The sequence below is a fragment of the Proteiniphilum sp. genome, assembly GCF_040307845.1.
Taxonomy (GTDB): domain Bacteria; phylum Bacteroidota; class Bacteroidia; order Bacteroidales; family Dysgonomonadaceae; genus Proteiniphilum.
Genome location: NZ_JAWRIS010000038.1, coordinates 1 through 57,671, shown reverse-complemented (window position 1 = coordinate 57,671; position 57,671 = coordinate 1). Strand labels below are relative to the sequence as shown.

Below are 57,671 nucleotides of genomic sequence, written 5' to 3'. Positions count from 1 at the left end.
GGACAGGCCAGCTGTTCGAGTTGCGCTACCCGCTCATCGGAAACCGATTCGTCGGCCGACTCGATCATGGCATCGATCAGGTCGATCTGCTCATCACCGATCTTCCCTGCTTCCATCGGTCCACCCGAGACAAAGATAGCAGGTATGTTCAGCCGCATGGCAGCGATCAGCATCCCCGGCGTGATTTTATCACAGTTACTGATGCAAATCATTGCATCGGCCTTGTGGGCGTTCACCATATACTCCACCGAGTCGGCGATCAGGTCGCGCGAGGGAAGGGAGTATAACATACCATCATGTCCCATGGCGATACCGTCATCCACTGCGATGGTGTTGAACTCGGCGGCAAAACAACCCAGTTTCTCCACCTCCTGTTTCACTAATTGTCCGATCCCATGGAGGTGCACATGACCGGGCACAAATTGTGTAAAAGAATTAACGATCGCGATGATGGGTTTTCCCATCTGTTCGCGTGTCATTCCGTTGGCATGCCAGAGAGCGCGTGCACCTGCCATACGACGCCCTTGCGTACTGGTCGCACTGCGTAAATCACCACTATGTATGTTTTTGTTATCCACTGTTTTAAAATTACTAATTACCAATTACCAATTTGATTTCAGAGTCAAAACGTTTTAACTTTCCCAGTCTCCCACCATTCCACCATTTCACTTTTTCACCATTCCACCTTTCCGCTTTTTCACTTTTTCACAAACGATGCAATCCACTCTCCTACTTCAGAGGTTTTATAAGCTTTTCCTCCGTCAGCGATATCTTCGGTGACGATTCCGGCTTCGAGGCTTGCATTGACTGCTTCCCGGATAAGTGCTCCTTCTTCCATCAGGTTGAAACCATATTCAAACATCAGGGCGGCGGAAAGGATCATGGCCAGTGGATTGGCGATATTCTTGCCGGTCGCCTGGGGATAAGATCCGTGAATAGGCTCGAACAGCGATGTATGCAAGCCCACGGATGCTGAAGGGAGTAATCCCAGAGAACCGGTAATTACGGACGCCTCATCGGTGAGGATATCCCCGAACAGGTTCTCAGTCACCATCACATCAAAGCTTTTAGGCCATTGGATGATACGCATGGCCGCATTGTCCACAAAGAGGAAATCGGTCTCGATATCAGGATACTGCGGTGCGATTTCCTGTGCAATCTGGCGCCAGAGCCGGGAAGTAGCGATCACGTTTGCCTTATCGACCACCGTCACTTTTTTGCGCCGCTGTCCGGCAAACTTGTAGGCAAGGTGCAATACCCGTTCTATTTCTTCGCGGGTATACACACAAGTGTCATAAGCTGTATTGCCATCCTCGCTCCTTCCCTGCGGCCGGCCGAAATACATCCCCCCCGTCAATTCGCGGATACAGACGAAATCGGCACCTTCCACCAGGTCGGCCCGCAAGGGCGACTTATGGATAAGGGAGGGGAAAGTCATTACCGGACGAATATTCCCATAAAGTCCCAACTGCTTGCGCATACGGAGCAATCCCTGTTCGGGACGTACTTTCGCGTTGGGATCATTATCGTATTTGGGATCACCGATAGCACCGAACAGTACCGCATCGCTCTGCATACAGAGTTCATGCGTTTCGGACGGATAAGGATTACCGGTCGCATCAATGGCACAAGCGCCCACAATGGCCTCTTTACAGGTCAGGGTATGACCGAATTTTTCACACACGGCCGAAGTAATATTCAGCGCCTGTTTCATTATTTCCGGGCCTATTCCGTCGCCCGGCAGTACAGCTATGTTTAGTTGCATATATTTTTATTTAGAGTAAAGAACAAAGAATAAAGACATTTTAAATTAAAAATTAAAAATTAAAAGTTAAAAGTTAATTCTTAACTTCTCAACTTCTTCACTTCTTCACTTCAGACTTCTTTTTTATCAGTCACATTATTCACATTGACACATTCATTATCACTACTTGCCCCGATTTATCGGGATTAATCACCTTTCCACTCTCCCACTTTTTTCACTTTTCCACTTTTCCACCTTCCCTCTTTACTAGGGTAATCTCATATAATTCATATTGGGAATATTCCCGCTCTCAATCATATTCAACATTTTCATTGTCGCCTTGATGGCAGCCACCGTCTGGTCGATGTCCAGTGCACGGGTTCTGAACACTTTGTCATCGAACTTCCAGGTGATCACCGTCTGCACGTAGGCGTTGGTCTTGCCTCCGGGAGGGATCACCACCACATAGTCAATCAGTTCGGGTGCCGGTTTATTCAGCTTCCTGTATATTTTGTACATTGCTTTTGAGAAAGCGTGGTATTGTCCGTCTCCTGCTGCGGTTTCCTGATAGACTTCACCTTTTATCGATATCTTCACGGTGGCGGTAGGTCTCAGTCCATCCGTCAGCGTAAGCGAATAGTTGAGCATTTTGATGTCCTGATTTTCCACCCCGTTCTTCAACACATCAGAAACAATATAGGGCAGTTCATCGAGGTTGACTATCTCTTTCCTGTCACCCAGTTCAATAATACGTGCAGTTACTTTACGGGTCGACTCGTCGTCGAGCTCGATACCCAGCGCCTCCAGATTTTTAATGATATTGGAACGGCCTGCATTTTTCCCCAACGCATATTCACGGAAACGGCCGAACCGTTCAGGCATCAGGTTATTGAAATAGAGGTTTTTCTTTTTATCGCCATCGGCATGCACGCCCGCCACCTGGGTGAATACATTATCGCCGATTACCGGCTTATTATTGGGTATACGCACACCGGAGTAACTTTCCACTACTTTGCTCACGTTATAGAGCTTCGATTCGTCGACATTGGTAGTTAATCCCATATGGTCATGAATAAGCGCTACCACGCTGGTAATGGGAGCATTGCCGGCCCTCTCACCCAAACCGTTTACAGTGACATGTACCCCTTTCACGCCTGCTTTGATGGCTTCATAAACATTGGCTACGGCAAGGTCGTAGTCGTTATGGGCATGAAAATCGAAATGAAGGCCGGGATAACGGGCAATCATTTCCGAACAGTATTGATGTGTTTCATCGGGATTGAGTACTCCCAGCGTATCGGGCAGCATAAAACGGGTGACTGCCTCATCTTTCAAACCATCCATCATCCGGAAAACATACTCTTTAGAGTCACGCATCCCATTAGACCAATCTTCAAGATAGAGGTTGACTGCCAATCCCATCCGATTTGCCTGAACAATAGTGTGCTGCACATCTGCCAGATGTTCTTGCTGTGACTTGCATAATTGGTAGGTGCAATGTTTCAATGAACCTTTACAGAGCAGGTTTACCACCTTGCAGCCGGCATTGACGATCCATTCCAGGGAAGTAGTGCCATCCACAAAGCCGAGTACCTCAAGCCGGTCGATATACCCATGAGCAGTCGCCCATTGCGCCATTTTCTTCACGGAATGGAATTCTCCTTCGGAGACGCGTGCAGAAGCGATCTCTACCCGGTCAACCTTCAACTCTTCAAGCAAAAGGCGCACCACGCTCACCTTCTCCTGTGCAGCAAAAGATACCCCCGAGGTCTGCTCTCCATCACGGAGCGTGGTATCCATGATCTCTATTTTCTTTACTTCCTTCATGTTATATGTTCTTCGCCAATTCTATTGTCATTCGGCTCCGCCAATTCTATTGTTATTCGGCTCCGCCGATTCTATTGTTATTCGGCTCCGCCGTTATTCGCTGCGCGTTATTCGTTCGCTGCGCTCACGTTATTCGTGCTTCGCACGTAGAACCCCACTACTGAATAACTATTGAATAACCACTGAATAACAATCGAATAACTACTGAATAACCACTGAATAACTATTGAATAACTATCGAATACCTACTGAATTTCATTCATACGCGAAAGCACGGTTTCTCTCATATTCCTCAATCTTATCCTTGTTGGAGAGGAGGAAATCGATATCGTCCAATCCTTTCAGCAGGCATTCTTTCTTATAGGGATTAATCTCGAATGATTCAGTTGATCCTGTTCCGTTATTCGAAATAGTTTGTTCTTCCAGATTGACTGTGACCGTCACCTGTGGATTCTTATTCACCGAGGCAAACAGTTCACTCAGGAATTTTTCACTTACGATTACCGGCAGGATACCGTTGTTGAGGGCATTATTACGGAATATGTCGGCGAAGAAGCTCGATACGACCACTTTAAAGCCATAACCTCCGATAGCCCAGGCAGCATGCTCGCGGCTACTCCCGCTACCGAAATTCTTACCGGCTACCAATACCTGTCCGGAATAGACAGGATTATTCAGCACGAAATCGGATTTCGGGTTTCCCTCTTTATCATAACGCCAGTCAGCGAACAGGTTATCACCAAATCCTTCGCGTGTGGTTGCTTTCAAGAAACGTGCGGGTATGATCTGGTCGGTATCCACATTCTCAATCGGAAGTGGTACATATGTTGATGTTATTGTTTGAAACTTTTCCATTTTATTTTTAATTATCATTACCTTTCCCGATTCATCGAGATTAGTAAATTAATACATTCATCCCATTGGCACATTGAATCACGGTTCAGTGATCTTTCCGTTTACCGCGGCGGCGGCGGCCACTAACGGACCGGCCAGGATAGTCCTTGCACCGGGTCCCTGCCGTCCCTCGAAATTCCGGTTGGAAGTGGAGACTGCGTATTTACCTGCCGGCACCTTATCGTCGTTCATTGCCAGGCAGGCGGAGCAACCCGGCTGGCGGAGCTGGAAACCCGCCTCTGTCAGTATTTTATCGAGTCCTTCGGCTTCAATCTGCTTGCGTACCTGCCAACTGCCGGGCACTAACCATGCCGTCACATTATCGGCTTTCTTTTTTCCTTTTACATAGTTGGTAAATACCCGGAAGTCCTCTATACGGCCGTTGGTACAGCTTCCCAGGAAGACATAATCTATCGTTTTTCCTTCTAACTTTTCGCCGGGGGCAAATCCCATATAATTCAATGATTTCTCGAAAGAGATCTTTCCGGCTTCGTCTATTTCATCCAGGCGGGGGATAGTACCGTCGATAGGCATACCCATACCGGGGTTTGTCCCGTAAGTGATCATCGGGCGTATCTTTGCCACATCAAAGGTGACCTCCTTATCGAAGACAGCACCTTCATCACTCTTCAAAGTTTGCCAGTAAGCCACCGCTTTATCCCATTTCTCACCTTTAGGCGCGAATTCACGTCCTTTGATATAGTTGAATGTGGTTTCATCCGGAGCAACCAGACCTCCACGGGCACCCATCTCGATACTCAGGTTACAGAGCGTCATTCGCTCTTCCATGGTGAGGTTGCGTACCGCTTCACCGGCATATTCCACAAAGTAACCGGTAGCACCTCCGGTGGTCAGTTGCGAAATCATATAGAGTGCCATATCTTTGGCGCTTACATTTTCGCCCAGGCTGCCTTCAAAATTGATCCGCATGGTTTTGGGCCGTGTCTGCAGGATACATTGCGATGCCAGCACCATTTCCACTTCACTGGTACCAATCCCAAAGGCGATAGCGCCAAAAGCACCATGGGTGGAAGTATGGCTGTCACCACACACGATAGTCATGCCCGGCTGCGTATAACCGTTTTCCGGTCCTATCACGTGTACGATCCCGTTCTTGGGATTATTGAGGCCGTAATAAGTCAGTCCGAAATCCGATGCATTTTTAGCCAGGGTTTCCACCTGAAAACGCGACACAGTATCCCGAATGGGTTTGTTCTGCCACATAGTAGGGATATTATGATCGGCCGTAAGCGTAGTCTGTTGCGGACGGAACACGTCCAGTCCACGCGCCCTGATCCCGGCAAAAGCCTGGGGACTGGTCACCTCGTGGCATAAATGCCTGTCGATGTATAACTGGGTGGGACCGTCTTTCACCGTCGCCACCACATGCGCATCCCATATCTTATCAAAAAGAGTCTTCATATATTTTAATTACTAATTACTAATTACAAATTACCTTTCCACTTAATCACTCAGGCACTCAGGCACTTAATCGCTCAGGCACTTAATCGCTCAGACACTTAACCACTCAGGCACCTTATTCCACAATTTTATTCACCGCGTCAATGAATGCTTCTACGGATGCCGCCACGATATCGGTATTGGCAGAAAAACCGTAATACACAATATTATTGTGTTCCACCTGCATGTGTACTTTTCCTATATCATCGCTACCGTGATCGATTGCCTGGATGAGGAATTCGCGTATCTTAACCTTTCTGCGGATAATATTTTTCACGGCACGGATAGCAGCATCTACCGGCCCGTTGCCGCTTGCAGTCGCTTCGAAGTGTTCGCCGGCAATATTCAGTGCAATACTGGCCACATCGCGTACACCGATACCGCAAAGCACCTGCAGGTATTCCACTTTGATCCTGTTCAGGCGTGCATCCTTACCGACCAACATCAGGATATCATCATCGTTGACGCTTTTCTTCCTGTCGGCTAACTCCAGAAACTTCTGATATACTTCATCCAACTCTCCATTTTCAAGCTTCACGCCGAGGATGGAGAGACGGTTTTTTAACGCGGCACGTCCGCTGCGTGCCGTCAGCACGATGGCATTGTCATCGATTCCCACATCTTTGGGATTGATGATTTCGTACGTTTCAACATTTTTGAGGACACCATCCTGATGGATTCCCGAGGAGTGGGCAAAGGCATTCCTACCCACAATCGCCTTATTAGGTTGTACCGGCATATTCATCAAGCCCGACACCATCCGGCTGGCCGAGTAGATATGTTGCGTATTGATATTGGTATCGAATCCACGGTCCTTGTGGCTTTTCAGCGCCATCACCACCTCTTCGAGCGAGGTATTACCGGCACGCTCACCGATACCGTTGATGGTCACTTCCACCTGGCGTGCTCCGTTCAACACACCCGAAAGGGTATTGGCAGTGGCCATTCCCAGATCCTGATGACAGTGAGTGGAGAGGATGGCATCCTTCATATCCACGTTATCTATAAGATACTTTATTTTGGCTCCGTATTCGTCGGGGAAGCAATAACCGGTGGTGTCGGGTATATTCACCACGGTAGCTCCGGCGTCGACCACAGCCTGCACCACACGGGCAAGATATTCATTATCGGTGCGGCCCGCATCTTCCGCGTAGAATTCCACATCATCCACAAAGCGGCGGGCATGCTTTACAGCTTTTACCGCCCGTTCAATAATTTCCTCACGGTTGGAATTGAATTTGTATTTAATATGCGAGTCGGAGGTACCGATGCCGGTATGGATCCGTTTGCGCTTGGCATACTTCAGGGCTTCCGCCGCTACTTCGATATCTTTTTCCACAGCACGGGTCAGCGCACAGACAGTGGGCCACGTGACCGCCTTGGATATCTCTACCACGGAATTGAAATCACCCGGACTTGAAACAGGAAAGCCGGCTTCAATCACGTCCACCCCCAACAACTCAAGAGCCTGTGCAATCTGGATCTTCTCAATGGTGTTCAACTGACAACCGGGAACCTGTTCGCCATCTCTTAATGTTGTATCAAATACATAAATACGTTCCATTCTTATTCACCTTTTTGTTAGCCTATAAAAAAGGATAACCTTTCCCACTTGGTGAGAAAGGTTATCCCTATATTTTTTACCTAATGTAAATCACAGATATGCCAGTCTCACCCTCCGAATTTTTCCAGAAGTAGAATAGAAATGACTAGAATACCGACCTGATGATACATACAACAATTTGAATTTTTTCTTGTTTAACGGCTGCAAAGTAAGTGCAAAAATTCATACTAACAAAATATTTCCACAATTTTCTTCAAATAATTTTCGATTTGATTATTATTGCCGTAAATAATTTTCGATTTGAAACCTGATGACAAGACAAATAATCAACACATTATCCCTGATTTCCTTGTCAGACAAAACATCTGGCAGGAGTAAATTGTTTATATGAACAGCATGTTTTTTAATTGCGATGAAATAAAAAAGAGGATGAACAAAGCGGGAAAAGCAAGAAGTCCGTTTTTGTTTGCAGTAGATTTTGAGATGCGGGAAGGATTTTTTATTACCGATCCATTATCTCAGAGAGAGGTGCTGTTCGATGTGAAGGGTATTTCCAATTCCTCTCCTCCCCCGCCTTACCTACATCCGGGAAATTACCTGTTTGAGGCTTTTCCTGAGGATTACCAAAGCTATCTCCGTCGTTTTAACATAGTAATGGAAGGACTGAGACGAGGCGACTCCTATCTCGCCAACCTTACGATAAAAACACCCCTTCATACTTCGCTCTCCCCGGAGGAAATTTTTCATCTGAGCAGGGCAACCTATAAACTTTATCTTCCCGGCAAATGGATATGCTTCTCTCCGGAGTGTTTTGTGCGCATAGCACAGGGAAAGATCAGCACCTATCCCATGAAAGGAACGATTGATGCGAGACGGTCCAATGCACGGGAAACCATCCTAAATGACCCGAAAGAGACGGCGGAACATAACACTATTGTGGATTTGCTTCGTAACGACCTTAGCCGGATCGCAACTTCGGTAAAGGTAAATCGCTTCAGGTATATAGACGAATTAAAGACAAACAGGGGACCGATCTTACAGGTAAGTTCCGAGATCGAAGGAATATTAGAGGAGAACTACCTCGACAACCTTGGCACACTCTTCTTCGAACTGTTGCCGGCCGGTTCCGTATCGGGAGCCCCCAAAGAAGCCACCCTCCGGCTTATCAGGGAAGCGGAGAAGGAACCACGCGGCTTCTATACCGGAGTCGCCGGTTATTTCGATGGAAAGGTACTGGAATCGTTTGTACTAATCCGGTTTATCGGGCAGCAAGGTTCACAACTCTTTTTCCGTAGCGGTGGCGGTATCACCGCGAACAGCAATAGCAGGAAAGAATATGACGAGGCCATACAGAAGGTTTACCTTCCATTTTAAAATTATGTACCAGTATGTTTTTAGAGACCATTTGTATATTACACGGAGAGATTCAGAACAGGCAAGGACATGAAGAGCGGATGCGGCAAACAGCCTCCCATTTCGGGTTTAAAGCGCCAGCGTTGCCCGACCTATTATCCCTTCCCGTGGAGGAACTACGGGTTTCCAAAGTGAAATGCCGCATTATTTACCATAATACCATTGAAGAAATCTCATTTGAAAGATATACAGCCGGAAAAGTCAGTTCACTGAAATTGATAGAAGCACCAATCGATTATCCGTTTAAATTTGCCGACAGGAAAACCCTAAATACCCTCTTGGCGCAAAAGGATGATTGCGATGAAATCCTTATCACCCGGAATGGCCTTATTACGGACACCTCTTACAGCAATGTAGTGTTCGGGCAGGGAGAGCAGTATTTTACACCGGAGAGCACCTTGCTCAACGGGACCAAACGGCAAAAGCTCCTTCAAGAGGGAAAGATTACCGAAAAGCGGATCGATCGTAATTCCCTTATAGAGTATGACCGTATCTACCTCATCAATGCCATGCTGGATATCGCTGATGGGGTCTCCCTGCCCGTAGACCGTATCATAGCGTAAAAAACGGCATCCCTCCTGTGGAGAAATACCGTTCAGACATATAAAGTAGTAAGAAGCCTACGATTATCCGAAATCGTCGAACATGATCATCTCCGGTGGAACACCCAGACTGTCGAGCATGCGCTGTACAGCGTTTGCCATAGGGCCGGGGCCGCACATGTAGTATTCGATGTCTTCAGGTGCATCATGATCTTTCAGGTAAGTATCGTAAATCACCTGATGCACGAATCCCGGGGTGTACTTCACTCCTGCCGCGTCGGCTGCCGGATCGGGCCTGTCGAGTGCCAGATGGAACGAGAAGTTGGGGAATTCCCTTTCGAGTTCGTAGAAATCTTCGAGATAGAATGCTTCTACCAATGCCCTTGCACCATAGTAGTACGACATCTTGCGATCGGTAGTCTTTAAAGTCTTGGTCATGTGCATGATCTGCGAACGCAGGGGAGCCATACCGGCACCACCACCCACCCAGAGCATCTCACGTTTACTATTGAGGATCGGGTGGAAATCTCCGTACGGGCCCGACATCATCACTTTATCACCCGGTTGCAGGCTGAAGATGTAGGATGACACGATACCCGGATTGACATTCATCCATGCACCTTTATCACGGTCGAACGGCGGAGTTGCCACACGCACGTTGAGGGTGATGATATTTCCTTCTGCAGGATAGTTGGCCATGGAATAAGCACGCACGGTATCCTCGTCGTTCTTCGCAACCAGGCCCCACATCTTATTCTTATCCCATTCGCCTTTATACTCTTCGTCGATAATGAAGTCGGAGTATTTGATTTCGCTATAATGAGGAACCCTGATCTGGCTATACGAACCCGGTTTAAAGTCAATCTTTTCACCTTCCGGCAGTTTTACCACGAATTCTTTAATGAATGATGCCACGTTGTGATTGGAGACTACCTCACACTCCCACTCTTTGATACCGAATACCTCTTCGGGTACAATAATAGAAAGGTCCTCTTTCACTTTTACCTGACAACTCAGGCGCCAGTCATTCAACTGTTCCTTGCGGCTGAAGTGTCCTTTCTCGGTCGGAAGGATTTCTCCTCCGCCTTCTACCACACGGCAACGGCACTGGGCACAAGTACCCCCACCTCCGCAGGCAGAAGAAAGAAATATATTCTGCGATTGCAACGTGTTCAACAGTGTTCCACCCATCGGGACGTCCAGCTCTTTCTCATTGTTCACCGTGATCTTCACATTGCCTGACGGCATCAACTTTGCTTTGGCTACCAGAATAATCACTACCAGTACCAAAATGACCAGCAGGAACACGATGACACTTGCCCATATCGTCAAACTACCCGCGCTCAATAATACACTCATATTTGAATAAAAATTTGTTGTTGTCTATTGTCGATTAAATGTTGATCCCTGAAAAACTCATAAAGCCAATCGCCATCAATGCCGTAATGATAAAGGTAATACCCAACCCTTTCAGCGGCTTGGGGACATGCGAGTATTCCAATTTTTCCCTGATAGCCGCCATACCGATAATGGCCAGCAACCATCCGATACCGGATCCGAATCCATAGGCAGTAGCCATGCCAACATTGGCAAACTCACGCTGCTGCATAAACAAAGACCCGCCGAGGATCGCACAATTCACAGCGATAAGCGGAAGGAAAATACCCAATGAACTATAGAGCGAGGGACTGAAACGTTCGATCACCATCTCCACCAGTTGCACGAAAGAAGCGATGACGGCAATAAAGATAAGGAGGCTGAAAACACTCAGGTCGACATCTGCATACTCTTCTCCCAGCCATTGCAGGGCCCCAGCTTTCAGCACATAGTTTTCCAACATATAATTGATGGGCAAAGTTAGCACCAATACAAAAGTAACAGCAATACCCAACCCTAACGCAGTTTTCACGTTTTTCGACACTGCCAGGTAGGAACACATCCCCAGAAAGTAGGCGAAAATCATGTTGTCGACAAATATCGATCGTACTATCAAACTAATTGCATCCATATTTTTTTAAGTGAATAGTGAAAAATGAAAAATGAATTGTAAACTCTCAATCCTTCCCTATTAATTTTTCATTCTTAATTCTTAATTCTTAATTTAGTTGGCTTCTTCCTGTAGTTCCTTGTTCTTGGACCTGTGGATCCATATAATACATGCCACCAATAATATAGCCATAGGAGCAAGCATCATTAAACCGTTATTTTCATAGCCGGCATCATAAAGTGCTTGCGGCACCACCTGGTATCCCAACAATGTGCCGGAGCCTAACAGCTCGCGGAAGAATCCCACGACTATCAATATCCAGCCATATCCTAGCCCATTCCCGATACCATCCAGAAATGAGGGCCATGGACCATTACCGAGTGCGAATGCTTCAAGGCGTCCCATCAAAATACAGTTTGTCACAATCAATCCGACGAACACCGAAAGTTGTTTGTTCACATCATACGCAAAAGCCGCCAACACTTCACTCACAATAGTCACTAACGCTGCCGCAACCACCAACTGCACAATAATACGGATACGGTTGGGGATTGATTTGCGCAGCAACGATATGATCACGTTGGCAAAAGCAACGACTATGGTTACCGCAACCGCCATGACAATGGAGGGTTCGAGCTTTGAAGTTACTGCCAATGCGGAACAGATACCTAATACCTGTACGATGACAGGGTTATTCTTATTCAGCGGCCCCAATAAAACCGCTTTTGTCTTACTAGATAATGCCATTTTCTTTCTCTGTTATATGTTCATTAACGAAATTGTTCCACCGTCATTAGTTGGCAGTGTGTAAGTTCATTAAAAAGTTCTTATATCTTCCCACGCTGTTCAACAGCATATTGTCAACTCCTTTACTGGTAATAGTTCCCCCCGAGATACCATCTACATAATCTCTCCTGTTATTGGTCTGTCCCGGCTTCACCACAGCCACCGAAGTGAATTCATTCTCCTTGAAAAGATTTTTCCCCTGAAACTGATTCCTGAACTGAGGCGTTACAATTTCAGCCCCCAATCCCGGAGTCTCACCCGCGTGACCAAATTCTGAACCATAAATAACACTTCCGTCAGCTTCAACAGCCAGATAACCCCAGATAGGCCCCCAGAGTCCGGCACCGCTCATCGGGATAATGTATTTGGTAGCGCCATCGACTTCGGCTTCGTATACCGGCAATCCTTTAGCCTGGGCATCTCCTAATTCGGTTGAGAATGCCGGATCATCTGGCGTAATCCCTTCGGTACCTTCCACCTTCGCACCTTTGTCATCGACCAGATAGGCATTCTTTACCAGTTCACTGTATTTATTCTGCGCTTCCGCGGCATTTACCTCCAGGTTGAGAGAACGTAATATCTGCTGCATCTTGTCAGTATTCTCATTGGCAATTTGCTTGTCGTTCAGTACCTGATGAGTGAAAGCCAATCCAAGTGCCACCACTATCACCATTACCGAGGCATATATGATCGTATATCCACTACTTTCCCTGTTCATATTCATTCAATTGTTGTTCGGTTGTTATTCAATTGTTATTCAGTTGTTATTCGGTTGTTATTCAGTTGTTATTCAATTGTTACTCAATTGTTATTCAGTTGTTGTTCAGTTGTTATTCGGTAGCAATTACATGCGAAGCCATGAATAACTATTGAATAACGCGAAGCGAATAACGGCGAAGCCGAATAACAATAGAATTGGCGAAGCCGAATAACTTATTTAGTTACTGCTGCCCGTTTCGTACGACGTTTGATATTGGCATCGATCACATAAAAATCAATCAGTGGAGCAAACGCGTTCATAAACAGGATAGCCAACATCATTCCTTCGGGATATCCCGGGTTAAAGACACGGATAGCAACCGCCACCAATCCGATGAGGAAACCATAGATCCATTTCCCTTTCTCGGTCCTTGCCGACGTGACCGGGTCAGTAGCCATAAATACTGCTCCGAATGCAAATCCACCTAACAGGAAGTGATAGTATACCGGCATCTCCATGATGGCATTCTGTGCGAAAGAATTGACCAGCAATACAGCTACAAGTCCTCCGATAAAGACAGAAAGCATGGTCTTCCAACTTCCCACTCCGGTGGCGATCAGGATGACAGCTCCCAATAGGATGGCCAAGGTAGACACTTCTCCGATTGACCCCGGAATGAATCCGAAAAACATATCGCTTAAGGAAAGAGGTTGCCCGGTTATGCCGTGGAAGGCAAAATCAGAAAATCCACCGGCCTCGGTAGTCGCAATCTGTCCCAACGGGGTAGCTCCCGAATAGCCGTCTATCACTGCCCCCTTCCCCATTCCGAAAGTATCGGCAGTGCGTACCCATACCTGTTCACCCGACATTTTTGAAGGATAAGAAAAGAAGAGGAACGCACGTGTGATCAATGCCACATTGAAAATATTATATCCTGTACCGCCAAACACCTCTTTGGCAAATATTACGGCAAAAGCGGTGGCCACGGCAATCATCCACAACGGAGTATCCACGGGGACGATCATCGGGATAAGTATCCCGGTAACCAGAAAACCCTCGGCCACTTCCTCTTTTTTCACCTGTGCTATAGCAAACTCAATGCCGAGTCCCACCACATAAGAAACTACGATCTGGGGCAGTACAGCCAATAATCCGTAAAAGAATTTGGTAAGGAATGTCACATCCTGGCCGATTGCCAGATAATGCTGTAATCCCACGTTATACATACCTACCAGAAGTGCGGGAACCAGTGCGAGGATCACAATGATCATCGTACGTTTGGAATCGCGCGCATCATGGATATGTACACCCGATTTCGATGTCGTGTTGGGCACGAAGAGGAACGTCTCAAACGCATCGTATGTAGAATAGAGCCAATGCAGTTTTCCGCCTTCCTCGAAATTCGGTTTGATCTTATCAAGATACTTTCTTAACGCTTTCAAAGTTCTATTATTTATAAGTTATATATACTGTTGTGAACGATGTTATTCCATCTCCTTGCGCAGCAGGTCAAGACCGGTACGCACAATACGTTGCAGCTCCAGTTTGGATGTATCCACAAACTCGCACAAGGCAAAGTCTTCCGGCGCCACTTCGTATATACCCAGCTGCTCCATCTTATCGATATTGAATGCGATAATGGATTTGATGAGTTGTTCGGGGAAGATATCCATCGGGAATACCTTATCATATTCGTTTGAAACGATAATAGCCCTCGGGCCGCCCAACAGACGGGCGTCGAGACGGTATTTCTTGTTATAAGAAGGGTAGGTACATCCGGCGCTATAACGCTTGGGAGACAATGATGCCCAGCCAAAGGCCTCATGTACATCATCGCCCTCGGGGATAACCGTCACCTGGTTATCATAAGCACGGAGTACGCCATCCGCATCAATCTTACGCCCTGTGAGCGGGTTTCCGCTAATATATCTCAGCGAGATTCCTTCCGTCACATTCCCCTTGAAAATGGAATTCAACTGTGTACCAATCACCATCTGGTAGTAACCGGTCTGTTTTACTTCCGATCCTGTAAGCGCTACCGTACGGGTAAGATCCACAATACCCTGGTTGAAAAGGCGTCCAATAATTGCCACATCGGATGCATTGAGCGTCCATATGGTCTCACCCCTGTTCACCGGTTTGATATGATTGATCTGTACACCTACGTTTCCTGCGGGATGCGGTCCATCAAACTCTGTAATGACCACATTTTTCGCATCACGCAATCCTTTATGGGTTGTTTTAGGACTGATAGAGAGGTAAACTTTACCGGTGGTCAGTTTTGCCAGGGCATCGAACCCTGCCTGTAAGTCAGCTTCACTCCCGTTCAGTATAAAATCGGTTGCAGGCGCCAATGGAGCCGTATCGAAGCCGGTTACAAATATGTCACGCGGTTCTTTGGTGGGAGCGGCCACCACATCGTAAGGACGTTGTTTGACCAGAAACCAGAGACCGGCATTGAGAATCGACTCCTTCACCTCCTGAGCGGAGAGCGAAGCCACCGGTTTCTTGCCGAAATCCTCGTATTGCGTAGTGCTGTCGGCCTTCACTTCTATATAGAGTATACGCCGCTTCTCACCCCGTTCGATGTTTGTCACCACACCACTGACAGGTGAAGCAAAAAGCATCCCGGGATAATTCTTATCAAAGAACAAGGGCATACCGGCCTTCACGACATCGTCTACCTTGACAGCCAGCTTGGGAATAACACCATGAAAATCCTCAGGACAAATCCTTACATATTCACTCGTTATCCTCCCTCTTAGCGTTTCTTCAGCCTCGCCGAGCAGCGGAATTCGTAAGCCTTTCTTAATTTTTATTCGATTAGCCATATAGTATTGTATAAATAACCTTGCTTGTTAACTTTTTATATCCAATGATAAATCAATGGGTTATTAATAAGCTGTGAATGATTATCCAAGGAGTACCTCCTTACGGAACGCAAAGATACATCATTTCTTCCCAAAAAAAGAAGAAATAAACAGAAATTGAAGAAAAAATTCTCCAATCGACTTTTAAGATGTTTTCCGGCACTCCTTTTCCAAATTTATCAAGCGCCGGCCATATCAGGATCAATCATGATTCGCCCGCAATATTCACATACGATGACCTTCTTTCCCAGCTTGATATCCATTTGTTTCTGAGGCGGTATCTTATTGAAACACCCGCCACAGGCACCACGCTGGATAGGCACTACACCCAAACCGTTGCGGGCGTTCTTGCGGATTCTTTTGAAAGCAGTCAGCAGACGGGGCTCAATCGTTGCCTCGGTCTTTTTTGCCTTTTCGCGGATTTTCTCTTCCTGCGCCTTGGTTTCTGATACGATATCGTCCAGTTCCTGTTTTTTATGCTCCAGGTCTGATGTCTTTTCTTTCAGGAGTTCATTGGCTGTTTCAATCTGTTCCTTGATAGAGGTCGTTTCCTGGGCATATTCACGGATATGTTTTTCGGAAAGCTCTATCTCCAGCGTTTCAAATTCTATCTCCTTGGAGAGATGGTCGTACTCCTTGCTGTTGCGCACGTTGTCCAACTGCTTGTTGTATTTTTCTATTTTCGCTTTACTGGTCTCTATCTTTCCTTTCTGCAGCTTTGTATTCTCATCGAGTTGTTTGAGTTCCAGTTCGAAATTGTTGATACGGGTACCCAGTCCGGCAATCTCGTCGTCGAGGTCGGCCACCTCGAGGGGAAGCTCACCGCGCAAGGTCTTGATCCGGTCTATCTCGGACAGATAAGATTGTAATTTGTACAGGGATTTCAGTTTTTCTTCTACCGACACTTCCTGTTCAGCACTCTTTTTTCTTGTAGCCATAATTTATTCTGTTTATCAATATTTCTCAAATCAAATTTGCAAGTTGTATTTCTGCAACTAAAGCGGAGTCCCTTAGATATTTTGTGGCCCATTAAATCAAAAAAATGCAGCAACAAACGATTGACCAACCGTTTCATTACCACATTTTTCTGTAATGGCGGGAACAAGTCGGACCGCTTTCTTTTACAGATATTTCACCGGGTTCGAGTCGAACGCCGATTTATGTAGTGCAAAGGTAGGAAATTTTCTCGAAATAAGATCGAAAAAAATCTCTTTTGTGCAGATTTCCGACTCATAATGACCGACTACGGCCAGAAGTATGCGTCCTTCCACATCAAAAAAGTCGTTATATTTTGCTTCTCCGGTGATAAAGGCATCTGCTCCATAAGCGATAGCCCTGGGGATAAGGAATGCACCGGCACCGCCACAGAGCGCCACATCACGGATTTCCTTTCCCTGCAACTTTGTATGCTGGATAGTGGGTAGATTAAAAATATCTTTCAACAGGTATAAGAATTCCTGTTCAGGCATCGGTTCCGGAAGCACCCCCACCACACCGCTACCATGTTGCGGCCAGTTATTGGCGATGGGATAGAAGTCAAATACCGGTTCCTCATAGGGATGTACCGCCAGCAGAGCCCGAAGCACCTCTTCCTTCTTCATCACGGGGATTACGGTTTCAATTCGCACTTCCGGCTCAAAATGGAGCCGGTCGATCTCGCCGATATGTGGATTGGCACCCTCTTTTGCCCTGAATGTACCTTCCCCCGAGAGGTTATAACTGCAGCTGTCGTAATTCCCGATGTTCCCGGCGCCGGCATTGAATAAGGCATTCCTGACACTCTCGGCATGCTGGAGCGGTACGGTGGTGACAAACTTCAACAATGCATTTTCAAGTGGTTGCAGGATTTTCATGTTCTGCAACTCCAGTATCTCCGCCAGTTTGTAGTTGACACCTCCCCTTGCATTGTCCAGGTTGGTATGCGCGGCATAGAGCACGATATCGTGCCGGATAGCCTGCATCATGCAACGCTCTGTATAATTCTTTCCGGTGAGCGACCTGAATGGCCGGAAGGCAATGGGATGATGCGATATGACAAGATTGCAGCCCAGAGAAATGGCCTCATCGATCACATCCTCGGTCACATCGATACATAGCAGTATGCCGGTTACTTCGCGGTTTATGTCACCTACCTGCAATCCGCTATTATCATAACTCTCCTGCAGCGGCAGGGGAGCTACCTGTTCAATGGTTTGAAGGACTTCTTTTATGCGCATATAGTTAAATTACCAATGACTAATTAATTACTAATTACCAATTACTAATTACCAATTACCAATTACTAATTACCAATTACTAATGACTAATTACCAATTACCAACTGTGGGTTATTGTCCCTGTTTATCGACTGCCAATCATTTTATTATAATCTTATCGACAAGTCTAAATGTCCGTCAAGTCCAAACTCTACTATTTTTTGAAGTGTCGAGATACGGGCCTCTTTAATATTGTTCTCAATCTTAGAAATGTAAGACTTTGTGGTTCCTGCCTTTTTTGCAAGCTCCTCTTGCGTCAAACCTTTTTCAAGCCTTGCTTCTTGGAGTAGGGATCCAATCTTAAAATTTTCATAACCGCCCTCTAGTTCTCCACGTTCTTTAGTTCCACGCTTGTCGTAATGCTTTTCCTTAAACTCTTCCAGAGTCATATATTCAGATATTTTTGTCCTTTGAGTCACAATTACAAAGATATAAAAGTTTCCCTAAAGTACAACCTTGTTTTGTATTTTATTTCACAGTATCTTGAACCTCACCCTGAGCAGCACTTCCGCGGGACGCAACCGGTATACCGAGTAATAGCTGCTGATATCGTTATAGGAATAGGTCACGAATTGTCGGGTACTGAAGATATTTGTCCAGTCGAGCATCCAGTCCACATTCTTCATCCTGTAACGCACCCCCAGATTCCCGAACCAGGATGAACGGGCGGACGATTCAATCATATTATTGTAGTAATGATTAAACGACAAGGTCACCGACAGTCCCTTTGCCGGGATCAGTGACGCGGCGATATCCTGCGTGAAATAATTTGCCGGCTCCATCCGGGTATCCCTGATCTTCGTGCGGGCGTGACGGTAGGAAGCCCCGTATTTCACTATCATGAAGCGACCGATATCAGTGGTGATACCGGTTGAGAGGGAATAACCGTCCGAATGGTAAGCGGAGACAATCCCCTGATACAAAGCAATAGACCGGTTTTGGTCATAACTACCACTGAGCCTTACTTCAGAATTGATCGCATCAATACTTTTCCCCATAGAGTAACCGCCTCCCCAATTATGTGAGGTGTGAGGATGGTAAACACCAATACTGCTGCTCAGGACACCGTCATACTCCACATCGTAAAGCATATCACGCCATCTATTGTTGTAGTACAGGCGCAATGATGCAAACAGGGTCGTGAACGGATTCTTATAATGGAAACTGACATCGGCGGATGTCCGGCTACTTTTAGACAGTTGTCCGTCACTGCGGTTCATGCTGCGGTAGTTATTCAGGACATACCCCCTGTAATCTTCATTCACTGTCCCTATATTGCTGGAAAAGGAGAAGTTGGAATAGAAACTCATTCTTGACGTGACGGGATACTGCAATCCCAGGTTTGGCGCAAAAAGCAAATGCCCGCCGTGTTGTTTTGAAAGCCTTGCCTTGTCATTCCTGACCAGGAACAGCCAATTCAGGGGGATATACAGGTTCAGATGCAGGCCTGAAGGAGCCCTGTAACCCAGTGACGGCGAGATATTGAGTTTTATTTCCGTACGCCCGATATTATTCCGCAGGCTATCCGCTGTGATCGGTACGTGGTCGGCACCCGAAAGTAAATTTGATTCCATAGAATAATGGAGGAAAGAAGCGCCGGTAGTATGTCCCAGGCTGAACCGTTGCATATCCCTGTTTCCCGAAAATGAAGCAGAAGCACTGAAACGGTCGAAAGAGAGATCCTGCAGGATCAATGAGTCTGGATTTTTTAACGCATCGAACAGGACAGGTGAGACCGTCAGTGACTGGTGTTGGGAGGTATACGCCATATTTGCCTTTATCCGGCGTCTCCGGCTGTCATTATGGCGCAGGTAGTCAAAATCGTTTTCGATATGGAATGAGGGCAATCGCAGCGACTGTGATACCGGCTCACTTCCTCCGATACCTCCGTCTTGTGTATTCCATGAGGAACGGATATTGAGTTTGTTATTCAGGAAATAATCCCCGGTATTGCCTTCGAGAGTGACTGACCCCTCCAGTTCCCGCTTCAGCAGGCGGGCATCCATCTCCTCTGCTATTCGCAGCGTGTCGGATGGAGTCAGGAAGAGATCATGCCTTGAGAAACTGCTGCTCTTCTGTTTATCGTGCAGGTAATTGATGTTGGTAGTGAGTGTCAGCTCTTTTTTGAGCGTTCTCAAATCGTTCAATGATATCAGTTGGGCATCGTTAAACAGCCAATGCTGCTCTTTAATGGAGGGAGGAACGGGTGCCACCACCGATAGCAGGTTGGCCGGACTGTTTCCGTAGTGGTCGTAATAGGAAGTAAGTTCCTTGCTGATATCCCTTCCTGTATTGTCTCCCTTATACACCAGCATGTTCTGTTGAGAGCGGGTAAAGCGCATACCCACGGCTTCGTTGCTGAGCAGGACGGGAGGAAGTCCTGTCCCAAGCTGCGCCGTGGCAAAGAAAGCGCCCATGGCCGACTGTTTCAATTTCAGGTTGATGGCGGCATTTTCGGGAATTTCTATTCCCTTGAGCGCCTTGACAGGCTGGTGATTTTCGAGTATCTGTACCGATGCCACTTTGGAGGCATCCACGTTTTGGGTGGCCAATCCATACTTTCCCCGGAGCAGGTCGAGTCCCTCGATATAGAATTTGCTGATTTCCTTGTTCTGGTAGAGTATCTGTCCCGAAGAGAGCACCTGCACACCGGGCAACCTGTCCAGCACGTCGCCGATACTCCGGTCGGTCCCATTCAGGAAACTGGCCACGTCGTAATGGATAGTATCGCCCAACTGCCGTATTTTGGGCGCTTTCACTATCACCTCCTTCAACTCCATCACCTTTTCCTCAACCATCAATTCTACAAACCCCGCATCGATTCTGATGGTCTTGGATTGTCGTTCTATGGTCATGGCAGAGACCGTCAGGGTAACCGAGTCGGGCAGGTTATCCCGTTTCAGGGTAAACGTCCCGTCTTCGGCTGTCATGGTATAGGCAAGGATAGAGGGTGAACCGACAGGATGTATCGTGACTGAGGCCGACACAACCGGTTTGCGGCTTTGTACATCGAGCACACGGCCTTTGACCTCTTGCTGGGCAGACAAAGAGAGACAAGAACCAAGCAAAAAGACGATAAAGCTGCAATATCTCATTATCATCAGTCGTTCAATTCCAGATCATGGTAGCTAACAGGATTTTTCTTCTTAAATACGGTCATATTACTACCTTCCATATAACTGATAGACAAATCTTTCAATTTCGATCTCCTATACTCGTTCAGTTGCTTTAGATTTTTGGCCTCTTCAAAAATCCTGTCGGTCGGGAACCCGATAGGCTGATCCCTTAGTTGTTCAAGGCCTATTGCGTGAAAGCGAAACAACCCATCTTCAGTTTTCGCACTCAAGATAGCTCCCGGCAATCCGTATAACTTCCAGGGACCGTCATTGACCGGTACTTCAGGAGAAAACCAAACGGAATAATCTCTTCCCCGAAAAGAAGTGGTGGCTTTATAACACACATATCCCATCACCGAAAGGGTATCTTCCGATATTTGCCAATCCATTGGGGGTATCTCCTCTTTCAACCGCAAATAACTTCTTTTCTCTCCATACCCCGGTCCTATATCTATGGTCACGATCTCATTTTGAATCCTGTTTTTGAATATTCGGGCGCTCTCACCCTTTCTATCATTGATAAAAGTGGGTTTTATATTCCTATTTTCAAAACGTTCCAAGATTTCATTATTATCCTTCAATACGTTGACCGATTTAATCATTGATAACGTCTTTTTATCTTCTATTTGGGCAATGGAATCCCTCCGCTCCTTGTTCCAGTCATAGTACACCGACCAGTGTTGGCCAATGTCGAGCGCCATGGTATCGGTTACCACAATCTGTTCTTTTTCTTTATCGGCCTGCTGGTCGAAAATATAAATGATGCGCAGGAAAGCCTTATCCAGTTCTTCCTGTTGTTGTGCAATAACATCTCCTATTGATAATAGAAAGAAGATTGATACACACCCGGTAACGATTGCTTTGTTTCCCATATTTTAATCTGTCTATGATTTGTCCGGACAAAGTAACTAAATAATTTCGTTCTCAAACTGATTATTTTAGTTAAAATAAATAATCCGGTAAATTAATATTTTGTTGTTATCTAATTTAAAGTTACTCTTGCTTTTTAGAAGTTGGCATTGGGTATGGTGGCCTAAGTGTTGACAGTGAATCTGTAGGAGGTTTAGCATTGGGTGCAGGAGCAGGAATTATGTACCTTATTAATCAGAATATCGGATTAAATCTTGGATTCCAATATCTTAGAGGGGATTACGATGGGGCGGTAATTAATACTTTCGGTGGTACCATAGGGTTTTCCCTCTTCTTTTAAAAAATTCAATTCTAAATTTATTGTAAGGGGGTCTTATTTAGCACTCCCTTTTGTTTTTTTGTGTCTGCCATTTTTTGCTTCTCATTCAGGGAAGATAGCCCTAAGGTGTTTACTTAAAATTTTTTTCGTGTCCACTTTTCGCGTCCGGTACAGAAAGATTGAGGGGGAATGGAATCCACCTCAGAATCTAAAAAAGACACCCGCCATCACATTCCGTGGACGGATAGTATACTCCCGGCTCATTGCGGTAAGCCCATCATACACAGTGTAGGCATACACGTTTTGATTGAAAATATTCTTTATAGACAAGTTAAACTCCCACCCACTCTTAAAGCTATAAGTGAATTCGGCGTCAGCCAGGAACAGATGCTTGGAAACATCTGTTGTTATTTCATTGTAATAATGCTCACCCGTGAGTTGCAGATACCACTTCCTGCTTGGTGTGATGTTACACGAAAACTGTTGAGACAGGTTTTTATATGAAGTTCGCATACCCGTATCCCTCATTTTCAGCCAATTTTGCGAAAACGTGACTTCGTATGCCACATTGCACCATTTGGCGATGCGGCTCGTGAGCTTGGGCGCAATTTCCCAACTGTCGGACGAATAGGGTGTTTCTTTTTCGTTCTGGAACATTGAACCGTTAAAAGCGGAATAGGATGAACGCACGGAAAAAATACCGTTTAGGGCGTCCACGCCTTTGCTGATATTGGCATACGCCATCCACATATCGGAACGGTTATCCCGGGAGATATAGGTGTTTAACAGATATTCGTCCAGAAAATAACGGTTGGAAACGCGCGGCGCATAGTTCCACGACCGTGTTATGGCAGCATTCGCAAAAAGAACTTTCAGTGGATTCCGGTAGTTTACGTTTAAACTTACGGTCTTACTGTTTCCCGACTTGTAATCGATAAATCCACGCGACAGGTTACGGTAGTTGTTCAAAATAAGTCCTTCATAAAAGGATTGCTCCTGCAACGGGCTTTGGGCATATCTGCCCGATAGCGATGCCGATAAACGCGACGTGAAATGGTAACGCATATATAACCGTGGCGAAAGGAATAGTTTTTCATTGTTGTGTTTTTTGTTGGTCATCCTGTCCGTATAACGATACGAGACAAACGAAACGGGCATATCGAATTTGGCTTCAAAACCGCTTTTCCTGTATTCCATTTCGGGCGAAACGTACAGGTTCATGTAACGCATTGCCACATCGTTGTTGAGCTTGCCAAGCGTATCGGCAACGCCCGTGAGTCCAGTTTCCAGAGAACGGACAACGCCAATGACCCCCAACTTCATCGAAACGGTGAAGGGATTCAGATAAAACGAGAGCGCCGTGTGGGTGTTCGTGTAAAACGCGGAAGATTGGACGGTTTGATGTTGATTGCCGTTTTCCCGGATAACCGTAAGATGTTGCGGTTTTGCCTGATACAGGTTAAACGAATTCAGTGTGTAGGCTTTTCTTCCCGAACGTTTGAGAATCTCAAAGTCGTTGGAAACCTGCCGGTGCGGGACAGAGGCTGTCTGTGTGTTGGGAAAGGTTCCCGTGATGCGCATATCGATGTCGTTCCAGCGCAAATCGGCAAACAGCTTGTTCTTGAAATAATAGTCCGGTGTATTTGCCGTAAGCGTGATGTCGCCCGACAGGCGGTTTTCTTTACCAGTGGCGTGTTCCGCCAGTTCGGTGACGATGGTGGAATCAGGCAGAAAAAAGGATGTCATGGTGGTGCTTTCCCACGTTTGCCGGTGATTCGTGTATGTCACTTGCGATGTGAGGTCGAAGTTCTTTCCCAGCGACCACAGGTTGTTGGTTGTGAACAGGTGTGTGTTGTTAAACCGGCTTCGGTGGCCATCGATTTCACGTAAGGCGGTGGGCGAGACCGAAAGGTACTCTTGCAGCCTGTAATTTTTCCCGAATTGCGAAATAATATCGTCGATGGAAAACGACATTGTTTCGCGCATCAAGTCGTTTCCTGTATTGTTGGTTTTGTAGGTGTTCAACGTTTGAGATGATTTTTTAAAGCGCATTACAGTAAGTTCGGCGTTCCATAGAAAAGGCTCAAATCCCGCTCCCGCTTTCACGGTTCCCACCCAGCGGGCTTTGGCATCTTCTTTGAGACGGATGTTTATTCCGGGATTTTGCGAAAACGAGATATCCTCCAACGCTTTTATAGGTTGGTGGTTTTCCATCACCTCCACGCTGCCCACATCCTGTTGGTGGATATTGCTGGTGGCAATACCGTATCGTCCGCCCAGCATGTCTTTACCCTCGATATAGAATTTATTGATGGATATGCCGTTGTATTTGATGGCGCCGCTCTTCTCCACTTCCATACCGGGCATCTTTTTCAGCACATCGGCGAGGGACTTGTCCTGCGCGTCGGCAAAGCTGGAAACGACGTAGGTGATGGTATCGCCGCGCTGGTGGATGCCTGGTGCTTTCACGATGACTTCTTTCAGTTCGGTGGCCTGTTCCGAAAGCTGCATGTCGTAAACCGTTTGGCCGGCTGCAAGCGGAATGGTCTGCACGGCATATCCCATCATCGAGAAATGCAACACGTGGTTTTCAGGAAAAGCGGGAAGGTGTATCTCGAACGTTCCGCCGGGCGATGTTTGCGCGAATTTCACTATTTTGTTTTCACCCGCGGGGCGGAGGGTTACCAATACGCCGGGCATCGGTTCGCGGGAAACCTTATCGGTTACGGTGCCCGATAATTGGGTCGTTTGCGCCGTTATAATGATAGCGAAACAAAAAAAGAGGGTAAATAATACAATTCGCATAATCGGTTATTTGTAATCCCGTTCGATTAAGTCCCGGTATACCGGTTTGTTATTACCGGACGGGACACCCGTTTCCGCCTCCATGATAGCTCCCATGTTGGTTAACTGGTTCATTTCCAATTTCAACAATTCACGTCGGTCTATTTCCCTGAATTTGCCTTTTGACAATGAAAATTCCGAAAAAACAATGGGTTCCCGGGTTACGGCTTCCAAACCCACCATCCAGAAATGGTACTGCTTACCCACATCATAGGCTTCCAGAATAAGGCCGGGCAAGCCGCCTAATTTCCAGGGGCCGTCGCTTACGGGAATATCGGGCGAAAACCATGCCGTCCAATGCCGACCCCGAAAATCACACTCGGCTTTTTGGCACTCGTAGCCCAGAATAGTTTTCATACTGTCGGCTATTTGCCAATGCTGGGCGTTAAGCGTGTCCTGATAAATGAGGTGATCGTTTCCGATTCCGTCAGTAACGGTCATTTTCCCTGACGGATTGTTTTTGTAAACAAATGTTCTTGAACCGTTATGTGGAAAACTGTTCATCCATTTAGTTCTGTCTCCGCTATTCTTCAACACCTCCAATGATTTATTGAACATCTCTTGCCATACTTGTTTCCCATCGGGAGTTCTGCGAAGAGAATCCATTTGAAATGTGTAATAGCTATACCATTTCGAGATATTCTTCCCGATTTGCAATATGAACAAATCGTTGTAAGTGCCCACATCCAACGTGTCTTTTAAATAGGTGTGTTGGTATTGACATTTCAGATGGGCATAATCCACTATCTTTTCCTGAGAAAAAACCACTTGCGCTAAAATAAGTGGTAAAAAAAATAAAATCAAAGCTCTTTTCATAACTTTAGGGTGTCAAGTGATCGCGTTCTAAAAAATCGTATAATAATCTGCGGGGACTCCTTTGGACATACTTTAATGGTATCCCTTTTTTTAGGGCTTCCTGGATTAACTCCAGTTCTTCGGCGGGAGCTCCCGTCATGAATTTTTGCAGTGTGTAATTATATATTTTTCTTTCGGTTTTCATTTCCTGATTATCCTCAAACTTATATAAAATAACAGGGGAAACAGGTTTTTCATCAATACGCGTGGCGGTATAATGATAATCCATTTTTGAATCGTAGGCTTCCAATATCAATCCGGGAAGCCCGTTCAATTTCCAAGGCCCGTTTTTTATTGGAATATCAACGGCAAACCAGGTAATCCAATGTCGACCCCGGAATTCACACTCCGCTTTTTTACAATCGTATCCGAGAATCTGCTTCGTGGAATCCCGGACAATCCATTCCTGGGGGATATAATTTTCTTCGTAAAAAAAGTTGACATGGATGAAATCTTTTGCATAGATTGTCATTTTTCCTTCGGGATAGTTCTTATACAGGTAATCCTTGGTCGTTCTGGCACCGAATACCCGCGATGGATCAGGTGACATGAGGGCCTCCAGGGAAAGATCCTGGGCGATTTTAATGCCTTCCGGATCGGCCCATAGGGAGTCGTGATAAAAAGTGTACCTGCTAAAAAACTGGCTTGTGGTTCTTCCAACACGGAGTACCATATCGTCTTCCACCAGATCTGATTTACGGACGGTATCTTTCTGCATAACGAGCTTGTAGTGGCATTCCAAAACGGATTCGTCGAGTTTTTCATTTTGCGAAAAAGCACCCAAACCAAATAAGAATAAAAAGCATAAAATGCTGATCTGTTTCATTTCGAGTGATTTTAAATATTACCGGAGGAGTTTATCCCCCGGCAATATGATTTGTTCAAGTTATCTGTATGTTACTTTCAATGTGAACAATGCCCTTCCCAGTAACCTGCCCATTCATCCCATTGGGCAGAAGTTGCCGTTTCATAATATGTATTTGCCCACTCTTGCAAACTATCACAATAGGACCTTCCTCCTTTTATGTTCTTCATTTCTTGTTTATTTAACTTTGTTGCACCTTTCAATATAACATTGATATTCTTCATTTTATTGAGTGTTTTTTGTTCCATCTTGAATGGAAAAGTTATACATTAGTGAGACTTCATTTTTTGAGACTATGTGTTGTTTTGCTTTCCGGGCGAGGGAAGGCTTTTTATTGCGCCAAATATAACCGCTTTTTTTCAGAAAAAACCTAACCGGCGCCTAATATCATCTAATCATTCTTAACGAAATCATCTAACTATAAGTTCGCCATATCCCTCAAACCTCATAAACGTCTATCTGTAATCCCGTTCAATAAATTCATAATTGGTTTTCCTCTCTCGCGGTATTGACGGTTTTCCATCACTTAGATCAATACCTGTAGCGGCTTCCATATCCCGGTTAGGATCGTTACTTTCTCTTAATTTTCGGGCAGATCTTAAGAATGTAATCCGATCCGTTTCGATAAACTTCTTTTCATCAAAATTATAAAAAGTAACCGGGGTCAAATATGTTTGCCTCATGCCGACTGCCATATAGTGATAGTCCTTGTGCGCATCATAGGCTTCCAGAATCAGGCCTGGAAGGCCGTTGAATTTCCACGGTCCTTCACTTATGGGAATATCGGGAGTAAACCATACGGTCCAGTGTCTACCCCTAAAATAACACTCCGCTTTCTGGCAAGAGTAATCCAATATCTGTTTCACGGAATCGGTCATTTGCCACGCTTGCGGTACATAATCCTCTTCGTATCGAAAAAAATCAACCAACAACTGGTCGGTTGTGGTGACTTTTCCATCCGGATAATTTTTATAGAGGTAATCGCCCTTTGTTTTGCTTCCAGGCATGCTATCATAGTTGCGCTGACGGATCGCCTGCACCATTAATTGGCCCCATAGCTTTTTCCCTTCAGGATCGGTTGCCAGCGAATCTCCATAAAAACGATTATAATTAAAAAACTGGCTTATCCTTTTGCCGATACGCAGAATGGTCAAATCCTCCCTCTGTTGGTTACGGGTTAAAGTGTCGAGTTGCATAGAGAAACTGTATTGGACTTCCAATATGGCAGGCTCAAGAGGTTGTTGCTTTTGGGCAAAACAAATCATTACACAATTACAGAAGATAAATAATAGTTTTCCTTTCATTTTTATTGATCTATCTATAAAGTCCTAGCGAGAGGATATCCTCTCGCTAGGACTTTATAACTAATTGATACAATGTGAAGACCATGCATGATCCCATGCATCCCATTGAGCAGAAGTCCATTCGTTAATAGCGTAATCATCTCTTGCTATTGTTTGCAAAGTATCGCAATATGATGCCCCGCCTTTCACGTTCTTCATTTCTTGTTTGTTCAACTTTGTTGCACCTTTCAATATAACATTAATATTCTTCATTTTATTGAGTGTTTTTATTCCATCTTGAATGGAAAAGTTATACATTAGTTACGTTCCCTTTTTTTACAGTTTGAACCACTGCTATATTTTCCACACCGTTACTCTTCTTCGCGGATATGGAGGCATTTCCTGTTTTTCAATCACGTTGAGAATGAAAATTACCCTAATTTATTATTATCTTTGCCTGCCTTTCTTCGTTTTTAGTGAAACTTCATTTTTTGAGACTATTTGTTGTTTTGCTTTCCTGGCGAGGGAAGGCTTTTGTGTGCGCCAAATATAATCACCATTTTTCTAAAAGCTCCTCATCGGCACCTCATTTCACCTAATCAAACTAAACAAAATCACCTAACTAAAAGTAAAACTTAGCAAGGGTAGGTTTTATTGTTGATTTTTGAACATTTTCCATTCCGGCATGAGAAACTCTTGATCCATCTCAAATCTTTCTATACTTTATCAACATGATTACCGAATTTGAGTCTTCATCCATTCCGGCAGCAATTTCTTGTAATTTGCCCTTTGACTCACCATTCTCATAAAGCTCAACAAGTTGACTGGCTTCTAAGACTTGGAAAGCAGCAATTTCCCTATTTAGCGGATTCGAAATCATATCTACTTTCTGTTTCTTCAAATAATCTCCGTTGAGCACGGTAACTCTGAATAGCGCATTCTCTTGCTTGTCGTACATTAAATCAGTCGTAGTAAACCATCCTTCTTCAGGATCCAATTTCATTTCTATAGTTTGCATGAAATAAAAACGGTCTGTAAGAATTCCCATGGTAAGGAATACTTCAGGATTTGTGGTGGACGGAGTTTTCACAAGAAATGGGATCAACTTATTCTCTTTGGATAGATAGTTATAGATGGTATCGGATGACACTTCAACGAGTAACCAGTTATTTTGATATGGAATTATTGAGGAAATGTCTGAAAAAATAGCACCTCCTTCAACTCGTAATATAGGTAGCTTTATTTTATCATAAGCAATTGGAATATCCCGGGTAATACTCCCATCCTGTTTTGATATGATCGCATGATAAGGTTGAATGCCTTTATTCTTCCCTTGATCGTAACGAATCAGGTTTTGTCTGTCGTAACTGAAGATATCCAATTGTTCATTACCCTCGCCATGCGCAAGATCTCTTTTAAAAATACCGAACAAATCATACACGAATATCTTTTGAGAGGTATTACAATTGACAAAAATTTCATTGTTGTCTTCATCCAGGACAATACCATCGAGATGAACATACTCTTCAGCGCCCTGCCCTCTTCTATTTATCTTCCGTATTCCTTTACCGGTCTTTCTGTCGAAAATAAAAAGATCCCCATCGTCGATCTGGTTTCTCACCAATATATATTCGCGACCTATCGACATCACCTTACCTTGGGTAACAAATTCTTCGGTTGTCTCCAAAGGAATGTACTCTACATCAAAAAAGTCTTGAAGGATTAGTTCTTTCCTCGGATAGTTGGCTGTAACATCCACTGTAATCAATGCGTCCTTCCGGTTATCGGATTGTTTACATCCTTCCATTCCTGCAGCCAGTAACAGGATAATTGTAAAAATTGAAGTTTCTTTTTTCATTTTTAGTTTAAGATATATTACTTGGGAGGTCCACAGATAAAAGATTATTTATCAAACCGATTCTAAAGGTCTTACTATCTAAATGCTTCAATATAAAATACTCTATATCTTCTTTAAGAACCTCCATATCTCGCAAATTCAATAAAGACTTCAGAATTCCCGTATGATTACCTGTTTCTTCCTTCGGAAGTGACTCCAATTTATATATTATTTGTTTGCATGCCTTTAAAAACAACTCCATTATTTCGTGGTTTTGAATTGAGATATTATATCTTATCCTGCTTGTCAAATAAGTCATTATGTTGAAAATTATCGGCAATGGGAACTCTTCTACCTTATTGATATAACCCAATATATGGTCATCGATATCACTTAAAACCTCATTGGGATCACCTTCCACAAATTTCTCTTCAATAAGATACTGAACACCGTAAGCAATACCTAACAACCCGTTCTTATCGAAATCGAAAGGATGATTAATCGAAATAGCATCAGAGACACTTTCAAACAGATCTTCTGCTATGGAGCTATAGCGATCGTCTTGTAAGATACGGGAAATATGGAAAAAATAGATAGATGCCCCCATTTTACCTCCGCGGAGTCCCGGATAATTATTCATATCGCCTTTTAACAAAAGTCTGGTCGCTATCTTCTGATGAAAACTACAATCAATATCCGGTTTTATTTTTATCCAGATATCAGGAAATAAATCCGGCACATCCACCCCATTGAACCATGTTTCCGGTGCAATCACAATTTTATCGGGATCAGGATTCAGCCAGGCTCCCCACCATGCAAAAGTACTGTTTGAAATGATATTGTGTTTACACTGCGACATAAGGTACATATCCTGCCAGCCGGAATTCTCTTCTTCAGAATCTACGACAATCCCGTTCTCAAAATGAAAATTGTATCTCACCCACCCGGGATCATCCGAGAAAATATAAAAAACGGGGGATTTCATGCCCAATTCTTTCAATTTCTCCATCGCCTGAGAATAGTAGTTTGTTATTGACAAGTTAGCGAAGATAAGGCTGTTTATCGTACTCAGATAATCTCCTCGGCGAATATGGATCCCGACCGAATTTGTATCTCTAATCCGCTTTAGATAGGAGGACGAGCACGCACTCAAGCGTTTCTCATCAAATTGGAACAGCAGTCTCAACTCTGCCGCATTACTCTCTGCATACTGAAAGCACTGCCAATATCCCTCATAGATTCTAACCGGATTCTGATGTTCTTCCAATTCCTGAAAGACTGAGTTATTTTGTTCTCTTACCTTGAAAACCGGAACGGTTCTGATCCTATTTTTTAATTCTTCCGTCAGGAAAATGTCTTTATTAATATTTGTAAAATGATGTGCCAATTCAAGTCCGTTATGGCATGTATTATAATCGTAGAATGATGTATCAATCAAAAACTCACCTTCATCATTGAACTTGTTCCTGAGATAGAGGTAAAAAGAATAGATAAACATCTGGTTCCCTAATCCTCCCCACATGGAAATAATAGCTAATTTTTTCAATCCGGTATCTGCGGTGAATAAAAAGGAATAGTCAAAATATTTATTTCTAATTTCATATATCTTTTCTTCCCCGAAAAAGGTGGTTTTATCGATTAATTCGGCTTTATATTTCCCCGAATAGGTTGATTGAGGATAATAGGCATATTCGTCATTAAGTATATGTGGTTTCTTGTTGATAAGATATTTGTTCAGATAGGATTCGTCATGAAATTTAGCTACTACTCCCTTTTTCAAGTCCTCCTCAATTCTCTCGACCGCCCACCGGTTAAACTCCATGATCTCTCGATGACATCCGCCAAAAAAGCCTCCCTGATAGTATCTTTCTCCTTCTCCTTCGGCTATACAGGCATGACATTCCGGGTTGCGGTCGTAAGGATACATATCCGGATCTTTACACAAATATTCATCGAAGGATAATGCTGTGAATGCAAAATCACTTGATGATGACACAACCTCTTTACTATAAATAGGTGACAAGAAACGGAAATTGCCATTTAAGAAGAAAATATAATCATATAGAACCAACCGATTCTTGATGGACAACATAAATCTCGATTTACTCGAAACATTGGCTACAAAACCCTCATCCGCTACTTTATAAACTGTAACATTCGGATAGTTTAACCCTGACAACCGTTCCGAGTCGGTAAATATTTCATATCCTTTTTCTGCATCCACACAAAAAAAGGCTTGACAGGAAGGGTAAAAAATATCCCAGAATTTTTCATACTCTCCAATAGCGATGTAGATAATTCCTATTTTCATTTCTTTTATTCTTTCTTTGTCCACGCCCATGAAGACACATATCCCAGTAATTCGGACTTGTTCATGCTACATACTTTGATTAATTCTCTCACATTATGCACATCCCTTTCATCATGTCCGAAGGTCGAGTTAACACCTCTCGGATGATGTAAATGAAAAACAGGCCCCTGCACCCGCTGAACAAACTCTTGAAGGATCTCCATCCGTTTAAGACGTTCCACATCTTCAGGTCCCCAGCCATAAAAATTCTCATTCTCTCCTCCGGCTTCCAGGTAACGCAATTTATTTACAATAAACACACCTCCCACTGATGGACGACCCATTTTGAGCGCTTCTATATCCTGCCGGGTATTATCTTCTAAAAAAGAGGTAATATCTTTTCTTACCTTATCTCTTTGCTCTGAATCCAAAAATATAAAAGTTCCATCATACGGGTAACAGAGGGTGACTCCATTATTGACGATATTTACCGCATCTCTTATTTGTCTTGTATCCAAGATAACATCCGTATCCCATACACCTACAATATCTGTTTCCGACATTCTAAGCAAATCATTCAGATATCGTGTCCTATGAAAAATCGGATCAATATCCTCTATAAAAAGACACTTAACTCTTTCATCGCATTCAGTATACATATATTGCTGTTTACTGTCGGCTTCCAGGACAATAATAGCAGCATGGGTATTTGTCAATAAATAAGACAAAACAGTATCTAAATTATCTTTCCGTTCCATAGAGTCTATGCGAACCGGTATAACGATAGTCAATTCTGCGGTTATATCCATGGTTTCAATATGATTAAAGAGGGAATACCCAATAATACATAATGATCATGTAGATCACAGTTGCCCTTTATCATTTTTTCCAAACAAAAGGAAGTCAGTTTCTCCACCTTATAATTAAAAACTTCCAGTTTCCATAATCGGCACAACAGAAAATAGGTATTCATATAGTCTATTTCACAACCAGTACTTGAGAGAAGTTCCTCCAACCAATCAATCAAATAGATAAGGTATTCTTTTAATTTTAGAGTTGCCAGGCCTTCTTCTTCTTCAGACTTATTCCTTAAACGGCAATAGATATAGTATCCAATTCCACCAACACCTTTTCCAAAGTCAAGGGAATCCATTAATCTCATATCTATTATATTCCTTGTAAGCAGATCAATTTCCAGAAGGATATCATCGCTGTTTCCTTCTACAAATCGTTTATGTAGGAGATATTCCAATCCGCATCCAATACCCAATAATCCCTCTGCAAAGTCATAAGATATCTGATTGGAAATCTTATTGTACACCTCATCGACTAAATCGTTCGCTTGTCTTTCATACTCTTTTTTTTGCGTTATTCGAGAAAGATGAAAGAGGGTTATGGCTATTCCCATCTTCCCGTTCCATAATCCGAGTTCATCAGATAATCTCCTATTAAGCAATGCGTCTGCAAAGGGTTGTAAAAAAGAAAACTTATTCATAATCAACAGGATTGTTACGTCTTTGGTCTCTCAACAGTTTTTTTACCGGCATAAAAAAGCGTTCTATCAATCTGAGGTCTTCTGTTATGATATCGGCAGTACCTGTCATTTCCCGGGATACGGGGAGTTTCTTGCCATAGTTGGTTTCCATACCTCCCGGAAAATCCACTTCCACCACGTAAAGTCCTTCGGCCGTTGGTACATTGGAAATAGAGGAAACTTTCCCGATCAAATACCCGAACTCCTGATCGGGGAAATTATTAATACGCACATTTACCCGTTGTCCCTCCCTTACTTTCCCGGCTCCCTGTACGGGCAACATCGCTTTGCCCTTGGGACTTTCCTGTCCCGTCGGGATAACCGTAAAGACCGTTTCTCCCACGCTCACATTTTGGTTGTTGCTCCAAATCCCCATCCGGTTCACAATACCATCGATAGGGCTAACCATCAGGTAGTCGTGTTCCCATGCTCTTATCTGGGCGTTGAGCGCCTCCGTTGCATTGTGCAGTGACAGCCGATACTTACTTTCCAGTTCCGTGGACTGTTGCTGCAGGTCGAGCAAACTCTCCTCCCCCTGCATCAGTTGTAATTCCGACTGTTTCAAGGAGGCGGTAAAGGAGAGGTAAGACTGCTTACTTTGCAGGAAACTATTCTTCGACACCTCATATTCGTTTCCGGAAATGACACTTTTAGCAAAGAGTACCGAATCCCGGTTAAAAATACTTCGGGTGGTCTGATACTGCTCGCGCACCACCGGGATCTGCTCCATGATCCGGTCATGGTATTCCTGTCGTGCTGCTAGTTGTTCCTTTTGTGATGCAATTTTTTGCGGATAATAATTCAACTCCCGGTAATTCCTGTAATCGTTCAAACTGTTCAAGAATGAAGCATAGGCTGTCTGTATGCTCCCCAGGCTCGCCGGCCGGGAAGGAAATAGCAGTGGTGTTTCCTCCGGATGATAACCGGAGATTTTCCAATTCTCCATACTCTTTAAGAGTGAAAGCATATCAGCCGTGTTGGCCGGGTTCTGAATTACGGCCAATGGTTCTCCATGTACTACTTCCTGACCATTCTCCGCATATATTTGATCGATTTTTCCCGTGGAACGGGCTATTACGCTTACCGGCGGCTCCTGGGAGGTCACCGTGATTTCCGCCTGAATCGTATCTGGATATTTAAAGAACCAACTGCCTATCAACAATAGCAGGATAATAACGAAGAGCAGGGTGATTCCACGACGTAGAATCCAAGGAGGTATTTGACTCATCACCTCTTGTACCTCCTCGCTCCTGAGTTCAATCGGTTTCCCTCTTAGATTTTGCTCACGCTCGGCAGAGACTAAACTTTGTTTGGACTCTGCGCTCACTAAATCGCAAAATTCAATCGGTTTATATTTCTTTTCTTCCTTATCCATCCTTGCCCTATTTACCTAATTCCAGTTGATTTTTCACCAGTTCATAGTACTTTCCCTTCAGGAGTGTAAGTTCTTCATGCGTACCCTCCTCCACGATCCTACCCTGATCTAGAACTATGATCTTGTCAGCATCCCGGACTGTACTTAACCGGTGTGCGACCACAATAACTGTTCTCCCTTTATAAAATTCATGCAAGTGCTTCATGATCTCCTTCTCGTTATTGGCATCCAGCGCATTGGTCGCCTCATCAAGAAAGATAAATTCCGGATTCTTGTACACGGCACGTGCGATCAGGATTCGTTGTCGCTGTCCCTGGCTGATCCCATTGCCCTCCATACCTATTTTGGTATTATATCCCATCGGAAGAGAATCGATAAAGTCTCGGATATTGGCTACCGTCACGGCGTGACGCAATTTTTCTATATCTATATGCTCATCTCCCACGGCAATGTTCTGAGCAATGGTTTCCGAGAAGATAAAACCGTCCTGCATTACCGAACCCGATTTGCTGCGCCACAGGTGGGGATTGATCACATTCAGGGGTATCTCCCCCACTTTGATCACTCCCCTGTTCGGCTCATAAAAGCCCAGCAGCAGTTTTATCAAGGTGGTCTTGCCACTACCACTGGCACCCACCAAGGCGGTCACCTTCTCCTGCGGTATGGTCAGATTTATATTTTCCAGCACATAGTCTCGGTCAGCCCCGTCATAACTGAAAGAAAGGTTTTCAATAGTAATATCACGACGGTCGGGTAACACCGTCAGTTTATTGGCTATTGCCTCTTCCTCGTCTTCCTTGCCATGCACCTCTTTTAACCGCTCCAAGCTAATCTGTGCATCCTGAAATGTGTGTGCAAACCCGATAAATTGCTCCACCGGTGAGGAGAGCTGCCCGATGATATAGGTTAGTGCCATCATCATCCCCAAAGTCATCTGCCCATCCACCACAGCTTTGGCGGCAATAAACGAGACAATGATGTTGGTGGTCTGGCTGAAGAATACCGACCCTACTTGCTGCAACTGCTCCAACGCCATTCCCTTGATGCTTATCCTGAACAGTTTCACCTGGATACGTTCCCATTGCCACCGTTTCTGTTTCTCGCAGTTGTTGAGTTTGATCTCCTGCATGCCGGTAATAAGCTGGATGATGTTGCTCTGTTCTCCGGCGGACTGGGCAAACCGCTTATGGTCGAGTTCACGGCGGTATTTCATAAAAGACAGGATCCATACCACATAGAGTACATTACCGAGAAGGAAAATCCCAAGAATAGCTAAATTGTAATAACCAAGTACGAATGCGAATATGAAAAAATTAACAAAGGAGAAGAGTGTACTGATGGAATTACCGGTTAGGAACGACTCTATACGCCCATGGTCACCGATGCGCTGCATGATGTCGCCCGTCATCTTCGTATCGAAATAACGTAAAGGGAGTTTCATCAGTTTGGCAAGGAAATCGGAGATCAGGGCGATATTGATCCTGGTATTCATGTGCAATAGTATCCAGCTACGGATAAATTCTACTGACAAGCGGGCTACGAAGATGACCAATTGTGCCACCAGTATTAGTGTGATAAAGCCGAGGTTCCCGTCACGAATACCGATATCCACCAGCGACTGGGTAAGGAAAGGGAAGATCAGTTGCAGGATGCTTATCACCACCATTCCGAGCACAAGTTGCCCGAGCTGGCTCCTGTAAGGTACAAGGTAACGCAGGAAATAGCGGAGGCTGCGGTTCCTGTTCTCCTTCTCGTCTTCACCGTCGAAGAATTCCGGGCCGGGTTGCAGGAGCAGTACCGCCCCCCTGTCCTCCTCTTCCCTTTTCGTACTCAGCCAGCACTTCTTGAAATCAGCCTCGTCGTATTCAGCCAGTCCCAATGCAGGATCCGCCACATGGATACGGTGGCCGGCCTTCCTGTCTTTCCTTATGTCGTGTACCACCACAAAATGGTTCTGTTTCCAGTGTACGATGCAGGGCAAAGGGGCTTCTTCCGCGAGTTGTTCGAATGGGATCAACACCCCTGATGTGCGGAACCCGATATGCTCGGCCGCATCGCTTATCCCCAGCATCGATACACCTTCACGGGTGATAAAGGAATATTCCCGTAGGGTCTGAAGACTATAATGCTTCCCATAATGCCTTGCGATCATGCGCAGGCAGGTGGGGCCGCAATCCATGGCGTCCAGTTGGGTATATGTCGGGAATGAAGTTTTCATTATAAAGACCGTATCAGTTCATTGTATTTCTGTTTCATATGCCGTATATGATATTTTTCCTCATAAGTCTTTCTGGCATTTACACCTAATCTCTGGCAAAGACCGGGTGAACTTAGTAATTCCAGGATGGCATTCGCCAGATTGTTTCTGTATTCTTCCGGATACTTCCGGTTCCCGATCCTTGCAATTCTTGCATTCCCGTTATCCCGGAACATGTTTCTTATTCCCAATCCGTCGGAAGCTATGATCGGCAAGCCATACATCATCATTTCAATTCCTACAAAACTACATTGCTCATAATAGGAACAAATTACTCCCATATCTGCAATGGATAGCCAATTGTAGGTACTGTCCCTGTCCAATAATCCGGTAAAAGTGATTGAAGTTGCTAATGGGGAAGCAGCTTGTATGAGTTCTCGAAATGACTGCTCATTGGAATCACCGATAATCACAAACCTAACATTCTTATTTATCTTCACTACAAGTTTCATCGCCTCTATTAGGTCGAATATCCCCTTCTGTCTGGTTGGGCGTCCAACTGCGACCAGGATTTTTTCATCACTCCTGATATTTAATAAAATCCTCTGTTCTTCAATACACTTCTCTGCTTTCTGTATCTTCCCGATGGGATGCAATCCGTTCGGAATAAATGAAATTTTCTCCCATTCCAACTTATAGACAGACCGTAGAATATGTCGGGAATCCTCGCACAAACATACGGTCCTGTCCGCAAGGGCATACATACCTTTTTCTTCCTTATAATAGGAGACAACAGGATCCAACATGCCTGCCTCCGTTTCTTCTTCTCTAGAAGAGATCTCCCCGAGCAGCACCTTGAACTCTTCCAGATCTCCCATAAAGCGGCTCGTCCAACCGAAGTCATGTATCGTAAAAATAGTTTTGGACAGGGGAAAATAAACTTTTAGTGATTGTAGCAGCTCCTCGCACGGGGAATGATTCACCAGGAAGACATTGTCGGGATCATCCTTGATATGCAATCTCAAGAATTTGTCCATCACATGCACCTGACGCAAAAAATGGCCTTTCATCCCCGGAAAGAGGAATTTCCTGATTGCACCGTCTTCTACCATATTGAACTCCTCCGTGTCCGCATTGAAAATGATCAGGCAGACGTTGTATGCCGGAGATTCCAGACAGTACAGTAATTCCCTGAGATAGGTGCCGATTCCGTTCTTCTGGGAACTAGTGTATTCATCGAAAATATAGATATTTCTCGTTTTCATGATATGGTTTTTAGTAATTTTCCGGCCAATCCATCCTTTATGCCTAACGGGGAAGAAACTATATTATCCGACAACTTGGCAACATCGGGAGAAATAAAATTAGTAAGGGAACTGTTGTAATCATGAATTGTGCGAGTGCTATAAAACTTCAAATAGATATCCAATAGGGAGGCTATCGGGGTATTCCGTATCCGGTCTTTTAAATTCATGCCGATATCAAAGAGGTCGGATAGGTATTTGTCGTCAAAGGGTAGTTCCGTATTCTGATTGGAAGCTCCCTGCAGATGATATATGACATAATGAAGCAGGCCTTCCATACCCGTATCCAGCGTAGTATCTATAATCCTTCTGGGGTCTACCTCCATGATCTTCCGGTCAATTTCCTCGCAGACCTCCACACTTTCACCTTCAACAAAACCATGCTGTATCAGGTACTCTATCCCCCAACCGATACCGGAAAGCCCGGAGCCAAATGAGAAGGTCAGATTTTTATCTATTTTCTCCATGATATTGTCCAGCAGGCAAGTTGATACCTCAAGATATATTTCGTTGCCTGTATACCTGGAGTATTCCGAAAACGTCAAGGCAATACCCATCTGCCCATGGAAAAGTCCAATATCCGGCATAAAATAAGTATTCAATATCAAATGATGGGTTGTTCGTTCGATTTCTCCAAATTCTAATTTTGTCATATCGCATTCATTTCAAAAAATCTTAAACCTTACTTTTAACAGCGCTTCTGCCGGACGTAGACGGTATACCGAAGAATAGCTACTGATATCGTTATAGGAATAGGTCACGAATTGACGGGTATTAAAGATATTTGTCCAGTCGAGCATCCAGTCCACGTTTTTCATCCTGTAACGGGCTCCCAGGTTTCCAAACATTCCGAAATAGGCCTGATCGCTGTTCCCTTCAAACGGAGGCATGTTGGGTTGATATTCCTTCTTTTCGATTATGAAAGGAATATTTAGATGATAATTTTCCAGCCCTTCTGTACACTTTTTGATACCTCCATACCAGTTTTCTGGTACTACAAGCTTGGATGCAGCCATAGGACCCGAATCTGTCAAAGTAGAACTAATAAAGTAGACTTATTATTACGGTCTACGAGATAATACTATTTTCCAAATATCTCCTTATAATATTCCAAATGCTCCTCCAAGGGAGATTTGCCATGTAAATTAATAATAGAGGCCTCCTTATTGAAAAAGATATATCGTGGAATTAAGCCGACTTTGAGATAATCAATAAGAGGGGAATTGGAAAGATCTTTTATCCTAAACTGTAGATCGGTTATCCCTAACTCTATCGAAGTTGTGGCCCATTTATCTCTACTCTGGTCTATTGAGATATAGATATAGGCTATATCATTTTGGGACAGGAACTCTTTTATTTCCGCAGACTTTCTGATATCATTGATACAGGGACCGCACCAGCTCGCCCAAAAATCTAGAATGAACGGTTTACCTTTATACTGGTCCAGCAAGGAATGGAATGTCAGACTATCGAAGTCCACCGTTTCAATGTGGCTATTGATTAAAACAGAGTCAGGAATCTGTACAAGACTTTTCTTGAAATAATTCTTGGCTTCTTCTATATAATCCACATAGTCACTCCGCACAAATTTTCTTGCAAAAGAATCGGCATACTTCAAAAACTCTCCACTGTCCACTTGGTCTCCATCGGCATAAATTCCCAGCATCAAGCTCAGCAGGTATTCCTTTGTGTCACCGGTAAAATGTTGGTCAATATGCTTTTTCATTTCAGCCAGATCATATTTTTGGATATCCCTGAACCATTTTATATAAAGGGGAGATGCAGCCATGAGCAGACGGGAGTTATAATCACCCCTTATGTTTCCATCCATATAATGATTCGGGAAACTGTTTACTCCTTGATATAAGGGTAACAGCAGACAAAAAGTATACTCACAGTCATTTTTTGCATCAAAAAATGATTTAAAATCTTCTGTCGCTGTTTTTTCATTGAAGAAATTATGGAAGTATATCCTTTTCTTTTCAATCCATTTGTTCACTGCTTCTTTGTGTTCCGATAAATCTGTTCCGGATTTATAAAATGGAGCCTGGTTTTCTTTTTGCCATCGCCTTTCTTCACTATAATAATTATACTGGCTATCCGTTATTTTATTCTTCCCATTGAATTGCAGATAATCATCAGGACTCGATTTGGAGACACAAATGGTATCCTCCACACTCAAATAAACTTCTTGGAACTCACTTTGCGGTATCCCAACAAGAATAACTACCGCCTCAAAAATAGTGAGGGAATAATACTTTCCATCCCCGGACCGGTCTATTGTTAATTCTTTTTCGGTGTAAAAATCATTCGGTAAAAATTTATTCTTTGCTCGAAATGAAATCTTATCCACCAGATTACTGTCCACGGCAAACACAACTTGTTGTTGTCCGTAAGAAAGGGTAGTAAAAAGAACGAATGTAAAGAGGATCAAATTTTTCATAATAAACTATTATATCTTAACTAAAGAAAGAGGTACGTGAAAATTCAAAGAAAGATTAAAGATAATAGAAATCCTCAGATTTTCACATACCTCTTCTATACGAGATTGAGCAAATCTTAATTTAAACAACTTGATCCACCTGCTCCGTTGCAATTCTGTTTACCTCCATGGCCTTCACATGCATTAGAGGAACTGCAACTTGTTACTGAATGTACAGTGCCGTCTATACAATGTAGAGAACAATTACCAGAACCACCACTCCCACCATGAATGGTTTTCATTTCAGTGTCTTCCAATACTACTGCATTCTGCAGTTTGATCTTACCTAACTTCTTCATAGATCATTATTTTTTTAAGTTTCTACTTGCAGCAATATTTCACTACACTTACCTTACCTGGTGCTGCCCCATAACAAGGTCAGTTTTCTTAAATTTCTATATTCTTAAAGTAACGAATATCTTCAACTTTAAAATTATCCGGCAATTTGTACCCATTTACCAAAATGGTAGGTGTTGCCCTCAATCCCGATTGCTCTTTCCATCTTTCATGCATGTCAAATTCAGTCATCACTTCTTGAGCATTCGTATTTACAGGATAGCTTTTAAAGAATTCCTCTTTATTGAGTTTTCCACTTTCGAACCATTGATCATAAATATTCTTGGCTTCCCCGTTTTTTTGAAGAAAAGCTCCTAAAAGATATTTGTTCGATATTTTCAACTCCTCGTTAAACGAGGAAAAAATATATTGCACACAAACGTTTGCGTTCCTTTTCAATAATTCATTGATGCGTTGATGCATTTTGGAACAAGGATTACAATGGGGGTTCGAGAAAACCGTAATCAGCAAGTTTGCATCGGGGTTCCCGAATAAAATTTGAGAGGTGCTTTTTGACACTTCATAACGGGATTGTCTCATTAGTAGAGTCTTAAATACATCTTCATCCGATTTTATACTGTTTATTTCATATTGGATACTCTCCACAGTTGAACTGCGTGCTATCATAGGAACAGCCATATTAATCGTTAAAATCGAAATGACATAGATACCTCCAACGACTAATAGGCTGTAGATGCTGATCGACGAAAAATCGATATATCCAAAACCTGCACCGGTGATGAATATTCCCCAAAGAGTCAACATAACTCCCAAACACAAAGGACACCACTGTTTTGCCTTGAATTTCTGATACCACACACTCCAAAAGGTGTAGGGTAAGCAAAAGACATTGACAAGCAACATGAGTGGAAGAAACGATGGCAAAAAACAAAGAATCAGCATATTCGAAATGAAATACCCGAAACCCACCTCACTCCAACCTATCACTCCAAAAAATTTTGCCTCATTCGATTCCAAAATACTGTTACAATCATTATACTTGAATAATGAACACAATTTATCGGCATACCTATTTTGCACATGCAATTGTTTTAGGACTAACAAATAGCTGAGATACAACCCAATTGCGTTAATCATCAATAGCAACACAATTCCCCAATGGAGGTAACTTCCATTAGAAATGAAGGACAGGGACAATAAACAGACAAGCAACGAGAAAATAGTTACTTTTCTTAGTTTACTGAATAACTCTTTCCTAAAATGTATTTTGTAATCCGGCTCTTTTGAAATAGTGTTGGCCTCTGCAACGAGAGTATATCCCGTCCACATTGTAAAAAATTCATCCAAAGGAATCTTTAGTTTTCTATTGTCTGCAATATATTGAATTTGATCTCCTGTTAATTTTTCGACGATAGCAAAGTCATTCCCGGTATGGACAATAAAAGGAGGCTCCAATGAACGAATCTCATTCTTATCCGATATCTTCACACCTACGTTTTCAATACCATAATCAGACAACATGGAGGATAACCCAAACAGATTATACTTATGTGGGTGTTCATTGAAATACTTATTGGAAAATGTATGCGTATATTTCACACCCAATAAATCCAGAAATGTTGAGAAGATATTACTTTTCATAAATTGCGATACACTCAGCACTATTGATTATTTTTACACATCAAAGACCAACAATGAGATTTTTACATGCTTGAATAGAATTAAATCACACTTTCCGGAATCAAAATATGCTCTCCGTTCTTACCAATTCTTATCCTGTATTCAACCCCTTCAATAATAACCGTTATATACTCATCCTCCTTTTCACCTTCTTTAATCAGAGTTAATTCTTCTGTTGGTATTTGTTGAAACCAGTTGAGTGTGTAATGTTTCTTTTTCATTTGTTTCTATTTTATCAGATTAATAAATAATTATTATGCGACAAAGATCGGAGCTATATTTCAGCCAATCCCTAACGAACACCTCATATTTTCTAATCAAACTCAACAAATTCACCTAACTAAAAATTAGCTTGTATATACAGCCTATTTTTAATTTGCTATTAACACCGGAAACTTTAGTTTTTTAAATAAAACAGTTATATTTGCAATATGACAGTTTCATAATTACGCAGATGAAAAAACGTTTCGCCATATCAGCCTTGATGGTATTGATTCTACTGATTGTTTCACAGACAATATGGATTAGACAGGTTGCAGAACGCGATAAAAGCCGATTTGAAGCGGAAGTAAGTACATCGATTAACAATATTGTGAAATATCAGGCTACAAAACAATCATTTACACTATTTGGTGCCGACTCTCATTCTCCTAAAATCACATTGGAAAGAGTTCATCCAGACTCAACACATTCAAACAAAAAAATATATGGAAATCTTGAAAAGATAAATCATGATAAAGAGTTGTCCCTTTCCAATTTTTTGGAAGGAGCAATAATTGAAAGACTTTTTTATAAAAATAAATTGGACTTACCAGCGATCGACTCCATCTTCAAGATCAATTTCCCTTATACCTCCGAACTTTCAGCCTATACGTTTCAAATGCAGGAGAAGGGAACAAGCATAGATTCTCTCTACTTCGGCATAAACGCCATACAGCAATTGAATGACACCACAAAAGGGGTGTACATAAGCATACCCTTAGGGACAAGTGGCAATTATCGTTTTGTCTCCCACTTTATCTTTAGGCCGACAACAGCCATACAGCGTATGAAGAACCTTGTGATCCTCTCAAGTGTAGCTGTTATGGCGGTGGCAATCATCCTGTTTATCCTTGTATACCAACTGCAACAACAGATGCGTAGGCTACAATTTCAGGAAAAACGGACAAGGGGGATTATACACGACCTGAAATCACCATTGTCTTATATCTACTCCATGCTGGGGGTCTTGGAAATGGATGGAGAAAATGATTTTTTAACGGAGGGGAAATTGAGGGTAAAACAGTTGTCGAACAATATTGAACGGATGCTCTCGGAAGTAAAACTGAACAAGAAAAAAAACACAGCACTACAGAGGGAACCGTACGACTTAGCACGGCACTGCCGTGAAATTTCAGCCGATTTAGAGGTAATCCATGCGAATAAAAACATCGCTATGACCTACCATATTGCATCCGAAGCGCGCAACATTCACGTAGATGCATTTTATTTTGACAGTTGCCTGCGTAACCTGCTGGAAAATGCGATAAAATATTCGGGGGATTCGCCTGCTATTACCATAACCGCAAAAAGGGAAAAAGAGAACATACTGATCGGCGTGGCCGACAACGGACCGGGAATTCCCAAAAAGGAGCAATCCGAAGTCTTTCGTGATTTCTACAGATCACCACGGCAATCATCCGAGAAAGGAGACGGTATAGGCCTATCGTCGGTACGACAGATTGTAAAAGCACACGGAGGATCTATCCAATTAGAGAGTGAAGAGGGAAAGGGAAGTGTGTTCACGATTATCCTTCCCGATAAACAATAAAAAACAAGCCTATGGATACCATTAAAATTATATTGGTAGATGATGACCTGAAGTTTGGAAAAATGCAGAGTATGACACTTGCGCGCTTAGGCTATAAGGTACATTTTCAAACATCACTGGCAGGGATAGAAGAGGCCATTCGAAATTTTTCGCCTTCGACTATTTTGTTGGATGTGGAAATTGGTGAAGAAAACGGTATTAAAAAAGCAAAAGAATTAATAGTGCTCTTTCCGGACATTCCTATCCTGTTTGTCTCATCGCATCATGAAATTGATTATGTCACCGAAGGAATTGGTGCCGGTGGTGTACACTATCTGAAAAAGCCTTTTGATATAAAGGAGTTGGATGTCTATATAAAACGTTTCGCGAATAAACGCAGTGTCACGAAAGAGATTCCGATAGGCAACTATCTGTTGAACTCCGCAACAAGGCAATTGTACTATGATGATACTCTACTGGGGAAATTGCAACCCTTGGAAAAAAATATGCTGGTATTACTGTGGAAAAACAAGAATGAGCCTCTATCCAATGAAACGTTGTCCAATGAAATATGGGGAAAAGAGTATACCGCCAAAGGGGATCCCAGCATAATGAACGCAATTTCCAAATTACGGAAATTTTTTAAGCAGGACGCACAGGTACGGATAGATACGATAAAATATAAAGGATACCAATTGACTATCTCCTAAAATAGTTCAATCACTATCTTTCAATATCAGTCGCAACGAGTTGTTTTTGGTGACATAATTCCATGCCCAGTTGATGAAGACGACGATCTTATTGCGGACACTCAGGATCAGCATCAGGTGGAGGAACATCCATACAAGCCAGGCAAACCGGCCTTTGAACTTCATGAAGGGAAGGTCCACCACCGCCTTGTTCCTGCCCACGGTGGCCATGGTGCCCAAGTTGCGGTATTCATAGGGTTTGAGGTCTGTTTTCCCCTCTTCGATCTTCTGCAGGTTCTTTGCCAGGTTCTTCCCCTGCCCGATCGCCACATTGGCCAACTGCGGATGCCCTTTGGGATACTTTTCGGTTTCCATATAGGCCACATCGCCGATGGCAAACACATCGGGCAGCCCCTCTACCCTATTGGCACGGTCCACCCTGATCCTGCCGTTGGGCAATACCGAACCGGAGGGAATGCCTTCAATCACATTTCCTGTCACACCGGCGGACCAGATCACGTTATTGGTGGGGATAACCTCGCCGTTATTGAGGATAACCTGCTCCCCGTCATAATTTTTTACAATGGTGCCGGTCTTCACGATCACGCCCATCGACCGGAGATATTTTTCGGAATATTGCTGCGCGAAGCTGCTCATATTGGAAAGGGTATGCGGACTACCCTCCAACAGGTAGACATTCACCTTGCCGGAATCGATATTGGGGTAATCCTTTGGCAGTATCTCCCTAGTCATCTCTGCAAAGGCGCCTGCCAACTCCACGCCGGTAGCTCCTCCCCCTACGATCACTATATTATACAAAGCCTCTTTATCTCTGTTTGACAATATTTTCTCGAAATTGGAGAGGATGGCATTCCGCACATTGATCGCCTGATAGGTCGACTTCAGCACGAGTGAATTATTTTCCACCTGCGCATTGCCGTAGAAGTTGGTGCGCGTGCCGGTGGCAATCACCAGATAATCGTAAGGAAACCGGCCGACAGAGGTTTCCACATACTTCTCTTCGGCATTCACTGAGAGCACATTGGCCAAACGGATGCGGACATCGCGCCGTTTCTGGAATATTTTCCGGATGGGAAACGAAACGGTGGAAGGCTCGATTTGAGAAGCCGCCACCTGATAGAATAAAGGAGGAAACTGGTGATGGTTTATCTTGTCGATTACAATAATATCAAACTGTCCCTTTTTTAGATGATTGACGAACTGCAATCCGCCAAAACCGCAACCTATGACAACAATCTTTTTCATATATGCTCCTCTTTATGTTACTTAAACTGCAACATCAACTTTGAAATCCTTAATATGATAACCCGGCGGCTACCCGGCCAGGGGTCGCACCATAGTCTTCGAATAGTAAACAGTTGTCGGTATAAAAAGTTGACAGTAAGGGGGGATAAAAAGCGAAAAAGCGCTACAAATCACTTGCGGCGCTTTTCTTTAATGTTTAACATTTTAAAAATCACAGCTTCGCTGCAAATACATTATCGACTGAGTTTTTTAGGTCTCCGCCTTCATGACGATGTACCCACAGCGTTTCTCGTGAGAAGGCAAGGCTTTTTATTCGCCTTCCTCTGTCTTTTGTTCCGCTTCTCCGGCAGGTTCTTCGTTTACCTCCGGTTCAGCAACGGGCTCTTCAGTTTTCACTTCAGCAGCGGGGGATTCTTCCACTTTTACGGCTTCTTCCTTCACGCTCTCTTCGGCTTCTGCCACTTCTTTGACTTCTGCCACCTCTTTGGCTTTCTTTGTCTTCGGAGCATCGGCAGCCACAGCAGCATCGGATGCTTTCCTGCGTGAACGGCGGGTCCTTGTCTTCTTGGCTGCTTTGCCATCGCCCAACATATTTTCGTTGAAGTCAACCAGTTCGATGAAGCACATGGAAGCATTGTCACCCAAACGGAATCCGGTTTTAATGATACGGGTATATCCACCGGGGCGGTCTCCCACTTTCTGCGATACGGTCTGGAATAATTCCGTGACGGCAGTCTTGCTTTGCAACTTGCTGAAAACTTCGCGGCGTGAATGGGTAGTATCCTCCTTGCTCTTGGTGATGAGGGGTTCTACGTATTTTCTCAATTCTTTGGCTTTGGGAACCGTAGTAAAGATGCGCTTGTGCATGATGAGCGAGCTGGCCATATTGGATAACATGGCCGAACGGTGCGCAGTTTTACGTCCCAAATGATTATTTTTTTTATTATGTCTCATTGCAATTTTTAGTCTTTATCTAATTTATACTTCGATATATCCATGCCGAACGTAAGCTTCAGGCTGTTGAGCAGTTCATCGAGTTCGGTCAGCGATTTCTTTCCGAAGTTACGGAACTTGAGCAAGTCGTTCTTGTTATGTGAAACCAGTTGTCCGAGCGTTTCCACATCGGCGGCTTTCAAGCAGTTCAATGCCCTCACCGACAGGTTGAGGTCAGACAACTTACGTTTCAGGAGTTGACGCATGTGGAGTACTTCTTCATCGAACTCTTCAATGCTTTCGGCATCGGATGTTTCCAGCATGATCTTATTCTCGTCGGAGAACAACACGAAATGCTGGATCAATATCTTGGCCGCTTCTTTCAACGCCTCTTTGGGCTGGATGGATCCATCGGTCTTAATCTCAATGGTGAGTTTCTCGTAGTCCGTTTTCTGTTCGATACGGTAGTCTTCTACTTCAAAACTTACGTTACGGATCGGAGTGTAAATAGAGTCGATCACAAGGGTCTGCACATCGTCCGAAGCAATCAGTTCCCGGTTTTCGTCGGCCGGCACATAACCCCGTCCTTTGTTGATCGTCAACTCAAGACGCAGGTCTGCTTTTTTGTTCATATGGCAGATCTCCAGTTCGGGATTCAGGACTTCGAAACCGGTCAGCAGTTTACCAATATCCCCGGCTTTAAACACTTCCGTTCCCGAAATAGCGATGCTTACTTTTTCTGTCTCAAACTCTTCCACTATCCTCTTGAACCTTACTTTTTTCAGATTAAGGATAATACCTGTTACATCCTCTATCACCCCGGGAATGGTCGCGAATTCATGATCCACGCCCTCAATCTTCACCGATGTGATAGCGAATCCTTCCAGCGAAGAAAGCAGGATCCGGCGCAAGGCGTTGCCTATGGTAATGCCGTATCCCGGTTCCAGCGGGCGGAATTCAAATTTACCGGAGAACGCGTCCTCCTGTAACATGATTACCTTATCGGGTTTTTGGAATGCTAATATTGCCATGAAATTATTGTTTAGAATATAATTCTACGATGAGTTGTTCTTTGATATTTTCCGGAATGTCGGCTCTTTCAGGTATGTGCAACACTTTTCCGTTCAACGTACCTTTGTCCCATTCCAGCCAGGGATATTTACTGTGATTGAATCCTGCCAGTGCATTGGCTACAACCAGCAACGATTTTGATTTTTCCCTTACGCCGACTACGTCACCGGGTTTCACTGTATAAGAAGGGATATTGACAACTTTACCGTTCACTACAATATGACGGTGTGATACCAACTGACGGGCTCCGGCCCTTGTAGGAGAGATACCCAGGCGGTACACGATATTATCTAAGCGCGATTCTAATAATTGCAACAATACCTCACCGGTAACTCCGCGGCTGCGTACTGCTTTTTCGAATGTAAGGCGGAACTGTTTTTCCAGCACGCCATAAGTATATTTTGCCCGTTGTTTTTCCCGCAACTGGATACCATATTCAGACGTTTTTCTCCTGCGTGAATTTCCATGCTGTCCCGGGGGATAGTTCTTCTTTGAGAGAACTTTATCGGGGCCGAAAATAGGTTCGCCGAATTTACGGGCGATTTTTGATTTTGGACCGGTATATCTAGCCATTTTACAAATTAAACTTTAAAAACTGAAGCCTAAACTGTGCAGCCGCGATTACAGAGAAGTTGTGGTGTAATCAATCACAGCTCAAGTTTCAAGATAAATGAAACTTAAATTATTACTCGATTAAACTTACACTTTTCTTGCTTTGGGCGGACGGCATCCGTTATGCGGAAGCGGAGTCACATCTACGATTTCAGTCACTTCGATACCTGCACCATGAATGGTTCTGATAGCCGACTCACGTCCGTTACCCGGACCTTTCACATAAGCCTTCACTTTACGCAATCCCAGGTCGTATGCTACCTTAGAGCAATCTTGCGCAACCATCTGGGCCGCGTAGGGAGTATTCTTTTTAGAGCTTCTGAAACCCATTTTCCCGGCAGATGACCAACTGATCACCTCTCCATTGTCATTGGTCAATGAAACAATGATATTATTGAATGATGATGAGATGTGCGCTTGTCCAACCGCGCTCACTTTCACATTTCTCTTTTTTGCTGCAACTGTTCTCTTTGCCATGTTACCTTATCTGTTATTTAGTAGCTTTTTTCTTGTTAGCAACGGTTTTCTTTCTTCCCTTACGGGTACGGGCGTTATTTTTGGTACTTTGTCCGCGTACGGGTAAACCGATACGGTGGCGAATACCGCGATAGCAACCAATATCCATCAATCGTTTGATATTTAACTGTACTTCGGAACGAAGATCTCCCTCTACTTTAAATTCGGTAGAGATGATCTCACGGATACGGGCTGCCTGATCATCAGACCAGTCCTTCACTTTGATGTTCTTGTCAACTTCTGCTTTTGTCAGAATGGTGTTAGCTGCGCTGCGGCCAATGCCATAGATATATGTGAGCGCTATTTCACCCCTTTTATTTTGCGGCAGATCGACACCTACAATTCTTATTGCCATATATTACTTATAGTTATTTGTTATTCGATTGTTATTCAGTTGTTATTCGATCGTTATTCGATTGTTATTCGATTGCAACTACATGCGAAGCATGAATAACGGCGAAGCCGAATAACAGCAAAGCGAATAACGCACGAGGTGCGAATAACTATTGACTTACCCCTGACGTTGCTTGAACTTAGGATTCTTTTTATTGATAATATACAAACGGCCTTTTCTTCTCACTATTTTGCAATCGGCCGTACGTTTCTTTAATGATGCTCTTACCTTCATACGATTATACCTGTTTTATTTTTCAAACCTTTCTGGTTGTCAAAGGCTGTTACGCCAAATCGTAACTACAAAGATCAGAAAATTATCTATATTTTTATTCTTTTTTTACACTGTTTCAGTTTTAAAGTGCAAATTTACGTATTTTTCACTACAAAATACCTTTCGCTTCGCGCAACCTGCTATCGTTCGGCAAATGTAAGTAAACTTCCTTTGCCCTCACTTACTCGCAGATTTCCACCTTTCCACCTTTCCACCTATTTATACCTGAACGAGATCCTTCCTTTCGAAAGGTCATAGGGAGACATTTCCACCCTCACCCTGTCACCGGGTAATATGCGTATATAATGCATCCGCATCTTGCCGGAGATATGGGCGGTAATTTCATGTCCGTTTTCCAGTTCCACACGGAACATCGCATTCGATAATGCTTCGATGATGGTTCCGTCTTGTTCTATCGCTGCTTGTTTAGCCATGAATGAATACTCCGTTTTAGTTATTTTCCTGAATAAATTCGAATGTAGATAATATATCGGCCTTGCCATTGCGGATAGCGACAGTATGTTCGAAATGGGCCGACGGTTTGCGGTCTTTAGTTCGCACCGTCCATCCGTCATTTTCAAACACCACTTTCTTGCCCCCCATATTGATCATCGGTTCAATGGCAATACACATTCCGTTCTTAATGACGGGGCCGATCCCGCGACGTCCGTAGTTAGGAACCTCCGGCGCTTCATGCATTTCCCGTCCGATTCCATGGCCTACCAATTCGCGTACCACCCCATAACCGTGCTTCTCGCAATGGGTCTGAACCGCTTCACCGATATTTCCAATCCTGTTTCCTTCCTTCGCCTGTTCAATGCCCTTGTAGAGCGATTCTTTGGTAATACGCAGAAGTGTTTTCACTTCTTCACTCACCTCTCCCACACAGAAAGTGTAGGCCGAATCGCCACAATAACCCCGCAATTTGGTACCGCAGTCGACAGAGATGACATCACCCTCCTGTAACGGTTTGTTATTGGGAATTCCATGCACCACGTTTTCGTTGACGGAAGTACAGATTGAATTGGGAAAACCGCCATAACCCAAAAAGGTAGGGTAAGCACCATGATCCTTGATAAATTCCTCCGCGATCCGGTCGAGTTCGAGCGTGGTGATTCCCGGACGGATATGTTTAGACAACTCTCCGAGCGTCATTCCTACCAGGCGATTCGCACCACGCATAAATTCGATCTCTTCGTCGGTTTTCAATATGATCACGTTATTATTCATCTATTCAGGTAATCCTTTCAATTTTTAATAAGCAGCTATTGAGCCTGTGCGGCCTTTAATCTTGGCTCCCGATTTGAGGAAACCGTCATAATGACGCATCAACAGGTGACTTTCTATCTGTTGCAATGTATCGAGTACTACACCTACGAGAATCAGCAGCGATGTACCACCGAAAAACGCGGCAAACTGGGAGTTGATGCCCATTAACCCGGCAAAAGCAGGCAAGATGGCGACTATAGCCAGGAAAACCGATCCGGGCAGTGTGATTCTCGACATGATAGTGTCGATATACTCAGCCGTTCTTTTTCCCGGTTTTACTCCCGGTATAAAACCATTGTTACGTTTCAGGTCTTCTGCCATCTGCACCGGATTCACCGTTATTGCCGTATAGAAATAGGTGAAAGCGATGATCAGCATAGCGAAAATGAAGTTATACCAGAAACTGGTGAAATCCATCAACGAGGCCCAGAATCCCCCTCCCTCACGTGCAGAGAACTGCGCGATGGTAATGGGGATAAACATGATCGCCTGGGCGAAGATGATAGGCATTACATTGGCGGCATTTACCTTCAACGGGATATATTGCCTCACACCTCCGTACTGCCTGTTACCTACAACGCGTTTAGCATACTGTACAGGCACTTTCCTGACACCTTGCACCAACATGATGGCGGCAGCAGTTACAGCTACAAGGAACAACAATTCCAGCAAGAGCAGGATTAATCCTCCCGGGGCATCGATCAACCGGTCGTATTCAGCCACCAGAGCATGGGGTAAACGGGCAATGATACCAATAAGGATGATAAACGAGATGCCGTTCCCAACCCCTTTATCGGTGATGCGTTCACCCAGCCACAGCACAAACATGCTACCACCGGCAAGGATTACCGTAGAAGGCAATATCCAATCCCAGAAACCGCCAGGGATGGCACTCCCTACGGCTCCGTAGAGATAGGCCGGTCCCTGTATGAGCAAGATGGCCACCGTGAGGTAACGGGTGTACTGGTTGATTTTGGTACGTCCGCTCTCACCTTCACGCTGCATCTTCTGGAACGCAGGCACGGCAATGCCCAGCAACTGCATCACAATGGATGCGGAGATGTAAGGCATGATCCCCAATGCAAAGATAGATGCATTGGAAAATGCTCCTCCGGAGAACATGTCGAGAAGGCTCAACAGCCCTGTGCTGGCATTTGCTTGTAATGCCACGAGTTGTTCCGGGTTAATTCCCGGCAGCACGACGAACGAGCCAAACCGGTAAATAGCAACAAAACCTATGGTGATAATAAGCCTTTTCCGAAGGTCTTCTATCTTCCATATATTCTTTATTGTTTGTACAAATCCCATTTCATTAGAGTTTTACGGCGGTTCCACCTGCAGAAGTAATGGCTTCTTCGGCTGTCTTGGAAAAGGCGTGAGCCGATACTTCCAACTTAGCAGACAAAGTTCCTCTACCAAGAATTTTCACTGAATGCTTGCGGGAAACAAGTCCTGCCTCCACCAACACCTCAGGATTGATTTGGGTGAGGTTCTTCGCCTCTGCCAATGCCTGCAATGTTTCCAGATTGATGGCTTTGTATTCAACTCTATTCAGGGGTTTGAATCCGAATTTGGGTAAGCGACGCTGCAAAGGCATCTGTCCCCCTTCGAAACCGACTTTCTTTGAGTAACCCGATCTTGATTTCTGTCCTTTATGTCCTTTGGTAGAAGTGCCCCCTTTTCCCGATCCGGGGCCGCGGCCAATCCGTTTGCGGGTCTTGGTTGAACCTTCAGCCGGTTTTAAATTCGATAAATCCATTGTATATTGTCTTTATTTATTATTTATTATCCACTAATTGCCAAGAGTTAAGAGCCAAAAGTGAAAAACTAAAAACTAAAAACTAAAAGTAAAAAATTAAGATTCAAAATTCTATACTTCTAAACTTCTTCACTTCAGGCTTCTTTTCTGTTCACTCTCACAGGCAAAATTTCAACTTTTAACCTTCAAGCACTGTAACCAGGTGCTGCACTTTGCGTACGAGTCCCCGGATAGAAGGAGTATCCTCATGCTCCACCACACGTTGCATTTTGGTAAGTCCCAAAGCGTCCAGCGTTTTTTTCTGATCTTTAGGAACTCCGATTCTGCTCTTTGTCTGTTTAATTTTTATTGTAGCCATTTCAAGATCTCTTTTTATCCGTTAAACACTTTTTCTAAACTCACTCCCCTGTTCTGGGCCACCGTAAGGGGATCTCTCAACTCGGTCAGCGCTGCAATCGTCGCTTTCACGAGGTTGTGCGGATTGGATGATCCTTTCGATTTAGCCAGCACGTCGGTGATACCCACACTCTCGAGCACAGCACGCATAGCACCCCCTGCTTTCACTCCGGTACCGGTAACGGCCGGTTTCAGGAATACTTCGGCGCCCCCAAAATGGGCAACCTGCTCGTGAGGAATAGTTCCTTTATATACCGGGACTTTGATAAGGTTTTTCTTGGCAGCTTCCACACCCTTGGCGATGGCCGTCGTTACTTCACCTGCTTTACCCAGACCCCAGCCAATGATGCCGTCTTCGTTTCCTACCACAACCATTGCGGCAAATGTGAACGTACGACCACCCTTTGTTACCTTGGTGGTACGGTTGATTGCCACTAAACGGTCTTTCAGTTCAATATCGTTGGTTGTCTTTACTTTATTTATTACTCCTGCCATGATCGTTAAAATTTAAGTCCGCCTTTACGGGCTGCATCTGCCAATTCTTTAATACGTCCGTGATAGAGGTAACCGTTCCTGTCGAATGTCACCAATTCTACTCCGGCTTCCCGTGCATTCTGAGCAATCAGTTCACCCACTTTGGCCGCGATCTCTTTCTTGGGAAGTTTTTCCTCTATTTTCAGGGAAGATGCCGATGCCAATGTCTTGCCGGTGGTATCGTCGATCACCTGGGCATAAATCTGTTTATTGCTTCTGAATACCGAGAGGCGGGGTCTCTCGGGAGTACCGTGTACTTTACCGCGTACACGGGTCTTTATCTTTAATCTTCTTTCGTTCTTTGTCAACATAGTGAATTCAGTTTACATGTTATTTAGATGCCGTCTTACCGGATTTGCGACGTATCTGTTCACCTACGAAACGTACACCTTTTCCTTTATAAGGTTCCGGTTTACGGAATGAACGGATCTTGGCACATACCTGGCCCAGTAATTGTTTGTCACAAGACTCCAGGATTATGAGCGGATTCTTGTTCCTCTCCATCTTGGTTTCTACCTTGATTTCACCGGGCAATTGCAAGAAAATACTGTGTGTATATCCTAATGACAACTCCAGTATCTGGCCGTTGTTGGTTACGCGGTAACCCACACCCACCAGTTCCAGTTCCTTGCGGAAACCTTCCGAAACACCGATCACCATGTTGTTCAATAAAGAGCGGTAAAGACCGTGCAACGAACGGCTTTCCCTTTCATCGTCGGGACGTTCAATGGTCAGCACGCCATCGTTTACTTCAATCTTCATATTGCCACTCACATGCTGAGAAAGTTCCCCTTTCGGGCCTTTCAGCGTAATCACATTATCTTCTCCTACAGTCACTGCAACTCCTGCAGGCACTGTAATGGGTAATTTTCCTATTCTTGACATACTCTCTCTCCTTCAAATTAATAAACGAAACATAAAACTTCTCCGCCCACTTTCTGTTCGCGGGCTTCTTTATCGGTCATCACTCCATTTGAAGTAGACAGTATGGCAATACCCAAACCGTTGAGTACACGTGGCATATCCTTATATCCCACGTATTTACGCAAACCGGGAGTAGAAACACGTTCAAGTTTCTTGATTGCATTCACTTTGTTTACCGGATCGTATTTCAAGGCGATCATAATGCTGCCCTGGGGGCCATCCTCCACGAACTTATAGTTCAGTATATACCCCTTTTCGAAAAGTATCTTAGTGATATCTTTCTTTAAATTTGATGCGGGTACTTCCACCACTCTGTGCTTGGCCATGATGGCATTTCTTAGCCGCGTCAAATAATCTGCTATTGGATCTGTCATATATAAAAAATTTAAATTGATCCCGACTGCCGGGACAATATTTAGTTCACTTCGTTCACGTTATTCGCTGCGCTGTTATTCATGCTTCGCACGTAGTACAATCGAATTACAACCGAATTACAATTGAATAACTACCGAATAACAACTGAATTTACCAGCTTGCTTTCTTTACCCCGGGTATCAACCCTTTGGATGCCATTTCGCGGAACTGGATCCGTGAGATGCCAAACTGGCGCATGTATCCTTTGGGGCGGCCGGTGAGTTTGCAACGGTTATGCAGACGGACCGGTGAGGCATTCTTCGGTATGGATTGAAGCGCTTCGTAATCGCCTTCCGCCAGATATTTAGCTCTTTTCTCGGCGTAGCGGGCAACCATCTTGGCTCTCTTCACCTCGCGGGCTTTCATTGATTCTTTTGCCATTATCTACTGATTTTTAGTTCAATTTCATTTAGTCAATCGCTCGCTATGGCATAGTACAAGTAAACTTGCCCTATGCTCACTTAGCTCATTGCGATTGTTGTGCATTTTTAAAAGGTAATCCGAATTCTCTCAGGAGGGCATATCCCTCTTCGTCGGTAGCGGCAGTGGTCACGAATGTGATGTTCATTCCCAGCAAACGGGAGATATTATCGATATTGATCTCCGGGAAGATGATCTGCTCTTCGATACCCAACGTGTAATTGCCTCTTCCATCGAGTTTGGCATTGATTCCCTTGAAGTCACGGATACGGGGCAAAGCCACACGTACCAGCCTTTCGAGGAACTCATACATCTTATCGTGACGCAGCGTTACACGTACACCGATAGGCATTTTCTTACGCAGTTTGAAATTCGAAATATCCTTACGTGATACAGTAGCTACCGCTTTCTGTCCGGTGATGGTGGTCAGCTCGTTGATGGCTGTTTCGATAATTTTCTTATCGGCTACAGCGATCCCCAATCCCTGGTTGATCACGATCTTCTCCAGTCTGGGAGCCTGCATTACGGTGGTGTAGCTGAATTCTTTCACCAGCGCGGGAACAATACGCTCTTTATAGTCCTTTTTTAAACTTACTTCGTATGCTGTAGTACTCATTTAATCTCCTCCCCCGATTTTTTAGCGTAACGAACCAATTTGCCTTTACTATTTTCTTTGCGTCCAACGCGGGTAGGTTTACCGGTTTTAGGATCCACCGGGTTCAGATTCGAGAGGTGCACGGATGCTTCTTTTTTCTCGATTCCTCCATTTGGGTTCTGGGCGTTGGGTTTGGTATGCTTCGATACCATGTTTACTCCTTCCACCACGGCGCGGTTCTTCTTTATCAGAACCTCAAGCACGCGGCCGGTCTTTCCTTTGTCTTCGCCGGAATTGACGTAAACCGTATCGCCTTTCTTTATATGTAATTTACTCATTGCCTGTGATTGATTAATAGATTATAATACTTCGGGAGCTAAGGAAACGATTTTCATGTTCGTAGCACGCAATTCACGGGCAACCGGCCCGAAAATACGGCTTGCTCTTAACTCACCGGCATTGTTCAGCAGCACGCAGGCATTATCGTCGAAGCGGATATAGGAGCCGTCGGCACGACGGATCTCTTTCTTCGTACGAACGATGATTGCTTTTGAAACAGCGCCTTTCTTAATATCACTCGAAGGGATTGTGCTCTTGATAGCCACAACAATCACATCCCCTACCGA

59 protein-coding genes (1 of these 59 running past the window's edge) are annotated in these 57,671 nt (G+C 44.1%); 4 read left to right on the top strand and 55 right to left on the bottom strand.

The annotated features are described in order from the left end of the window. The 6 genes from ilvD to ABV001_RS09775 all read right to left on the bottom strand — a co-directional run. Window positions 1-563: the 5' portion of a dihydroxy-acid dehydratase gene (gene ilvD, locus ABV001_RS09800; RefSeq protein WP_352422653.1), read on the bottom strand. The gene continues 1,267 nt to the left of window position 1, outside the view; 563 of the gene's 1,830 nt are visible here — the first part of the coding sequence; the start codon lies at window positions 561-563; its stop codon lies off the left edge, out of view. Window positions 564-697: 134 nt separating this feature from the next. Beyond that, a complete protein-coding gene (gene leuB / locus ABV001_RS09795) occupies window positions 698-1,765 on the bottom strand; it encodes a 3-isopropylmalate dehydrogenase (protein ID WP_352422631.1) in 1,068 nt (355 codons plus the stop codon). Window positions 1,766-2,011: 246 nt separating this feature from the next. Next, entirely contained in the window at window positions 2,012-3,571 is a 1,560-nt protein-coding gene (locus ABV001_RS09790; protein ID WP_352422630.1) for a hydroxymethylglutaryl-CoA lyase-like TIM-barrel protein, read from the bottom strand. A 255-nt stretch (window positions 3,572-3,826) separates the two neighbouring features. Next, the gene (leuD, locus tag ABV001_RS09785; RefSeq protein WP_352422629.1) at window positions 3,827-4,426 is read right to left on the bottom strand and encodes a 3-isopropylmalate dehydratase small subunit; all 600 of its coding nucleotides are present in this window, start codon (window positions 4,424-4,426) and stop codon (window positions 3,827-3,829) included. Window positions 4,427-4,504: 78 nt separating this feature from the next. After that, on the bottom strand, window positions 4,505-5,887 hold the full coding sequence (leuC, locus tag ABV001_RS09780) for a 3-isopropylmalate dehydratase large subunit (RefSeq protein ID WP_352422628.1): 1,383 nt from the start codon (window positions 5,885-5,887) through the stop codon (window positions 4,505-4,507). Between the two features lie 115 nt (window positions 5,888-6,002). Beyond that, entirely contained in the window at window positions 6,003-7,490 is a 1,488-nt protein-coding gene (locus ABV001_RS09775) for a 2-isopropylmalate synthase (RefSeq protein ID WP_352422627.1), read from the bottom strand. 396 nt (window positions 7,491-7,886) lie between these two features. Here ABV001_RS09775 and ABV001_RS09770 point away from each other — a divergent pair, with 396 nt between their 5' ends. Continuing rightward, the gene (locus tag ABV001_RS09770; RefSeq protein ID WP_352422626.1) at window positions 7,887-8,864 is read left to right on the top strand and encodes an aminodeoxychorismate synthase component I; all 978 of its coding nucleotides are present in this window, start codon (window positions 7,887-7,889) and stop codon (window positions 8,862-8,864) included. Window positions 8,865-8,878: 14 nt separating this feature from the next. Beyond that, a complete protein-coding gene (locus ABV001_RS09765; protein ID WP_352422625.1) occupies window positions 8,879-9,466 on the top strand; it encodes an aminotransferase class IV in 588 nt (195 codons plus the stop codon). Window positions 9,467-9,529: 63 nt separating this feature from the next. Here the strand turns inward: ABV001_RS09765 and nqrF are convergent, their stop codons facing one another. The 29 genes from nqrF to ABV001_RS09620 all read right to left on the bottom strand — a co-directional run bounded on the left by nqrF (window position 9,530) and on the right by ABV001_RS09620 (window position 43,412). Beyond that, the gene (nqrF, locus tag ABV001_RS09760) at window positions 9,530-10,804 is read right to left on the bottom strand and encodes an NADH:ubiquinone reductase (Na(+)-transporting) subunit F (protein WP_323424601.1); all 1,275 of its coding nucleotides are present in this window, start codon (window positions 10,802-10,804) and stop codon (window positions 9,530-9,532) included. A gap of 34 nt (window positions 10,805-10,838) precedes the next feature. Beyond that, a complete protein-coding gene (nqrE, locus tag ABV001_RS09755) occupies window positions 10,839-11,453 on the bottom strand; it encodes an NADH:ubiquinone reductase (Na(+)-transporting) subunit E (protein WP_323424600.1) in 615 nt (204 codons plus the stop codon). A gap of 93 nt (window positions 11,454-11,546) precedes the next feature. Beyond that, entirely contained in the window at window positions 11,547-12,179 is a 633-nt protein-coding gene (locus tag ABV001_RS09750; protein WP_323424599.1) for an NADH:ubiquinone reductase (Na(+)-transporting) subunit D, read from the bottom strand. Window positions 12,180-12,225: 46 nt separating this feature from the next. Then, the gene (nqrC, locus tag ABV001_RS09745) at window positions 12,226-12,936 is read right to left on the bottom strand and encodes an NADH:ubiquinone reductase (Na(+)-transporting) subunit C (RefSeq protein WP_323424598.1); all 711 of its coding nucleotides are present in this window, start codon (window positions 12,934-12,936) and stop codon (window positions 12,226-12,228) included. A gap of 215 nt (window positions 12,937-13,151) precedes the next feature. Then, entirely contained in the window at window positions 13,152-14,360 is a 1,209-nt protein-coding gene (locus ABV001_RS09740) for an NADH:ubiquinone reductase (Na(+)-transporting) subunit B (RefSeq protein ID WP_352422624.1), read from the bottom strand. 42 nt (window positions 14,361-14,402) lie between these two features. Then, window positions 14,403-15,749 (bottom strand): Na(+)-translocating NADH-quinone reductase subunit A, encoded by a 1,347-nt coding sequence (locus ABV001_RS09735; RefSeq protein ID WP_352422623.1) that lies wholly within the window; start codon window positions 15,747-15,749, stop codon window positions 14,403-14,405. A gap of 218 nt (window positions 15,750-15,967) precedes the next feature. Beyond that, entirely contained in the window at window positions 15,968-16,726 is a 759-nt protein-coding gene (locus ABV001_RS09730) for a zinc ribbon domain-containing protein (RefSeq protein WP_323424595.1), read from the bottom strand. A 183-nt stretch (window positions 16,727-16,909) separates the two neighbouring features. Beyond that, on the bottom strand, window positions 16,910-18,004 hold the full coding sequence (locus ABV001_RS09725; protein WP_352422622.1) for a Nif3-like dinuclear metal center hexameric protein: 1,095 nt from the start codon (window positions 18,002-18,004) through the stop codon (window positions 16,910-16,912). 146 nt (window positions 18,005-18,150) lie between these two features. Continuing rightward, window positions 18,151-18,432 (bottom strand): helix-turn-helix domain-containing protein, encoded by a 282-nt coding sequence (locus ABV001_RS09720; protein ID WP_352422621.1) that lies wholly within the window; start codon window positions 18,430-18,432, stop codon window positions 18,151-18,153. 84 nt (window positions 18,433-18,516) lie between these two features. Continuing rightward, window positions 18,517-21,138, bottom strand: a complete 2,622-nt coding sequence (locus tag ABV001_RS09715) for a peptidase associated/transthyretin-like domain-containing protein (RefSeq protein WP_352422620.1) — start codon at window positions 21,136-21,138, stop codon at window positions 18,517-18,519. 5 nt (window positions 21,139-21,143) lie between these two features. Beyond that, window positions 21,144-22,031: a GLPGLI family protein gene (locus ABV001_RS09710; protein WP_352422619.1), complete on the bottom strand. Its 888-nt coding sequence runs from the start codon at window positions 22,029-22,031 to the stop codon at window positions 21,144-21,146. A 518-nt stretch (window positions 22,032-22,549) separates the two neighbouring features. Continuing rightward, window positions 22,550-25,153: a carboxypeptidase-like regulatory domain-containing protein gene (locus ABV001_RS09705; RefSeq protein WP_352422618.1), complete on the bottom strand. Its 2,604-nt coding sequence runs from the start codon at window positions 25,151-25,153 to the stop codon at window positions 22,550-22,552. Window positions 25,154-25,159: 6 nt separating this feature from the next. Then, window positions 25,160-26,008, bottom strand: coding sequence for a GLPGLI family protein (locus ABV001_RS09700; protein WP_352422617.1), 849 nt, complete (start codon window positions 26,006-26,008; stop codon window positions 25,160-25,162). Window positions 26,009-26,012: 4 nt separating this feature from the next. Then, window positions 26,013-26,873, bottom strand: a complete 861-nt coding sequence (locus ABV001_RS09695; RefSeq protein ID WP_352422616.1) for a GLPGLI family protein — start codon at window positions 26,871-26,873, stop codon at window positions 26,013-26,015. 77 nt (window positions 26,874-26,950) lie between these two features. Then, window positions 26,951-27,160: a TIGR04149 family rSAM-modified RiPP gene (locus ABV001_RS09690; protein WP_352422615.1), complete on the bottom strand. Its 210-nt coding sequence runs from the start codon at window positions 27,158-27,160 to the stop codon at window positions 26,951-26,953. Window positions 27,161-27,367: 207 nt separating this feature from the next. Next, the gene (locus ABV001_RS09685) at window positions 27,368-28,216 is read right to left on the bottom strand and encodes a GLPGLI family protein (RefSeq protein WP_352422614.1); all 849 of its coding nucleotides are present in this window, start codon (window positions 28,214-28,216) and stop codon (window positions 27,368-27,370) included. Window positions 28,217-28,276: 60 nt separating this feature from the next. After that, window positions 28,277-28,468 carry a hypothetical protein gene (locus tag ABV001_RS09680; protein WP_352422613.1) on the bottom strand — a complete coding sequence of 64 codons (192 nt, stop codon included), beginning with the start codon at window positions 28,466-28,468 and terminating at the stop codon, window positions 28,277-28,279. 433 nt (window positions 28,469-28,901) lie between these two features. Further along, window positions 28,902-30,053 (bottom strand): 6-bladed beta-propeller, encoded by a 1,152-nt coding sequence (locus ABV001_RS09675; protein ID WP_352422612.1) that lies wholly within the window; start codon window positions 30,051-30,053, stop codon window positions 28,902-28,904. Between the two features lie 7 nt (window positions 30,054-30,060). Further along, the gene (locus ABV001_RS09670; protein WP_352422611.1) at window positions 30,061-32,343 is read right to left on the bottom strand and encodes an alpha-1,2-fucosyltransferase; all 2,283 of its coding nucleotides are present in this window, start codon (window positions 32,341-32,343) and stop codon (window positions 30,061-30,063) included. A gap of 5 nt (window positions 32,344-32,348) precedes the next feature. After that, a complete protein-coding gene (locus ABV001_RS09665) occupies window positions 32,349-33,131 on the bottom strand; it encodes a galactosyltransferase-related protein (protein WP_352422610.1) in 783 nt (260 codons plus the stop codon). Then, on the bottom strand, window positions 33,122-33,817 hold the full coding sequence (locus ABV001_RS09660; protein ID WP_352422609.1) for a lanthionine synthetase LanC family protein: 696 nt from the start codon (window positions 33,815-33,817) through the stop codon (window positions 33,122-33,124). Before ABV001_RS09660 ends, ABV001_RS09665 begins: the two co-directional genes overlap by 10 nt. Beyond that, window positions 33,810-35,231 (bottom strand): HlyD family secretion protein, encoded by a 1,422-nt coding sequence (locus tag ABV001_RS09655; protein ID WP_352422608.1) that lies wholly within the window; start codon window positions 35,229-35,231, stop codon window positions 33,810-33,812. Before ABV001_RS09655 ends, ABV001_RS09660 begins: the two co-directional genes overlap by 8 nt. 7 nt (window positions 35,232-35,238) lie before the next feature. Then, entirely contained in the window at window positions 35,239-37,449 is a 2,211-nt protein-coding gene (locus tag ABV001_RS09650) for a peptidase domain-containing ABC transporter (protein WP_352422607.1), read from the bottom strand. Beyond that, entirely contained in the window at window positions 37,449-38,693 is a 1,245-nt protein-coding gene (locus ABV001_RS09645; RefSeq protein WP_352422606.1) for a glycosyltransferase, read from the bottom strand. Before ABV001_RS09645 ends, ABV001_RS09650 begins: the two co-directional genes overlap by 1 nt. Next, entirely contained in the window at window positions 38,690-39,385 is a 696-nt protein-coding gene (locus ABV001_RS09640; RefSeq protein ID WP_352422605.1) for a lanthionine synthetase LanC family protein, read from the bottom strand. Before ABV001_RS09640 ends, ABV001_RS09645 begins: the two co-directional genes overlap by 4 nt. A gap of 12 nt (window positions 39,386-39,397) precedes the next feature. Continuing rightward, window positions 39,398-39,748 (bottom strand): hypothetical protein, encoded by a 351-nt coding sequence (locus tag ABV001_RS09635; protein ID WP_352422604.1) that lies wholly within the window; start codon window positions 39,746-39,748, stop codon window positions 39,398-39,400. A gap of 65 nt (window positions 39,749-39,813) precedes the next feature. After that, the gene (locus ABV001_RS09630; protein ID WP_352422603.1) at window positions 39,814-41,175 is read right to left on the bottom strand and encodes a TlpA family protein disulfide reductase; all 1,362 of its coding nucleotides are present in this window, start codon (window positions 41,173-41,175) and stop codon (window positions 39,814-39,816) included. Window positions 41,176-41,601: 426 nt separating this feature from the next. Next, window positions 41,602-43,152 (bottom strand): vitamin K epoxide reductase family protein, encoded by a 1,551-nt coding sequence (locus ABV001_RS09625; protein WP_352422602.1) that lies wholly within the window; start codon window positions 43,150-43,152, stop codon window positions 41,602-41,604. A gap of 80 nt (window positions 43,153-43,232) precedes the next feature. Beyond that, window positions 43,233-43,412: a hypothetical protein gene (locus ABV001_RS09620; protein ID WP_352422601.1), complete on the bottom strand. Its 180-nt coding sequence runs from the start codon at window positions 43,410-43,412 to the stop codon at window positions 43,233-43,235. 233 nt (window positions 43,413-43,645) lie between these two features. On the opposite strand from ABV001_RS09620, the gene ABV001_RS09615 reads away from it, so the two are divergent. Both ABV001_RS09615 and ABV001_RS09610 read left to right on the top strand, forming a co-directional pair. Beyond that, window positions 43,646-45,001, top strand: a complete 1,356-nt coding sequence (locus tag ABV001_RS09615; protein ID WP_352422600.1) for a sensor histidine kinase — start codon at window positions 43,646-43,648, stop codon at window positions 44,999-45,001. A gap of 11 nt (window positions 45,002-45,012) precedes the next feature. Continuing rightward, entirely contained in the window at window positions 45,013-45,690 is a 678-nt protein-coding gene (locus ABV001_RS09610; RefSeq protein ID WP_352422599.1) for a response regulator transcription factor, read from the top strand. 6 nt (window positions 45,691-45,696) lie between these two features. Here the strand turns inward: ABV001_RS09610 and ABV001_RS09605 are convergent, their stop codons facing one another. From ABV001_RS09605 to rplN, 20 genes are all read right to left on the bottom strand, one after another. Continuing rightward, window positions 45,697-46,935: an NAD(P)/FAD-dependent oxidoreductase gene (locus ABV001_RS09605; RefSeq protein ID WP_352422598.1), complete on the bottom strand. Its 1,239-nt coding sequence runs from the start codon at window positions 46,933-46,935 to the stop codon at window positions 45,697-45,699. Between the two features lie 309 nt (window positions 46,936-47,244). Further along, entirely contained in the window at window positions 47,245-47,889 is a 645-nt protein-coding gene (gene rplQ, locus ABV001_RS09600) for a 50S ribosomal protein L17 (RefSeq protein ID WP_352422597.1), read from the bottom strand. 8 nt (window positions 47,890-47,897) lie between these two features. Then, a complete protein-coding gene (locus tag ABV001_RS09595) occupies window positions 47,898-48,899 on the bottom strand; it encodes a DNA-directed RNA polymerase subunit alpha (protein ID WP_352422596.1) in 1,002 nt (333 codons plus the stop codon). Between the two features lie 4 nt (window positions 48,900-48,903). Further along, entirely contained in the window at window positions 48,904-49,512 is a 609-nt protein-coding gene (rpsD, locus tag ABV001_RS09590; protein WP_323424586.1) for a 30S ribosomal protein S4, read from the bottom strand. A gap of 126 nt (window positions 49,513-49,638) precedes the next feature. Continuing rightward, complete coding sequence (gene rpsK / locus ABV001_RS09585; protein ID WP_323424585.1) at window positions 49,639-50,028, bottom strand: 30S ribosomal protein S11; 390 nt, start codon at window positions 50,026-50,028, stop codon at window positions 49,639-49,641. A 13-nt stretch (window positions 50,029-50,041) separates the two neighbouring features. Further along, on the bottom strand, window positions 50,042-50,422 hold the full coding sequence (rpsM, locus tag ABV001_RS09580) for a 30S ribosomal protein S13 (protein WP_352422595.1): 381 nt from the start codon (window positions 50,420-50,422) through the stop codon (window positions 50,042-50,044). Window positions 50,423-50,578: 156 nt separating this feature from the next. Further along, a complete protein-coding gene (ykgO, locus tag ABV001_RS09575) occupies window positions 50,579-50,695 on the bottom strand; it encodes a type B 50S ribosomal protein L36 (RefSeq protein ID WP_076929107.1) in 117 nt (38 codons plus the stop codon). Between the two features lie 254 nt (window positions 50,696-50,949). Next, window positions 50,950-51,168 (bottom strand): translation initiation factor IF-1, encoded by a 219-nt coding sequence (infA, locus tag ABV001_RS09570; RefSeq protein ID WP_019541318.1) that lies wholly within the window; start codon window positions 51,166-51,168, stop codon window positions 50,950-50,952. Window positions 51,169-51,184: 16 nt separating this feature from the next. Next, complete coding sequence (gene map, locus ABV001_RS09565; RefSeq protein ID WP_323424688.1) at window positions 51,185-51,952, bottom strand: type I methionyl aminopeptidase; 768 nt, start codon at window positions 51,950-51,952, stop codon at window positions 51,185-51,187. Between the two features lie 36 nt (window positions 51,953-51,988). Continuing rightward, entirely contained in the window at window positions 51,989-53,311 is a 1,323-nt protein-coding gene (gene secY, locus ABV001_RS09560; RefSeq protein WP_352422594.1) for a preprotein translocase subunit SecY, read from the bottom strand. Between the two features lie 4 nt (window positions 53,312-53,315). Beyond that, window positions 53,316-53,762, bottom strand: a complete 447-nt coding sequence (rplO, locus tag ABV001_RS09555) for a 50S ribosomal protein L15 (RefSeq protein WP_323424582.1) — start codon at window positions 53,760-53,762, stop codon at window positions 53,316-53,318. 178 nt (window positions 53,763-53,940) lie between these two features. Next, window positions 53,941-54,120, bottom strand: coding sequence for a 50S ribosomal protein L30 (gene rpmD / locus ABV001_RS09550; RefSeq protein ID WP_352422593.1), 180 nt, complete (start codon window positions 54,118-54,120; stop codon window positions 53,941-53,943). 14 nt (window positions 54,121-54,134) lie between these two features. Continuing rightward, window positions 54,135-54,653 (bottom strand): 30S ribosomal protein S5, encoded by a 519-nt coding sequence (rpsE, locus tag ABV001_RS09545; protein ID WP_323424580.1) that lies wholly within the window; start codon window positions 54,651-54,653, stop codon window positions 54,135-54,137. Window positions 54,654-54,658: 5 nt separating this feature from the next. Beyond that, a complete protein-coding gene (gene rplR, locus ABV001_RS09540) occupies window positions 54,659-55,003 on the bottom strand; it encodes a 50S ribosomal protein L18 (RefSeq protein WP_323424579.1) in 345 nt (114 codons plus the stop codon). Window positions 55,004-55,022: 19 nt separating this feature from the next. After that, window positions 55,023-55,577 (bottom strand): 50S ribosomal protein L6, encoded by a 555-nt coding sequence (gene rplF, locus ABV001_RS09535; protein ID WP_352422592.1) that lies wholly within the window; start codon window positions 55,575-55,577, stop codon window positions 55,023-55,025. 17 nt (window positions 55,578-55,594) lie between these two features. Then, a complete protein-coding gene (rpsH, locus tag ABV001_RS09530; protein WP_323424577.1) occupies window positions 55,595-55,990 on the bottom strand; it encodes a 30S ribosomal protein S8 in 396 nt (131 codons plus the stop codon). A 151-nt stretch (window positions 55,991-56,141) separates the two neighbouring features. Further along, a complete protein-coding gene (gene rpsN / locus ABV001_RS09525) occupies window positions 56,142-56,411 on the bottom strand; it encodes a 30S ribosomal protein S14 (RefSeq protein WP_323424576.1) in 270 nt (89 codons plus the stop codon). Between the two features lie 85 nt (window positions 56,412-56,496). After that, a complete protein-coding gene (gene rplE / locus ABV001_RS09520) occupies window positions 56,497-57,066 on the bottom strand; it encodes a 50S ribosomal protein L5 (RefSeq protein ID WP_323424575.1) in 570 nt (189 codons plus the stop codon). Continuing rightward, window positions 57,063-57,383, bottom strand: a complete 321-nt coding sequence (gene rplX, locus ABV001_RS09515) for a 50S ribosomal protein L24 (protein ID WP_323424574.1) — start codon at window positions 57,381-57,383, stop codon at window positions 57,063-57,065. The genes rplE and rplX overlap by 4 nt, the downstream gene beginning before the upstream one ends. Before the next feature lie 21 nt (window positions 57,384-57,404). Continuing rightward, the coding region (rplN, locus tag ABV001_RS09510; protein WP_352422591.1) for a 50S ribosomal protein L14 at window positions 57,405-57,671 on the bottom strand (267 nt) is incomplete at its 5' end.

Bases quoted from the DNA above. Each gene is read 5' to 3' on its own strand.
- leuB (WP_352422631.1), bottom strand. From the start codon at position 1,765: ATGCAACTAAACATAGCTGTACTGCCGGGCGACGGAATAGGCCCGGAA.
- ABV001_RS09790 (WP_352422630.1), bottom strand. From the start codon at position 3,571: ATGAAGGAAGTAAAGAAAATAGAGATCATGGATACCACGCTCCGTGAT.
- leuD (WP_352422629.1), bottom strand. From the start codon at position 4,426: ATGGAAAAGTTTCAAACAATAACATCAACATATGTACCACTTCCGATT.
- leuC (WP_352422628.1), bottom strand. From the start codon at position 5,887: ATGAAGACTCTTTTTGATAAGATATGGGATGCGCATGTGGTGGCGACG.
- ABV001_RS09775 (WP_352422627.1), bottom strand. From the start codon at position 7,490: ATGGAACGTATTTATGTATTTGATACAACATTAAGAGATGGCGAACAG.
- ABV001_RS09770 (WP_352422626.1), top strand. From the start codon at position 7,887: ATGTTTTTTAATTGCGATGAAATAAAAAAGAGGATGAACAAAGCGGGA.
- ABV001_RS09765 (WP_352422625.1), top strand. From the start codon at position 8,879: ATGTTTTTAGAGACCATTTGTATATTACACGGAGAGATTCAGAACAGG.
- nqrF (WP_323424601.1), bottom strand. From the start codon at position 10,804: ATGAGTGTATTATTGAGCGCGGGTAGTTTGACGATATGGGCAAGTGTC.
- nqrE (WP_323424600.1), bottom strand. From the start codon at position 11,453: ATGGATGCAATTAGTTTGATAGTACGATCGATATTTGTCGACAACATG.
- ABV001_RS09750 (WP_323424599.1), bottom strand. From the start codon at position 12,179: ATGGCATTATCTAGTAAGACAAAAGCGGTTTTATTGGGGCCGCTGAAT.
- nqrC (WP_323424598.1), bottom strand. From the start codon at position 12,936: ATGAACAGGGAAAGTAGTGGATATACGATCATATATGCCTCGGTAATG.
- ABV001_RS09735 (WP_352422623.1), bottom strand. From the start codon at position 15,749: ATGGCTAATCGAATAAAAATTAAGAAAGGCTTACGAATTCCGCTGCTC.
- ABV001_RS09730 (WP_323424595.1), bottom strand. From the start codon at position 16,726: ATGGCTACAAGAAAAAAGAGTGCTGAACAGGAAGTGTCGGTAGAAGAA.
- ABV001_RS09725 (WP_352422622.1), bottom strand. From the start codon at position 18,004: ATGCGCATAAAAGAAGTCCTTCAAACCATTGAACAGGTAGCTCCCCTG.
- ABV001_RS09720 (WP_352422621.1), bottom strand. From the start codon at position 18,432: ATGACTCTGGAAGAGTTTAAGGAAAAGCATTACGACAAGCGTGGAACT.
- ABV001_RS09715 (WP_352422620.1), bottom strand. From the start codon at position 21,138: ATGAGATATTGCAGCTTTATCGTCTTTTTGCTTGGTTCTTGTCTCTCT.
- ABV001_RS09710 (WP_352422619.1), bottom strand. From the start codon at position 22,031: ATGGGAAACAAAGCAATCGTTACCGGGTGTGTATCAATCTTCTTTCTA.
- ABV001_RS09705 (WP_352422618.1), bottom strand. From the start codon at position 25,153: ATGCGAATTGTATTATTTACCCTCTTTTTTTGTTTCGCTATCATTATA.
- ABV001_RS09700 (WP_352422617.1), bottom strand. From the start codon at position 26,008: ATGAAAAGAGCTTTGATTTTATTTTTTTTACCACTTATTTTAGCGCAA.
- ABV001_RS09695 (WP_352422616.1), bottom strand. From the start codon at position 26,873: ATGAAACAGATCAGCATTTTATGCTTTTTATTCTTATTTGGTTTGGGT.
- ABV001_RS09690 (WP_352422615.1), bottom strand. From the start codon at position 27,160: ATGGAACAAAAAACACTCAATAAAATGAAGAATATCAATGTTATATTG.
- ABV001_RS09685 (WP_352422614.1), bottom strand. From the start codon at position 28,216: ATGAAAGGAAAACTATTATTTATCTTCTGTAATTGTGTAATGATTTGT.
- ABV001_RS09680 (WP_352422613.1), bottom strand. From the start codon at position 28,468: ATGAAGAATATTAATGTTATATTGAAAGGTGCAACAAAGTTGAACAAA.
- ABV001_RS09675 (WP_352422612.1), bottom strand. From the start codon at position 30,053: ATGAAAAAAGAAACTTCAATTTTTACAATTATCCTGTTACTGGCTGCA.
- ABV001_RS09670 (WP_352422611.1), bottom strand. From the start codon at position 32,343: ATGAAAATAGGAATTATCTACATCGCTATTGGAGAGTATGAAAAATTC.
- ABV001_RS09665 (WP_352422610.1), bottom strand. From the start codon at position 33,131: ATGGATATAACCGCAGAATTGACTATCGTTATACCGGTTCGCATAGAC.
- ABV001_RS09660 (WP_352422609.1), bottom strand. From the start codon at position 33,817: ATGAATAAGTTTTCTTTTTTACAACCCTTTGCAGACGCATTGCTTAAT.
- ABV001_RS09655 (WP_352422608.1), bottom strand. From the start codon at position 35,231: ATGGATAAGGAAGAAAAGAAATATAAACCGATTGAATTTTGCGATTTA.
- ABV001_RS09650 (WP_352422607.1), bottom strand. From the start codon at position 37,449: ATGAAAACTTCATTCCCGACATATACCCAACTGGACGCCATGGATTGC.
- ABV001_RS09645 (WP_352422606.1), bottom strand. From the start codon at position 38,693: ATGAAAACGAGAAATATCTATATTTTCGATGAATACACTAGTTCCCAG.
- ABV001_RS09640 (WP_352422605.1), bottom strand. From the start codon at position 39,385: ATGACAAAATTAGAATTTGGAGAAATCGAACGAACAACCCATCATTTG.
- ABV001_RS09635 (WP_352422604.1), bottom strand. From the start codon at position 39,748: ATGGCTGCATCCAAGCTTGTAGTACCAGAAAACTGGTATGGAGGTATC.
- ABV001_RS09630 (WP_352422603.1), bottom strand. From the start codon at position 41,175: ATGAAAAATTTGATCCTCTTTACATTCGTTCTTTTTACTACCCTTTCT.
- ABV001_RS09625 (WP_352422602.1), bottom strand. From the start codon at position 43,152: ATGAAAAGTAATATCTTCTCAACATTTCTGGATTTATTGGGTGTGAAA.
- ABV001_RS09620 (WP_352422601.1), bottom strand. From the start codon at position 43,412: ATGAAAAAGAAACATTACACACTCAACTGGTTTCAACAAATACCAACA.
- ABV001_RS09615 (WP_352422600.1), top strand. From the start codon at position 43,646: ATGAAAAAACGTTTCGCCATATCAGCCTTGATGGTATTGATTCTACTG.
- ABV001_RS09610 (WP_352422599.1), top strand. From the start codon at position 45,013: ATGGATACCATTAAAATTATATTGGTAGATGATGACCTGAAGTTTGGA.
- ABV001_RS09605 (WP_352422598.1), bottom strand. From the start codon at position 46,935: ATGAAAAAGATTGTTGTCATAGGTTGCGGTTTTGGCGGATTGCAGTTC.
- rplQ (WP_352422597.1), bottom strand. From the start codon at position 47,889: ATGAGACATAATAAAAAAAATAATCATTTGGGACGTAAAACTGCGCAC.
- ABV001_RS09595 (WP_352422596.1), bottom strand. From the start codon at position 48,899: ATGGCAATATTAGCATTCCAAAAACCCGATAAGGTAATCATGTTACAG.
- rpsD (WP_323424586.1), bottom strand. From the start codon at position 49,512: ATGGCTAGATATACCGGTCCAAAATCAAAAATCGCCCGTAAATTCGGC.
- rpsK (WP_323424585.1), bottom strand. From the start codon at position 50,028: ATGGCAAAGAGAACAGTTGCAGCAAAAAAGAGAAATGTGAAAGTGAGC.
- rpsM (WP_352422595.1), bottom strand. From the start codon at position 50,422: ATGGCAATAAGAATTGTAGGTGTCGATCTGCCGCAAAATAAAAGGGGT.
- ykgO (WP_076929107.1), bottom strand. From the start codon at position 50,695: ATGAAGGTAAGAGCATCATTAAAGAAACGTACGGCCGATTGCAAAATA.
- infA (WP_019541318.1), bottom strand. From the start codon at position 51,168: ATGGCTAAACAAGCAGCGATAGAACAAGACGGAACCATCATCGAAGCA.
- secY (WP_352422594.1), bottom strand. From the start codon at position 53,311: ATGGGATTTGTACAAACAATAAAGAATATATGGAAGATAGAAGACCTT.
- rplO (WP_323424582.1), bottom strand. From the start codon at position 53,762: ATGGATTTATCGAATTTAAAACCGGCTGAAGGTTCAACCAAGACCCGC.
- rpmD (WP_352422593.1), bottom strand. From the start codon at position 54,120: ATGGCTACAATAAAAATTAAACAGACAAAGAGCAGAATCGGAGTTCCT.
- rpsE (WP_323424580.1), bottom strand. From the start codon at position 54,653: ATGGCAGGAGTAATAAATAAAGTAAAGACAACCAACGATATTGAACTG.
- rplR (WP_323424579.1), bottom strand. From the start codon at position 55,003: ATGTTGACAAAGAACGAAAGAAGATTAAAGATAAAGACCCGTGTACGC.
- rplF (WP_352422592.1), bottom strand. From the start codon at position 55,577: ATGTCAAGAATAGGAAAATTACCCATTACAGTGCCTGCAGGAGTTGCA.
- rpsH (WP_323424577.1), bottom strand. From the start codon at position 55,990: ATGACAGATCCAATAGCAGATTATTTGACGCGGCTAAGAAATGCCATC.
- rpsN (WP_323424576.1), bottom strand. From the start codon at position 56,411: ATGGCAAAAGAATCAATGAAAGCCCGCGAGGTGAAGAGAGCCAAGATG.
- rplE (WP_323424575.1), bottom strand. From the start codon at position 57,066: ATGAGTACTACAGCATACGAAGTAAGTTTAAAAAAGGACTATAAAGAG.
- rplX (WP_323424574.1), bottom strand. From the start codon at position 57,383: ATGAGTAAATTACATATAAAGAAAGGCGATACGGTTTACGTCAATTCC.